The sequence below is a fragment of the Variovorax sp. M-6 genome, assembly GCF_052114385.1.
Taxonomy (GTDB): domain Bacteria; phylum Pseudomonadota; class Gammaproteobacteria; order Burkholderiales; family Burkholderiaceae_C; genus Variovorax.
This window is the reverse complement of sequence record NZ_JBFREQ010000025.1, coordinates 56,363-109,871: the sequence shown is the minus strand read 5'-3', so window position 1 is coordinate 109,871 and position 53,509 is coordinate 56,363. Positions and strand designations below refer to the sequence as shown.

Below are 53,509 nucleotides of genomic sequence, written 5' to 3'. Positions count from 1 at the left end.
TGCATCTCGTCGCCGGTGCGGTCGAGGAAGCCGGTGTTGATGAAGGCCACGCGCGCCAGGGCCTCGGCGATGCAGGCCTTGAGGTTGAGGCTGGTGCGGCGCTCCTCGTCCATGATGCCGAGCTTGACCGTGTTGGCGGGCAGGCCGAGCAACTGCTCGACGCTCGCGAACAGCGCGCTGGCGAAGGCGACCTCGGCCGGGCCGTGCATCTTCGGCTTCACGATGTAGACGCTGCCGGTGCGCGAGTTGCCCTTGCGCTTCAGGTCGATGGTCGCGATGGTGGTCGTGATGACCGCGTCCATGATGCCTTCGGGGATCTCCTTGCCGCCGGCGTAGAGGATGGCCGGATTGGTCATCAGGTGGCCGACGTTGCGCACGAACATCAGCGAACGGCCGTGCAGCTTCACGGGCTGGCCGTCGGCGCCGGTGTATTCGCGGTCGGGGTTGAGGCCGCGCGTGAAGGTCTTGCCGCCCTTGGCGACTTCCTCGGTCAGGTCGCCCTTCAGGATGCCGAGCCAGTTCGAGTAGGCCAGCACCTTGTCGGCGGCGTCCACCACGGCCACGGAATCCTCGAGGTCGAGGATGGTCGAGAGCGCGGCCTCGAGCACCAGGTCGCTGATGCCGGCGGCGTCGGTCTTGCCGATGGCGGTCGAGCGGTCGATCTGGATGTCGAGGTGGATGCCGTTGTGCTTCAGCAGCACCGACTTCGGCGCCGCCGCGTCGCCCTGGTAGCCGATGAACTGGGCCGGGTCCGCCAGGCCGGTGCTGCTGCTCTGCAGCGCCACCACCAGCCGGCCGCCCTCGACCGTGTAGCCGGTCGCGTGCTTGTGCGAGCCGTTCTCGAGCGGCGCGGCCTGGTCGAGCACGTTGCGCGCGAACTCGATCACCTTGGCGCCGCGCGCCGGGTTGTAGCCCTTGCCCTTCTCGGCGCCGCCGGTCTCGGGGATCGCGTCGGTGCCGTAGAGCGCGTCGTAGAGCGAGCCCCAGCGCGCGTTCGCGGCATTGAGCGCATAGCGTGCGTTGAGGATCGGCACCACCAGCTGCGGGCCGGCCTGCAGGGCGAGCTCGGCGTCGACGTTGGCGGTGGTGGTCTTGACGTCCTTCGGCTGCGGCAGCAGGTAGCCGATCGATTCGAGGAAGGCGCGGTAGGCCGGCATGTCGGCGATCGGGCCCGGGTGCGCCTTGTGCCAGGCGTCCATTTCGCGCTGCAGCCGGTCGCGCTCGGCCAGCAGCGCCAGGTTCTTCGGCGCGAACTCGCTGACGATGGCGTCGAAGCCCTTCCAGAAGACATCGCTGGCGACGCCGGTGGCGGGCAGGACCTTCTGCTCGATGAACTGGTGCAGTTCGGTGGCGACCTGGAGGCCGTGGACAGGGGTGCGGGCGGTCATGAGTCAGTTCTCCTTGATAGATGCGTCCCGGGGACTGTATTCGATACCTGACTGGCCAGTAAGAGCCGAAATCGGGTTTTATCAATGACAAAAATGAATGTAATCTTGCCGTCGAAGGGGCTGTCCAAGGGTACGCCGTGATTGCAAGAAAAGCGCCCGCGGCGCCTCGCGCTCAGACCTGGCCGTTGAGTCTTCGGGCGGCGGCCCGCACCGGCTCGATGTGCTGCGGGTCGTAGCGATGGGCCGGCATGGTCAGCGTGACCGCGGCCGCCAGGCGACCATCGGCATGGAACACCGGCGCCGAGATGCCGGCCAGCTCGGCCGTGCGGTCGCCGACCAGCGCGCAGTAGCCCTGTTCCCGGATGGTCTCGTAAAGGGCGCGATCGCGCGCACCGTGCGGTCTTTCGGCCTCGGGGCCGAATGCGATCAGGATCCGCGCACCGGCGCCGCGGTCGGCCGGCAGCAGGTCGCCGGCGCGCACGTGGTCGCGCACCACGTGCGGCGAGTCCACCCGGTACAGGCACAGGCGGGTCCAGTCTTCGCCCTGCGGCTGTCGCACGTGGTAGGCCGCGCTTTCGCCGGTGGCGGCGACCAGGTCGCGCAACACCGGCGGCACGACGCCGTCGAGCGAGAACGAGGCGGCATACAGGGCGTGCAGGCGGGCGACTTCGGCGCCGAGGGCGTAGCGGCCGTCGTCCTGCCGGCGGATCAGCCGCGCGTGCTCCAGCGAGGCCAGCAGGCGCAGCACCGTGCTCTTGTAGAGCTGCGTGCGCTCGGCGAACTGCGCCAGCGTGAGCGCAGCGTCTCCGGCCTGGAAGGCCGAGAGCAGGCTCAGCGCGCGATCCACCGCCGCGGCGCCGCCGGGCGCGGCGTTCAGGTCGGACACCGATTCGGTTTGGGATTTGCGTGGCATGGGCGTGGCTTGACAGGCTGCGCGTTCGTCGGTCTAATTCTGTTTGTTGGAATATAGTTCTGCAAGATAGAACAGTCAAGTCGATTCAAACAGGAGACAAGAGCGATGACAGCCCCTGATGTGCTCGTCAGCGAGGTCGGCCCGCGCGACGGCCTGCAGTCCGTCAAGGCGGCGATGCCCACGGCGGACAAGCTGCGCTGGATCGACGCCCTCCACGCGGCCGGTGTCAGGGAGATCGAGGTCGCCTCCTTCGTGCCGGCCCGGCTGCTGCCGCAGATGGCGGACGCCGCCGAGGTGGTGCGCCATGCCATCACGCTGCCCGGCCTGACCGTGATGGCGCTGGTGCCGAACCGCAGGGGCGCGGAGGCCGCGCTCGCGGCCGGCGTCCACAAGCTCACGGTGCCGGTGTCCGCGAGCGCGGCCCATTCGCTCGCCAACGTGAGGAAGACGCGCGAGCAGATGGTCGACGAGGTTCGGGCCATCGCCGAGCTGCGCCGCGAACTCGCGCCGCAGGTCGGGCTCGAAGCCGGCATCTCGACCGCTTTCGGTTGCACGCTGCAGGGCCAGGTGCCCGAGGACGATGTGATCCGGCTCGCCGCCCTGTGCATCGCGGCGGGCGCCGACGAGTCGGGCCTGTCCGACACCGTGGGCTATGCGAACCCGGCGCATGTGCGCCGCCTGTTCAGGCGCCTGCGCGCCGAGATCGGCGACCACGCCGGCGCGGCCCACATGCACAACACCCGCGGGCTCGGCCTCGCCAACTGCCTGGCCGCTTTCGAGGAGGGGGTGCGCACCTTCGACGCCTCGCTCGGCGGCCTGGGCGGCTGCCCCTATGCACCCGGTGCCTCGGGCAACGTCGTGACCGAGGACCTGGTCTTCATGTTCGAGGCCATGGGCGTCGCGACCGGCATCGACCTCGCCAAGCTCATCGCGGCCCGTGCGCCGCTCATCGCCGGCCTGCCGGGCGAACCGGTCTACGGCATGACGCCCGAAGCCGGCCTGCCCAAGGGCTTCACACAAGGAACCCAGGGAACCGCACATGTCTGAATCCACCTCTGCGCCGCTGCCGTACGCGGGCATCCGAGTCATCGAATTCACCCACATGGTGATGGGCCCGACCTGCGGCATGCTGCTGGGAGACCTCGGCGCCGAGGTGATCAAGGTCGAGCCGATAGCGGGCGACAACACGCGCCGCCTGCTGGGTTCGGGGGCCGGCTTCTTCCCGACCTTCAACCGCAACAAGAAGAGCATCGCGCTCGACCTCAAGAAGCCCGAGGGCGTCGAGGCCGCGCTGCGCCTGATCGCGACCGCCGACATCGTGAGCGAAAACTTCAAGCCCGGCACGATGAAGAAGCTGGGCCTCGACCATGAGAGCCTGAGCAAGCTCGACCCGCGCCTCATCTACGTCAGCCACAAGGGCTTCCTGCCCGGCCCCTACGACCACCGCACCGCCCTCGACGAGGTGGTGCAGATGATGGGCGGCCTGGCCTACATGACCGGCCGCTCGGGCGATCCGCTGCGCGCCGGCACCAGCGTCAACGACATCATGGGCGGCATGTTCGGCGCCATCGGCGCGATGGCGGCACTGCGCCAGCGCGAGCTCACGGGCAAGGGCTGCGAGGTGCAGTCGGCCCTGTTCGAGAACAACATCTTCCTGGTCGCGCAGCACATGATGCAGTTCGCCGCCACGGGCCGCGCCGCCGACCCGATGCCGAGCCGGATCTCGGCCTGGGGCGTCTACGATGTCTTCACCGTGAAGGAGGGCGAGCAGATCTTCCTGGCGGTGGTCAGCGACAAGCAGTGGGCGATCTTCTGCAAGGCCTTCGGGCTCGAGGAGATGCTGGCCGATCCGCGCCTGAAGACCAACAACGACCGCGTGCTCGCGCGCGAATGGATGATGCCCGTGCTGCGCTCGCACCTCGCGAGCCGCAGCGCGGCCGAACTCAGCGCCGTGTTCGAGCAGAACGAACTGCCGTTCGCGCCCATCGCCAAGCCGCAGGACCTGTTCGACGACCCGCACCTCAATGCCACCGGCGGCCTGGCGCCGATCCGCATGAACGACGGCAGCCAGTCGAAGGTGCCGCTGATGCCTTTCACGCTCGGCGGCGAGCGGCCCGGCATCCGCCTGCAGCCGCCGCTGCTCGGGGAGCACACGAGCGCGCTGCTCCGGGAAGTGGGCTACAACGACGCCCAGATCGCCGCGCTCAAGACGCACGACATCGTCACCGGAGACTGAACCCTTGCCTGCCCTAGCCCGCCGTGGGCCCTAGGCCAGCTCTTCGTGCAGGCAGAGGATGTTGCCTTCGGTGTCTTCGAACCAGGCCGCCTTCTCGGAGCCCAGCACGCAGACATGCTCGACGGTCTTGAGCCCCGGCAGGTCGTAGTCCGCGAAACGCACGCCACGCTGTTCCAGCGCGGCCACCGCGTCGCCGATGCGCTCGACGCGAAAGCTCAAGGCCGTGTGTTCGGCCTTGGTGCCCTCGGGCTTGGGGAACAGGGCCAGTTCGGTGCCGCCGCAGCGGTAGATGAACTTGCCGTCCGGCTTGGCGCCGAGCGGCTCCAGCCCGAGCATCTGCTCGTAGAACTGGCGTGCGCGGGCAAGATCCTTCACGGGCAACATGCAGGTGACGCTGCTGGCGGCGAGTGGGTTCACGGTATGCGCTCCCGGAGTCTTCCTCCGCCTTGTAGGCGCTTTGCGATGGGCGCGCCATGGGGAGGAACGCGTAGGCGCGGTCAGGTCCAGGCGCGGCGGATGAAGCTGTTTCGCACACGGCTGCGGCTCTCTGGCCGACGCTCGTGATAATCGCCGGCGATGGACCGCCTGAAGCAACTCGAATCCTTTGTCGCGATCGCCGCCCGCGGCAGCCTCACGGCCGCGGCCAAGGCCGAGGGCGTGGCGCCGGCGATCATCGGCCGCCGCATCGACGCGCTGGAGGAGCGGCTGGGCGTCAAGCTGCTGCTGCGCACCACGCGCCGCATCACGCTCACGCACGAGGGGAGCGCTTTCCTCGAGGACTGCCAGCGGCTGCTGGTCGAGCTCGCGAACGCGGAGGCCAGCGTGAGCGCAGGCGGCGTCAAGGCCAGCGGGCACCTGCGCGTGACCGCGCCGGCGGGCTTCGGCCGGCGTCACGTGGCGCCGCTGGTGCCGCGCTTCCACCAGCTGCATCCCGAGGTCACGATCTCGCTGAACCTCAGCGACCGCGTGGTCGACATGGCGGGCGAGAGCTTCGATTGCGCGGTGCGGGTCGGCGATCTGCCCGATTCCTCGCTGGTGAGCCTGCGCCTGGCGGACAACCGGCGCCGCTGCGTCGCCACGCCCGAGTTCGTGCGCCGCCACGGCGCGCCGCGCCATCCGGGCGAACTGGCGCGCTTCGCCTGCCTCAGCCTGTCGAGCGACGCCTCGCAGACTCGCGGCTGGGCCTTCCGGGTGCCGGCGGCCGGTGGCGAGCACGAGGTGATCCACCTGAAGCCGACCGGACCGCTCGACTGCTCCGACGGCCAGGTGCTGCACGACTGGTGCCTGGCCGGCCACGGCATCGCCTGGCGCAGCACCTGGGAGGTCGAGGCCGAGATCGATGCCGGCCTGCTGGTGCCGCTGCTCGACGAGTTCGCGGCGCCGCCCAACGGCATCTACGCCGTGTTCCCGCAGCGCAAGCACCTGGCCCTGCGGGTGCGCCTGTGGCTGGACTTCCTGAAGGCGCAGTACGCGCGGCCGGAGTTCTGGGGCGGCACAATCGCAGCGCCCAAGAAAACCAAGGAGTCCCCCCGATGACGCTCGAAGCCATCCTCGCCTACCTGCACCTGCTGGCCATCCTGACGCTGGTGGTGTTCATCGCCAGCGAGGCTGCGCTGTGCCGCGTCGAGTGGCTCAACGCGGCCGTGGTCGAGCGCCTGGCCAAGGTCGACCGGATCTACGGCATCGCCGCGGTGGCGGTCATCGCCACCGGCGTGGCGCGCACCTGGTGGGGCATGAAGGGCACGGCCTGGTACTGGACCAACCCGCTGCTGCACCTGAAGCTCACGCTGTTCGTCATCGTCGGCCTGATCTCGATCTTTCCGACGATGCGCTACCTGCGCTGGCGCAAGGCGCTGCGCGCCACCGGCGCGCTGCCGGCCGAGGCCGAGGTCCGCAAGACCCGCAAGCTGGTGATGATCCAGGCCCACCTGATCGCGCTGATCCCACTGGCGGCCGTGTTCCTGGCCCGCGGCTTCGGCGCCAGGAGCTAGCCCGATGAAGCCGGCGTACGTCAAGGCCCTGTTCGCCGGCACCATCTTCACCAGTGCCTTCCTGCTGTTCCTGGTCCAGCCGCTGATCGCCAAGCAGATCCTGCCCTGGTTCGGCGGCTCGGCGGCGGTGTGGTCGGTCTGCATGGTGTTCTTCCAGGTCGTGCTGCTGGCGGGCTATGCGTACTCGGACTGGATCACGCGGCGACTCGGTTCGCGCACCCAGGCGCGGCTGCACGTCGCGCTGCTGCTCGCGAGCCTGGCCTTCCTGCCGATCGTGACCAGCGAGCGCTGGAAGCCGACCGGTGCCGAAGACCCGACGCTGTGGATCCTGGGCCTGCTGGTCGGCACCATCGGCCTGCCGTATTTCCTGCTGTCGACCACCGGGCCGCTGGTGCAGTCGTGGGTGGCGCGCACGCCCTGGGGCGCGCAGGTGTACCGCTACTTCTCGCTCTCCAACCTGGCCTCGCTGGTGTCGCTCCTGAGCTATCCGGTGCTGATCGAGCCGCACAGCTCGCTGTGGCAGCAGGCCTGGGGCTGGTCGGCGGCCTACGGCGTCTTCGTGCTGCTGTGCGCGGGCACCACGCTCTACGTGTCGCGCCACTGGGCGACCGATGCGACGCCCGTCGTCGCGCCGCGGCAGGCCGACGCCACGCCGGCCGCCAGACCGCGCGCCGCCGACCATCTGATGTGGCTCGCGCTGCCGGCCCTGGGCTCCTGGCTGCTGCTCGCCATCACGAACCACATCACGCAGAACGTGGCGGCCATCCCCTTCCTGTGGGTGCTGCCGCTGTCGGTGTACCTGCTGACCTTCGTCCTGACCTTCGAGAGCGACCGCTGGTATCGCCGCCCGGTGTTCGTCCCGCTGGCCGCCGCGATGCTGGCGCTGTGCGCCTTCGGGCTGCAGCACAGCCTAGGCTCCGATCTGCGCACGGCGCTGCCGATCTACATCGTCGGCCTGTTCGCGCTGTGCATGTTCCTGCACGGCGAAATGGCGCGCCTGCGCCCCGGTGGCGCCTACCTGACGCGCTTCTACCTGATGCTGTCGCTGGGCGGCGCGCTCGGCGGCGTCAGCGTCGGGCTGGTGGCGCCGCACGTGCTGCCGGCCTACTACGAGCTGGGCGTCGGCCTCGTGCTGTGCGCGCTGATCGCGGCCGTGCTGTGGCGCCGGCGCCGCATCGGCATGGCGGCTTCGCTCGCGCTGGCGGGGGCCTGCGCCTGGTTCCTGGCGCTGCAGGTCGAGGACGATTCGACCGGCGCGCGCCGCATGCAGCGCAACTTCTACGGCACGCTGGTCACGCTCGACGCCGAGCGCGGCGCCGCCGGGGACCGGGTGCGCCAGATGTTCCACGGCTCGGTCAAGCACGGCGAGCAGTACCTGGCGCCGTCACGCCGGCGCGAGCCGACCGCCTACTACGGGCCGAGCTCGGGCGTCGGCCTGGCGATCGCGGCGGCGCCGGCCACGCCGCGCCGCGTCGGGCTGATCGGCCTGGGCGCCGGCACGCTGGCGACCTATGGCCGGCCCGGCGACATCTACCGGGTCTACGAGATCAATCCGCAGGTGTTCGAACTCGCCGACAGCGAGTTCAGCTTCCTGGCCGACAGCCCGGCGCGCATCGAGCGGGTGCTCGGCGACGCCCGGCTGGCGCTGGAGCGCGAGAGTCCCCAGGCCTTCGACGTGCTGGCGGTCGATGCCTTCTCGGGCGATTCGGTGCCGGTCCACCTGATCACCTCGGAGGCGATGGCGCTCTACTTCAGGCACATGCGGCCGGGCGGCATCGTCGCCTTCCACGTCACCAACCGCTTCCTGGCGCTGGCGCCCGTGGTCGAGAAGATCGCGCTGGCCCAGGGCCTGCACGTGGCGCTGGTCCATGACGAGCCGAGCGCCGAGGGGCTGCGCAACACCGACTGGGTGCTGGTCAGCCGCGAGCCAGGTCGGCTGGCCGAAGGCGCCATCGGCCAGGCCAGCTCAAGAATTCAGCAGATCGCCGGGCTGGAGCCCTGGACCGACGACGCCAACAACCTCTTCGGCGTCTTGAAATAGCGGGCTAGCCCTTGGCGTCGGCTTCGCACTTCTTCATGAAGCTGGTCTTGGCCGCCCCGGCCAGTGCCTTGCCGTTCTTGTCGATCGCCTTCGCCGCGCAAGCCGGTGCGGCTGCGGCCGCAGCGTCCTTTTCACACTTCTTGACGAAGCTGGTCTTGGCCGCGCCATTCAGCTTCTTGTCCGCGGCCTGGGTGTCGCAGGGGGATGCGTGCGCGACGCCGAACGAGAGGGAGGCGCCCAGAGCCAGCAGGGAAAGGAGCTTTTTCATGATGGAGGAGTCCTTGGGAGATGGTTTGTGACGGTTTTCCCCGCCCCGGGGCTGCCCATCCTAACGGCCGACGTTCACTGTTGGATGACGATCGTTACGGCCGGCTGTCGGGCCCCCGGTAAAATTCGCAGATGCTATTGGTCAAACAGGAGCTGCTCGCGGCGCTCGCGAACACGCTCGAATCCCTCTCGCCCGGCACCGGCAGCAAAGCCGCGTTCGAGTCGCCCAAGGTGGCGGCACACGGCGATTTCGCCAGCACCGCGGCCATGCAGCTGGCCAAGCCGCTGCAGCGCAAGCCGCGCGAGCTGGCCGAACAGCTGGCGGCCGCGCTGCAGGCCACGCCCGCCTTCGGCAAATGGGTCGAATCGGTCGAGATCGCCGGCCCCGGTTTCCTGAACATCCGCCTCAAGACCGCGGCCCGCCAGCAGGTGGTGCGCGAGGTGCTTTCGGCCGGCGCCGCCTTCGGCCGCCAGCCTGCGCGCGACGAGCGGGTGCTGGTCGAGTTCGTCTCGGCCAACCCGACCGGCCCGCTGCATGTCGGCCATGGCCGCCAGGCCGCCCTCGGCGACGCCATCTGCAACCTGCTGGCGACGCAGGGCGACCAGGTCTGGCGCGAGTTCTATTACAACGACGCCGGCGTGCAGATCCAGACGCTGGCCACCAGCACCCAGCTGCGCGCCAAGGGCTTCAAGCCGGGCGACCCCGAATGGCCCGAGCAGGCCTACAACGGCGAGTACATCGCCGACATCGCGGCCGACTTCAAGGCCAGGAAGACCGTGCGTTCGGACGACCGCGAGTACACCGCCAGCGGCGACGTCGACGACCTCGACTCGATCCGCCAGTTCGCGGTCGCCTACCTGCGCCACGAACAGGATCTCGACCTGAAGGCCTTCCAGGTCCGGTTCGACAACTACTACCTCGAGTCCAGCCTCTACACCAGCGGCCGGGTGGCGGCCACGGTGCAGAAGCTCATCGATGCCGGCAAGACCTACGAGCTGGACGGCGCCCTGTGGCTCAAGTCGACCGACTACGGCGACGACAAGGACCGCGTGATGCGGAAGGGCGACGGCACGTACACCTACTTCGTGCCCGACGTGGCCTATCACATCGCCAAATGGGAGCGCGGCTTCCACAAGGTGGTCAACATCCAGGGCACCGACCACCACGGCACGATCGCGCGCGTGCGCGCCGGCCTGCAGGCGGCCGGGGTCGGCATCCCGGCCGGCTACCCCGACTACGTGCTGCACACCATGGTGCGCGTGGTGCGCGGCGGCGAGGAGGTCAAGATCAGCAAGCGCGCCGGCAGCTACGTCACCCTGCGCGACCTGATCGAATGGACCAGCACCGACGCGGTGCGCTTCTTCCTGCTGAGCCGCAAGCCCGACACCGAGTACACCTTCGACATCGACCTCGCGCTGGCGCAGAACAACGACAACCCGGTCTACTACGTGCAGTACGCCCACGCGCGCATCTGCTCGGTGCTGGCGGCCTGGGGCGGCGACCCGGCGACGCTCGAGGACGTGGACCTGTCTCCGCTGCAAAGTCCCGCCTCGCAGGCGCTGCTGCTGCAACTGGCCAAGTACCCCGAGATGCTGACCGCCGCAGCCAAGGATTTCGCGCCCCACGACGTCACCTTCTACCTGCGCGAACTGGCGGCGAGCTACCACAGCTACTACGACGCCGAGCGCATCCTGGTCGACGACGAGCCGGTCAAGCGGGCTCGTCTGGCGCTGGTCGCGGCGACCGCCCGGGTGCTGCACAATGGTCTCGCTGTTCTGGGCGTCAGCGCGCCGCAAAAGATGTGATTCCCTCCTCCACCATGAAGAAACGACAAAGCGGCAACATCGTCATCGGGTTGATCGTGGGCCTGGTGCTCGGGCTCGGCATCGCGCTCGGCATCGCGGTCTATGTGACCAAGGTGCCGATCCCGTTCATGACCAAGACCCAGCGCGGCGGTGCCGAGCAGGACGAGGCCGAGGCACGCAAGAACCGCGACTGGGACCCGAACCTGCCGCTGGCCGGCAAGGCCGGTGCCGCGGCCCGTGCCCCGGCGGCCGCGGCGCCGGTTGCGCCCGCCACCGTGGCGGCACCCACTCCGCCCGCCGGCCCGGTGCCGGTGGTGGTGGCACCCGGTGCGCGGGGCGACCAGACGGCCGCGCCGCGGCCGCCTCGTACCGCGCCGGTTCCGGCCGAAGCCAACGCGCTGCCGCCCTCGAACGACCCGATCGGCGATTTCGCGAAGGCGCGCTCCGGCGCAGGGGCCGCAGCGGCCACCGGCACCGGCACCGACCCGTTCATGTATTTCGTCCAGGCCGGCGCCTTCCGCACCCAGGAGGATGCCGATGCGCAGCGCGCCAAGCTCTCGCTGATGGGCGTGGAGGCGCGCGTGACCGAGCGCGAGCAGGCCGGCCGCACCGTCTACCGCGTGCGTGCCGGTCCTTTCAACAAGAAGGACGACGCCGACCAGCTCAAGGAGCGGCTCGACGGCGGGGGCCTTGAATCGGCCCTGGTTCGCGTCCAGCGTTGAGACTTCATCGTCTCCAGTTCGCCCGGTCCGGGAACTCCACCCGGCTTCGTGGGCTCTTTCAAGCCGTACAGAAGGAATTGATACATGAAACGTCGTGATTTTTCGCTGGCCGCCGCTTCGCTGGGGCTTCTTCCGCTGGCTGCACCCTCGCATGCCCAGCAGGCCCGTCCCATCAAGGCCGGGACCGACTACCTCGTGCTGCGCAAGCCGGCGCCGGTCGATACGCCCGCCGGCAAGGTCGAGGTGCTCGAGTTCTTTTCCTACAACTGTCCGCATTGCGCGGCCTTCGAGCCGCAGGTGGAAGCCTGGGTCAAGAAGTTGCCGCCCTATGTCGTTTTCCGTCGCATCCCGGTGCCGTTCGTCGGCAACGACACGGATGCCAAGCAGCGCTTCTACTACGCGCTCGAAGCGATGGGCAAGGTCGACGAATTCCAGCCCAAGGTGTTCCAGGCCATCCACCAGCAGCGCCTGAACCTGACCGGCGACGCCGCGATCCTCGCCTGGGTGGAGAAGCAACCGGGCCTCGACGCCAAGAAGTTCGCCGAGCTGTTCAAGTCCTTCTCGGTGGTCGGCAAGGCCAAGCGCGCCACCCAGCTCACCACCGACTACCAGGTGGCCGGGGTCCCGGCCCTTGGCGTGGCCGGGCGCTGGTACGTCGACGGCGACACGGCGGGCTCGCTCGACCGCGCGCTCCAGGTGGTCGACTTCCTGATCGCCGAAGCCCGCAAGGGTTGACGCGCCCGGTGGTGCGGACCGCGTCGGCGCCCTGCCGCCCGCCGTCGCCGCCACCACCCCGATTGCGTCATCGAAGCCCGCTTCCGCGGGCTTTTTCGTCAAGGCCGCGCGAGGCGGCGTCCATGGGGCGCATACAATCGCAGAGCAAGTTTCGTGCCTCTATGACATCGCCATCCTCCTTCACCTCCATTTCCCCTCGCCGATTCGGTCGCGTGCTTTGCCTGGCGCTGGCGCTGGCTGGATGCGCGTCGATGTCGCAGGCCGAGCAGGCCGACCGGAGCAAGCCGATGAACATCGAGGCCGACGCGATGCGCTATGACGACCTCAAGCAGACCAGCGTGTTCACCGGCAACGTGGTCGTGAACAAGGGCACGATCCAGATCCGCGGCACCCGCATCGACGTCCGCCAGGACCCCGAGGGCTACCAGTACGGCGTGGTGACGGCCGAACCTGGCAAGCTGGCCTACTTCAAGCAGAAACGCAACGCCGGCACCGACGAGTGGATCGAGGGCGAGGGCGAAGTGATCGAGTACGACAGCCGCGCCGACAACGTGAAGTTCATCCGCCGCGCCGTCATGCGGCGCCTGATCGGCGCCACGGTGAACGACGAGAGCAGCGGCCCGCTGATCGTCTACGACCAGAGCAACGACACCTTCACGGTCAACGGCTCCCCGCTGCCGCCGAACGCCGGCGTGGCGACCCAGCCGGGCGGCCGCGTCAAGGCCATCCTGACGCCCAAGGCGGCCGCCCCGGCGCCCGCCACCGGCGGTGCCAAGCCCGCGGCCACCCCGGCACCGGCGCCGGGCAACAGCCTGCGTTCCACCACCACGCTCGGCGGAGACCCCAAGAAGTGATCGAAACCGCCGGGGTGAACGGAAGCGATGGCCAGCCGGGCAGCCGGCTGGAGGCGCGCAGCCTGCAGAAGAGCTATGGCAGCCGCAAGGTCGTCAAGGACGTGTCGCTGGCCGTGCAGAAGGGCGAAGTGGTCGGACTGCTGGGCCCCAACGGCGCGGGCAAGACCACCTCCTTCTACATGATCGTCGGGCTGGTGCGGGCCGACGCCGGAGAGATCACGATCGACGGCGAGCCGATCGCCCACATGCCGATCCACCGCCGCGCCCGCATGGGCCTGAGCTACCTGCCGCAGGAGGCCTCGATCTTCCGCAAACTGTCGGTCGAGGAAAACGTGCGCGCAGTGCTCGAACTGCAGAGCGAGCCCGACGACCGAGGCCGAATGGTGCCGCTCAGCAAGGCGCACATCGACGAGCGGCTGAGCGAACTGCTGGCCGACCTGCGCGTCGACCATCTGCGCGATTCGCCGGCGCTGTCGCTGTCCGGCGGCGAGCGCCGCCGGGTCGAGATCGCGCGGGCCCTGGCGACGCAGCCGCGCTTCATCCTGCTGGACGAGCCCTTCGCCGGCATCGACCCGATCGCGGTGATCGAGATCCAGCGGATCATCAGCTTCCTGAAGGAGCGCGGCATCGGCGTGCTCATCACCGACCACAACGTGCGTGAGACGCTGGGCATCTGCGATCACGCGTTCATCATCAGCGACGGGCATGTGCTGGCACAAGGCACGCCTTCGGAGATCGTCGACAACGCCGAGGTACGCCGTGTGTACCTGGGCGAACATTTCCGGATGTAGGGGCCTTATCTCGATGAAGCAGGGGCTTTCGCTTCGCGTCTCCCAGCATCTGGCGCTGACGCCCCAACTGCAGCAATCGATCCGGCTGCTGCAGCTGTCGACTCTCGAGCTGAGCCAGGAAGTCGAGCAGATGCTCGACGACAACCCCTTCCTCGAGCGCACGGCCGAAGAGGCGGCGCGCGAGGAGTTCGGGCTGGACGCCGCCGATGCGCCGGTGCGCGACGAGGACCGCCAGGCCGAAGGCGATGGCGACTTCGCGCCCGGCCCCTCGACATCGACCGCCGAAGTCGCGGTCGCAACGCCCGACGCCGAAGCCGCCGCCGCCACCGATGCCGTCGACGGCGAGCCCGACTGGGAAGGCGACGGCACGGTCGACCTGGCGCCCGACGACAGCGAATGGGGCAGCGATGCGCCCGCGCGCACCAACAACCTCGGCGACGACGAACGCACCGACGCCACCGAACTGGCGCGCAGCCAGGAATCGCTGCAGTCCTTCCTGCATCGGCAGGCGCTGAGCCTGAGGCTCAGCGACACCGACCGCGCCGCGCTGCGCTTCCTGATCGAATCGCTCAACGACGACGGCTACCTCGAGGATTCGCTGCCGGCCCTGGCCTCGGGCCTGGCCGGCGACGACAACGACCAGTTCGACGACCTGGTGCATCACTTCCAGGTCGCGCTCGGCCTGTTGCAGAGCCTGGAGCCGGTCGGCGTCGGCGCCCGCAATCTGGGCGAGTGCCTCACGATCCAGCTGCGCGCCCTGGCGCACCCCGGCGAGGGTGCCGACGAGACGCAGGTGCGCGAGACCGCGATCGCGATCTGCAAGCAGCCGATGGAGCTGCTGGCGCGGCGCGATTTCAAGCGGCTGGCGACGCTCGCGCGCAGCAACGAGGAAGAGGTGCGCGCCGCCCTGCAGCTGATCTCCCGGCTCGAGCCCAAGCCGGGCCGCCGCTTCGTCGACGTCGAGCGCAACGTGGTGGTGCCGGACGTGATCGTCACGCGCATCGGCAACGGCACCAGCACCAACACCAAGTTCCGCGTCATGCTGAACCCCGAGGTGATGCCGCGGCTGCGCGTGCACGACATCTACGCCGGCGCGCTGAAGCAGCACAAGGGCGAGGGCAGCCAGGCGCTGTCGCAGCGGTTGCAGGAGGCGCGCTGGTTCATCAAGAACATCCAGCAGCGCTTCGACACCATCCTGCGGGTGTCGAACGCGATCGTCGAGCGGCAGAAGAGCTTCTTCGTGCACGGCGAGCTGGCGATGCGCCCGCTGGTGCTGCGCGAGATCGCCGACGAACTCGGCCTGCACGAATCGACCATCAGCCGCGTGACCACCGCCAAGTACATGGCGACGCCTTACGGCACGGTCGAGCTCAAGTACTTCTTCGGTTCGGCGCTCGGCACCGAGACCGGCGGCAATGCCTCGAGCACCGCGGTGCGGGCGCTGATCAAGCAGTTCGTGAGCGCCGAGGACCTGAAGAAGCCGCTGTCCGACAGCCAGATCTCCGAGATGCTCAAGGAGCAGGGCATCGAGTGCGCGCGCCGCACCGTCGCGAAGTACCGCGAGGCGCTGCGCATCGCGCCGGCCAATCTGCGCAAGGCGCTCTAGCGATGCTTCGGGGCCCGGGAGGGTTGCGCGGGTGGCTCGGCGCGGCGCTGCTGGCGGCGACCGTCCTGGCCAGTGGTTGCGCGATGCTGCCGGCCGATTTCGAGCGCCAGCCCTCGAGCGCGATCACGGCCTCGGGCGAGACCACGCTGGGCCGCATCGCCAGGGCCTCCTCCCCCGATCCGGACCTGAGTGGATTCCGGCTCATGCCCGGCGGCGACTTCGCGCTCGACACGCGCCTGCAGCTCGCCCGCCGCGCCGAGCGCACGCTCGACGTCCAGTACTACCAGATCGAGAACGACGAGACCGGCCGCTACTTCCTGCGCACCCTGCGCGATGCGGCCCTGCGCGGCGTGCGGGTGCGGCTCCTGATGGACGACCTGTACACCTCCGGCGAGGATGATCTGCTGCTGGCGCTGGCCGCCACGCCGAACCTCGAGCTGCGGCTGTTCAACCCTTTCCCGGCCGGCCGCGGCAGCATGCTGCAGCGCTTCTCGAGCTCGCTGTTCGACTTCGACCGCGTCAATCGCCGAATGCACAACAAGCTCTTCATCGCCGACGGCGCGATGGCGGTGGCGGGCGGGCGCAACATCGGCAGCCAGTACTTCACGCAGACCGCCGGCGCGAATTTCCTGGACATCGACACCTTCGTCGCCGGCGCCCTGGTGAAGCGCCTGGGCAGCCTGTTCGACCTCTACTGGAACAGCCCGTACGTGCGGCCGATCGGCACCGTGGTCGGCTCCTCGCTGCCGCGCGAGGCGCTGCAGCAGCGCTTCGATCAGGCCACCGGCCCCGCAACCACCGCAGCGCCGCGCCCGCCGGCACCGAACGACGTGCTGGGCTATGCGCCGCTGGGGCCGGAGCTGAAAGGCGGGGCCCGGCTCGACCTGATCTGGACCCTGGCCGAGGCCTATGCCGACGCGCCCGACCGGGTGGTCGGCAAGACCGCCTCCTATGGCGGGGTGCCGCTGCTCGACGTCGACAGCGTGCGCTACAACGTGATCGAGCAGATGCGGCGCTCGCGCTCCGAGGTGACGCTGGTGTCGCCCTACCTGATTCCGGGCAAGGCCGGCCTGGAGGTGATGAGCGAGATCCGCGGGCGCGGCGTGCGCATCAGCGTCGTCACCAACTCGCTTGCGGCCACCGACGAGCCACTGGTTCACACCGGCTACCGCCGCTACCGGCCCGACATGCTGCGGCTCGGCGTCGAGCTGTACGAACTGAGCTCGGCGCGCACCAAGCGCAGCGTGCGGCTTGGCCTGTTCGGCTCGCAGGTCGGCCGGCTGCATGCGAAGGCGGCGATCTTCGACCGCAAGGCGCTGTTCCTGGGCTCGATGAACTTCGATCCGCGCTCGGACACCCACAACACCGAGATCGGTCTCTTCATCGCCAGCCCCGAGATGGCGCAGCAGATCCTGAAGCTGCTCGACGTGCTGAAGCAACAGGGCGCCTACCGGGTGCGCTTTGCCGAAGGCGGCGAGCAGCTCGAATGGGTCAGCCGCGAGGGCGAGGCCGAAGAGGTGCTGACCGTGGAGCCCGACTCGGGCCTGTGGGACCGCGTGATGCTGGAGCTGCTCGCGCCGCTGGCGCCGGAGAGCCTTCTGTAGCGCTACTGGATGTTGATGGCCTCGACCTGCACCAGCAGCCGCACCTTGTCCTCGAAGCCGAAGGCGAGCCCCCAGCTGATGCCCCACTGGCTGCGCTCCACCGTGGTTTCGAAGTCGCCGCCGCAGATCTGGCGGTTGATCAGCGGGCTCAGGTAGCAGTTGAAGCGGTTGGCCTTGAGCACCACGGGGCGGCTCTTGCCCATCAAGGTGAGCGTGCCGTTGACCTGCGTGACCTTGTCGCCGCTGAAGTCGATCTGGTCGGCGACGAAGCGGGCGGTCGGAAACTCGGCCACGTTGAAGAAGTCCTTGCTCAGCAGGTGACGGTTGAGCAGGTCGACGCCGGTGTTGATGGAACTGATGTCCATCGTGATGTCGATCTTGCCGGTGGTGCCCGCAGGGTCGATCTTCACCTGGCCGTCCTTGGTGCTGAAGCGGCCGCGGTTGGTGGTGGTGCCGTAGTGGCCCATCTCGTAGTTGACGAAGGTGTGCGTCGGGTCGACCACGTAGCTCGCGCCCTTGACCGGGCCGCCGGCGGGCTTGGCGGCCACCTCGGGTGCCTGCTGGGCGCCGGCCAGTGCCGCCGCGGTCGTCAGCGCGGCGAGTGTGAGCAGTTTCTTCATGGCGCGCTTTCGGAAGAAGGTGGAAACATCGAAGGACTTCACAGCGGGCCGAGGCCGGTCAGCACCAGCTTGAAGCGCACCTGCACGTCGTCGGCCACCATCGACGTGTCGGTCCATTCGCCTTCGCCGATCCTGAAGGCGAGGCGCTGGATCGTAAGGCTTCCGGTCGCGGTCGATTGGCCGTAGGACTGGGTGATCTCCACCGGCACCACGACATCGCGGCTGCTGCCCTTGATGGTCAGCCGGCCGGCCACCTCGAATCGGCCGCCGCCCAGCGCCTTGATGGTGCTGGAGCGGAACTCCGCTTTCGGGAAGCGGTCGCTGTCGAACCAGGCCGGCCGGGGCAGTTCGGCATCGCTCTGCGGGATGCCCAGGCTGGCGCTGGCGACATCGATCTGCAGCGCGACGCTGCCGTCTTCGGGCCTGCGCGGGTCGAGGGCAATCCGGGCGTCGAACTTCCTGAACACACCTTCCACCGGCACGCCCATCTGCTTGATCACGAAGGCGATCTGGCTCGGGACGGGCAGCAGCTTCGCCGGCGCCGCCGGTTCGGCGGCGGCCGTGCCAGCCGTGCCGGCGACGATCAGCGCCGCCGCGCACCACCTGCGGCAGGCCATGGCAAGGAGAGTCATGGGAGACGATTCCGGGATGAAAGGGGCGACATGCGGCCAAGCAGGCCGTCGCGGTCGACGAAGTGGTGCTTGAGGGCCGCCGCGGCATGGACCAGCGCCGCCGCGGCGAGGCTGAAGGCGCCGATCTTGTGCAGCGGCTTCAGCACCGCCTCGGCGAAATCCTTGTCGACCGGCACGAAGTCCGGCAGCGGCAGCACGCCCAGCCACACCACGGGGAAGCCCAGCGCGGAGCTGTAGGCCCAGCCCAGCAGCGGCACGGCGAAGAACAGCAGGTAAAGCAGCAGGTGCAGTCCGCGGTGCGCGGCCAGTTGCCAGCCCGGCATGGCCGCCCGGATGCGCGCCGGCAGGGGCGGCGGCGGGTGCGACAGGCGCCACAGCAGGCGCATGGCCGACAGCGCGAGGATCGTGACGCCGGCCCACTTGTGCCAGTTGTAGAGCTTGAGGCGCAGCGGCGAGAACGGCAGTCCGGTCATCGACAGGCCGAGGCAGACGGAGCCGAGGATCATCAGCGCGAGCAGCCAGTGCAGGGCGATCGCCACCGGGCCGTAGCGCGGTGCGCCGTTGGGATCGACAGGAGGTCTCGGCGGCTCGACGGGCATGGCCAGAGCATAGGCGGTTCAGCTTTGCGCCTGCAGCAGCAGCGCATGGAGCATCGCGGGCTGCACGGGCTTGCGCAGGGCCTGCCAGCCGCGCTCGCGGGCCAGTTGCTGGGTGGCGTCGTCGATGTCGGCCGAGACCAGCGCGATGGCGAGGGACGGTCGGCGGCGCTGCAGCTCGGTCGCCAGCGCGAGGCCGTCGAGTTCGCCCGGCAGCCGGATGTCGCACAGCGCGATGCCGAAGTGCGCGAGGTCGGGCAGCGCGAGCGCCTCGGCCGCGCTGGCGCAGACCTCGGGCCGCGCGCCCCAGAGGCGCAGCAGCGCCGCGATGCTGTCGGCCACCACGAGGTTGTCCTCGACCACCAGCACGGCCAGCCCGGGGCGCAGGCGCCGCGTCTCGGGCGCCCTCGCGGGCTCGGCGCCCGCGGTGGGCATGGGCGCCAGCGGCACGCCCTGCGGCGCGGCCGGCAGCACGAAGGCGAACACCGACCCGCGTCCCGGCGCCGAGCGCAGCATGATCTCGACGCCCAGCCGCAGTGCCAGCCGCCGCACGATCGCCAGGCCCAGGCCGTGGCCGCGCTGCAGGTTGCGCTCGATGTTGCCGATCTGCTCGAAGTCGCCGAACACGCGCTCCTGGGCTTCCGAGGCGATGCCGATGCCGGCGTCCCGGACCTCGATCCGCCAGGCCTCGCCGCGCTGGCGGCAGGCCAGCAGCACGCGGCCCCGTGGCGTGAACTTGAGCGCGTTGTCGACCAGGTTGCCGAGGATCCGGCGCAGCGCGACTGCGTCGGTCCAGACCACGGCGGTCGCCGGGCAGCGCACCCGCACGCGGCCGCTGGCGGCCTGGCGTGCGAACTCGTGCAACAGCGGTGCCAGCGCGACCGCCACCGGCGAGATCGGGTCGGCGGCGGCCTCGATGCGCCCGATCTCGAGCAGCTGGTTGGTGAGTCCCTCGAGCGCCTGCTGGGCCTTCGACAGGGCGGCGACGGTGCCCAGCACGTTGATCGTGTCCTCGCCGGCACTCAGCTGCTGGCGCAGCACCTCCGCCTGCAGGCCCATCGCCATCACCGGCTGGCGCAGGTCGTGGTTGGCGGCCGAGAAGAAGCGCAGGCGCTCGGCCTGGGCCCGCTGCGACTCGTGCAGGCCGGCCAGCGCCCGCTCGCGCAGCGCGCTTTCGTTGTGGCGCAGGCCGATGTTCTCCTCGAGCTGGCGGGCGCGCTCGGACACCAGCTTCCAGACCATCGCGAGCAGACCGATGCCGAGCACCGACAGCACCATCATGATCGGCGCCCCGAAGGCCAGGCCCATGACGATCACCGGCGCCAGCAGCAGCGTGATCGCCAGCTGCATGGCCGGCGTGTAGTAGGAGACCGAGAAGGCCGAGGACAGCGTCATCGCCATCACCACCAGCCCGATCATCAGCTGCGCCGTGGGATCGGCCGGATTGAAGAGCAGGATGCCGGCCAGGCCGTGGGCGCCTTCATGGACCGCGATGCGCAGCGTGTGCAGGCGCAGGGCGGGCGGCAGGTTCCCGGGGGTCAGCGGCTCGGGCAGCCGTTGCGGGAAGAAGCCGCGGTAGGCGGTGGTGGCGGCGATCAGCGCGATCCAGACCGCCGCGTGCGGCACCGAGTACTGCCAGGCGAACAGCGCCGCCACGCCGCAGTCGAGCAGGAACTGGAACAGCAGCACCGGCCCGCTGGGCTGGGCGCTGAGCCGCAGCACCTCGCAGCGGATGGCAAACCCGTCGGTGGTTGAGGCCTCCGGGCTCCCCGACTGCGTATGGGTCGCTGCCCCCCGAGAGGGCGCGGGCCGACTTGGGGCGGCCCCGCGTCGGCCTGACGCCTCGGGGGATGCGGGGGTGGGCGAGGAGCTCATCGGCCGGTCCACTATAGAACAGGCAAGCCGCTGCCGGGCCGCGGCGAGGCGACAATCGCACGGTGAACGATCTCTCGCTTTTTCTCCCTTGCGCCGCCGGCGTCGAGGATTTCCTGGCGCAGGAAGTGCATGCGCTGACCGGCCGCGTGGGGCAGGACCTGCTCACGCTGCGCGGCGGGGTGCGGGTGCGCGCCGACTGGCGCGACGCGCTCAAGCTCAATCTCCACAGCCGGCTCGCGCAGCGCGTGCTGATCGAACTCGCGCAGGCGCCCTACCGCAGCGAGAACGACCTCTACGCGATCGCCAGCGGCGTCGCCTGGGAGATCTGGTTCACGCCGAAGCAGACCTTCAAGATCGAGACCACGGCGCAGCACAGCCCGCTGCAGAGCCTCAACTTCGCCACCCTGCGCATCAAGGACGCGATCGCCGACCGCTTCCGCGCCAAGGCGGGCGGCGTGCGGCCGAGCATCGAGACCCAGTGGCCCGACTGCCGCGTCTTCGCGCACCTGACGACCGATCTCTGCACGCTCTACATCGACACCTCGGGCGAGCCGCTCTTCAAGCGCGGCTGGCGGCAGGACAAGGGCGATGCGCCGCTCAAGGAAACCCTGGCCGCGGCGATGCTGGCGGCCAGCGGCTGGTGGAATCCGGAGACCGGCGCGGTGTCTGCCGAGCCGCTCTACGACCCTTGCTGCGGCAGTGGCACGATCGCGATCGAGGCGGCGCAGATCGCCTCGGGCATCGCGGCCGGCTCGCTGCGCCGCTTCGGCTTCGAGAAGCTGCTGCCTTTCCAGCCGCATGTCTGGTCGGCCCTGAAGGCCGCGTCGGTGCCGGCGGCGCCGCAGCCAGCGCCGGCGATCTTCGGCTCGGACGTCTCGCACCGCATGGTCGACTTCGCCGAGCGCAATGCCGAGCGCGCGGGCGTGGCGGCGGCGATCCAGTTCCGCGGCGGCGATGCGCTGCAGCGCATGCCCCCGGCCGAGTCGGGCGTGATCGTGCTGAATCCGCCCTACGGCGAGCGCATCGAGGTCGGCGGCGTGGCGCGCGGCCGCGAGGATGCGCAGACCGAGGATGGCGGCGAGTTCTTCGTCCAGCTCGCCAGCCACTGGAAAAAGAACTACGCCGGCTGGACCGCCTGGGTGCTGACGCCCGACCTGCAACTGCCCAAGCGCATGCGGCTGAAGGAGTCGCGCCGGGTGCCGATGTGGAACGGGCCGATCGAGTGCCGGCTGTTCAGGTTCGACATGGTGGCGGGCTCGGCGCGCAAGGTCTGACCTGCCGGCCCGGACGGGCGTTTCGGGCCAGAATGCGGCTCTCGCAGAAACCCGCATTCTCATGACCGATCTGTCCGCCTACCCGATCACCCAGAAATGGCCCGCCGCTCATCCGGATCGGCTGCAGCTCTATTCGCTGCCGACGCCCAACGGGGTCAAGGTCTCGATCATGCTGGAGGAGACCGGGCTCGCCTACGAGCCGCACCTGGTCAGCTTCGAATCGAACGACCAGAACTCACCCGAATTCCTCTCGCTGAGCCCGAACAACAAGATTCCGGCGATCCTTGATCCCAACGGGCCGGGCGGCAAGCCGCTGGCGCTGTTCGAGTCGGGCGCGATCCTGCTCTACCTCGCCGACAAGACCGGCCAGCTCATCCCGCAGGAACCCGCCGGACGCTACGAAGCGATCCAGTGGCTGATGTTCCAGATGGGCGGCATCGGCCCGATGTTCGGCCAGGTCGGCTTCTTCAACAAGTTCGCCGGCAAGGACTACGAGGACAAGCGGCCCCGCGACCGCTATGTGGCCGAATCCAAGCGTCTGCTCAAGGTGCTTGACCGGCAGCTCGAAGGGCGCGACTGGATCCTCGGCGACGGCTACTCGATCGCCGACATCGCGACCTTCCCGTGGGTGCGCAACCTGATCGGCTTCTACGAGGCCGGCGAGCTGGTCGGCATCGCCGACTTCCCGAACGTGATGCGGGTGCTCGAAGCCTTCGTCGCGCGCCCCGCAGTGGTTGCGGGGCTGAACATTCCGGCCCGGGGGTGAACGCCGAGCCCGCCGCGCGGCAGGACACGGCCCTGGCGGTCGTCCTCGACACCAACATCGTGCTCGACCTGCTGGTGTTCGACGACCCGGCGCGTGCGCCGCTTGCAGCCGCACTCGCCGCCGGCGAGCTGCGCTGGCTCACCACCGCCGCGATGCGCGACGAACTCGCGCGCGTGCTCGGCTATCCGCTGATCGCCGCACACCTGAAGACGCGCGGGCGTGAGGCGGGCGAGGTCCTGGCGGCCTTCGATGCCCGAACGCTCAAGGTCGACGGCGTGCCGGCGCGCGCGCCTTGCGCTTGCCGCGACCCCGACGACCAGATCTTCATCGACCTCGCGGTGGCGCAGCGGGCGCGGCTGCTGAGCAAGGACCGGGCGGTGCTCGCGATGCGCAAGCGGCTCGCGCCGTGGGGTGTCGAGGTATCGAAGGACTGGCGCCGGCCCTAGCTGGAACTGGGCGTGCTTAGACGGCTACCAACCTCTCGGCGCACGCTTCGCTCGCGCCGCTCAGCAAACCTCGACTTCTCCGTCCCCATACTCGCAAGCGGTGGGGTCGAACCACCTGTAGCCCCTGTAGTACAGCTGCACGGTATCGCCGTGGCCGTCATCAAACGTGTAGGTGGCCGTGCCGCCTGACGTCAGGCCCCAAGTCACCTTGCCGAAGTCGCTGAACTCCATGGTGCCTGACGCAAAACAGGGCGCATATCGCTCATGCGTGCTAAACCTGCCAGGGACGGGGTACGCCCTGGTGAAAAAGTCTTTGACCTGGCGCGCGGTCGGCTTGAATTTTTTGCAAGCCTCAGTCAGTCCTGGCTCTCTGGGATACGCATTGAGGCCAGTTTCCAGGATCACGACTTTCTGGATAGTCCGAGCGTTCGCGAGGCATGCAAACGCGAGTGCGGCTACTGCGACGATCAATCTGCCTATTACCATTTGGCCGTCTTCGCCTCAGTCACGTTCTTCCGCGCAATATCAGGGTGCCTATAAGTTTCTTGCATCGACACGTTGTACGTCTCCATCAGCTCCTTCATCAGCCATTGAAGAGAGCGCGTCTGCTGGTCCGTGACCGTCACAAATACCTCTTTGCCTCGCTCTCCTGGCGCCTCGCCCACAAGCTCGATCCCGATCGCATCGGAATTTGAGGGGTATCGGTCAGGAAATCGCTTCACCTTTTCAGCTGCGTGCACTGCCAAAGCCCGGGCACGGTTGCCCTTGGTTTTCTCTAGAGCGAGTGCGCTCTGCAACTCGGTAGGTGTGCATTTCTTCGTGAGTACACACCTTGATTGCAAGAATCCAACGTGGTTGGTGACCCGAAAGAGAGAGGCGGTTTGGTAAATGGTCCCATCCTTATCGATCAAGAAGTGCGCTCCGTTCGGAGGCTCGCCGCTGACGCTCTTCTTTGAATAGGAACTGAATGTGCCATCCGAGTTTCCCCCACCAGTCTGGTGAACCACGATGCCATTCACCGCGCCCAATTTTCCGCGCTCAATGAGTGGGAAGATCTTGATCTTGATCCGTTCTGCGTCAACGATTCCGCCACGATCGATAAAAAGACTCATGGTGCCCCCTTTTATGATTCGCAGTTGGCTCGAATGTTGAAGCTCATCGAGACGGTGCCGCCAGAGCCCCCTTGTTGATTCTGGATGGTGTACTCGTGCTTCACTCGCGCGAATGAGAGACTGATCGTCTCTCTTGCCTGCCGCATGGTGGTCTTGAGGCTTGGCGCAACTTGGGTCACGATCACATCGCCCATCGTGATCTTCAGAAACTCGAGCGGCTTCTCGCCCGCCTTTCTCACGACGAGCGTGGCCGTGTCGATGTGTTTGCCGGTCAGGCAGTACTTCATCAAGTTGGGGCTCGAGCGGTCCACGTAGTGATCGAAGGAGAGGTCGTGCACGGTGGCCTTGCCGGCGCCGCCCCCGCTGCCCGAGTGCATGCTGGACGTCTGCGTGACCTGCCACTCCCAATCCAGGACTTCAATTTCGTTCTCATGGGCGGCGTCTTGCGACTCACCGTTGATCCCACTCAATTTCAAAAAGATATCTTGGGCCAATGCGGGCTCCCCCCAAATCTAATTAGCTGGTTCCAGGTTCCGCGGCAACGCGGCGCCTTGAGCATTAAGTCCCATCGCAAACCAAAGGAGCAATAGGAAATGTCTGCGCCATCTGGAACTACTTCTGAAAGTGCCGTGCCCGGCCGCGGCCGTGACGCGGGCGGAGCCGCGCCGAAGCGACGTTGGCCCTGTATGCACCTTCGGCTGGCCAGGGCACGGCCAGCGATGGTGGCGGACTAGCCGCCGTACCAGCGCGCGAGCAAGCGAGCCACGGCTCGCACCCGCTGCGTGTCGCGCCCCCAGCGCCGCCCCGACGGCAGGTGGCGCAGCCAGCGCATGCGCCGCGCGGCGACGGCCAGGCGGTCGCGCACCTCTTCGCTCGCCTGGTCCAGCATCGCGTGCCAGTGCGCGGCGGCCGCATGCGGCGAGGCGGCGTCGACCAGCATCGCGGTGGAGTGCAGGTAGCTGAGCCAGTCGCGCGCCTGGCATTCGGCCAGTGGCAGCGTCTCGCCGGGGTCGTCCTCGAAATCGATGTAGCCGATCGTGCCGTCGGGGCATTGCACCAGGTTGCGGTCGAAGGCCTGGCTCAGGTAGGTTTCACGCGCATGCACGATGGCGATCGCGGCCAGGCCTTCGCGCCAGGTCGCCAGCAGCGCCACCGGCCCCGCGGCGGCGGCCTGGTCGAGCCGCTCCTGCAGCACGACCGGGGGGCGTCCGCTCTGGCCGAGGTCGGAGATCAGCAGGCCGTCGCCCTGCTGCGCCAGCACCGCCGGCACCCGCAGGCCCGCGGCACCGAGCTGTCGCAGCCGCTCGGCCTCGATCGCGATCGCGGCCTCGCCGCCCGGATTCGGCACCGGCCGCAAGACGTCGAGCCGCAGCGCCCCGGCGATGGCCGCCAGCAGGTGGTAGCGAAGCTTGCCGTGGCGCGGGCCGGCCTTCTTGAGCCAGACCCGCTCGTTGCCGAAGCGGTGGCTGGCGACCGCCCGGGTCTGCTGCGGCAACGCGGTGCGCAGGAACTCGGCGTAGTCGCCGGGCTGCGGCGGCGCCGCGCCGGGCTCCAACGGCGCCGGTGCCGACGCCATGCTCTTGCGCATCTGGACGCGTGTGGGCGATCCGCCCCGTCTCGCCGGGTTCATGGCGACAGGGCCAGAGGCTGGAAGCTCTGCGCGCTGGCCAGCGACCAGTAGGTGCGGAACACGTTGTGCTGCCCGTCGAGCCGCCCGAGCAGCGCGCCGGGCTGCACCTGCATCACCAGGTTGCTGAGCAGCCGCACCTCGGTGTCGGAGATGCGGCGCACGATGTGGTGGGCCGTGATCTGCCGCGGATGGTCGAGGCCGGCGGCCTGCACCAGCTCCTGCAGCGCATGCAGCGTGCTGCGGTGGAAGTTGCGCACCCGGTCGGCCTTGGTCGGCACCACCAGCGCTTGCTGGCGCACCGGATCCTGGGTGGTCACGCCGGTCGGGCAGAAGCCGGTGTGGCAGGCCTGGGCCTGGATGCAGCCCAGCGACATCATGAAGCCGCGCGCCGCGTTGCACCAGTCGGCGCCCAGCGCCATCATGCGTGCCAGGTCGAAGGCGGTGATCACCTTGCCGGCGCAGCCGATCTTGACGCGGTCGCGCAGGCCGACGCCGATCAGCGTGTTGTGGACCAGCAGCAGGCCCTCCTGCAGCGGCGCGCCGACGTGGTCGCTGAACTCGACCGGTGCCGCGCCGGTGCCGCCCTCGGCGCCGTCGACCACGATGAAATCGGGCGTGAGGCCGGTCTCCAGCATCGCCTTGACGATCGCGAACCATTCCCACGGATGTCCCAGGCAGAACTTGAAGCCCGTCGGCTTGCCGCCCGACAGCACGCGCAGCCGGGCGATGAAATGCATCATCTCGGTGGGCGTCGAGAAGGCGCTGTGGGAAGACGGCGAGACGCAGTCGACGCCCACCGGCACGCCGCGCGCGGCGGCGATCTCGGACGTGACCTTGGGCGCCGGCAGCACGCCGCCGTGGCCGGGCTTGGCGCCCTGGCTCAGCTTGATCTCGATCATCTTGACCTGCGGGTCGCTCGCGTTGGCGACGAAGCGCTCCTCGCTGAACGAGCCGTCGTCGTTGCGGCAGCCGAAGTAGCCCGAGCCGATCTCCCAGATCAGGTCGCCGCCGTGCACCCGATGGTGCGAGGAGATCGAGCCCTCGCCGGTGTCGTGTGCGAAGCCGCCCATCTTGGCGCCCTGGTTGAGCGCCATGATGGCGTTGGCCGAAAGCGCGCCGAAGCTCATCGCCGAGATGTTGAAGACGCTCGCGCTGTAGGGCCGGGTGCAGGTTTCGCCCGCGGGCGAGGCCGGGTTCGGCGTGCCGCCGATGACGATGCGGAAGTCGTGGTCGGCCAGCTTCGTCGGCCGCATCGAGTGGTTGATCCACTCGTAACCGGCGATCGCGACGTCGAGCTGGGTGCCGAAGGGCCGGTTGTCTGGCTCGCCCTTGCTGCGCTGGTAGACCAGCGAGCGCTGGGCGCGCGAGAAGGGCGCGGCTTCGGCGTCGCTCTCGATGAAATACTGCCGTATCTCGGGCCGGATGTACTCGAGCAGGAAGCGCAGGTGGCCGATGACGGGGTAATTGCGCAGGATCGCGTGGCGGGTCTGGCGCAGGTCGTGCACGCCGGTGCCGCAGAGCACGCCGAAAGCCGCGAGGGCGATCCACGCGGTCCAGCGGTCCGGCACGAGCAGAACCGCCACCACGCTCGCGACCAGGCCGGCCGCGCACAGCGCAAACGCGGTGTAACGCGCCGGGAACGGCGCAATCATCGGTGTCGAAATAGGGAGTCTCCGGAAGCCTTGCTGCATCATAGAGGGCTGCATTTGTAACGCCATGACAACCCAGCCCGACACCCCGACCCCCGCCCAGCCCGACAACGCACCGCTCGGCCCCGACGATTTCGACGCCCAGGACCAGGTCCTCGACGCCCTGCGCGAGCACGACGACGAGACGCCGCAATGGGAATTCTGCGAGGGCTTCATGGCCGCGCTGGTCTGCACGCGGCGCCCGATCGAGCCGGCCGAGTACTGGCCGGTGCTGCTGGGCGAGGGCTTCGTGCCGGCGCAGCACATGGAATTCGTCTGGCGCTGGAAGCGGCGCTGGCGCGAGATCGAAAGCGGCCTGGACGCCGACGTCCAGTCGCTCGACGACGAACGCACCTGGCAGCCCGAGGTGCTCGACACCCGCGGCGCGATCGCCGCGCTGCCCGAGGAAGAGCGCGCCGAGATGGCCGGCGAGGCGATCCCGTCCTTCGCCCAGGTCTGGGCGCTGGGCTTCATGTTCGCGGTCGAGAACTGGCCCGACGACTGGGCGCCGCCGCGCGACAAGGACGCGGCGCAGATGCTCGACGAGGCGCTCGACGCCATCGTCACGCTGACCGAGGACGACACCGGCAAGCCCGCGCTCTCGATGTACAGCGAGGACGGCCCGCCCAGCGTGAGCCAGCAGCGGGTCGACGACTTCGGCGCCGCGATCTGGGCCGTGTACGACCTGCGCCAGCTGTGGCGCAGCATGGGGCCGCGCGTGGAGACGATCCGCAAGGAAGCGACCCCGGGCCGCAACGATCCCTGCCCCTGCGGCAGCGGCAAGAAATACAAGAAGTGTCACGGAGCGTAATGGCTCGCCCCCAGGTTGGCTCACTTCGTGTAGCCGCCCACCCCCTGCCGGGGGCAGCACCAGCGGCCCTGGCTGCGCCGGCCGGGGCCTCCCGGCGCTGTTCCTGGAACCTCCGTCCGGTGAAGGCGGGCACTTGAACGCCGCACCCGTGGCGTTGTCCGCGCGCACGGCCTGGGCCATGGTCCTGGCCCTGTGCACCGCGTTCGCGCTGAGCCAGGCCTACCGCACCGTGGGCGCAATCATGGCCAGCCAGCTGCAGGCGGAGTTCAGGCTCTCGGCCCAGGCGCTCGGCCTCTTCTCGGCCGCCTTCCATTTCGCCTTCGGCGCGATGCAGCTCTTCATGGGCATCGGCATCGACCTGCACGGCGTGCGGCGCACCGTGCTGACTGCGTTTCCGCTCGCCATCGGCGGCGCACTGCTGTCGGCGCTGTCCACCGACTACGGGGTGCTGGTGGCCGGCCAGGTGCTGATCGGCATCGGTTGCGCGCCGGCCTTCCTGGTCTGCACGGTGTTCATTGCGCGGCATTTCCCCGCTGCGCGATTCGCTTCGGTATCGGGGCTGGTGCTGGGCATCGGCAGCGTCGGCATGCTGCTGACCGGCACCCCGCTCGCGTGGCTGGTGCAGGAGCGCTCGTGGCGCATGGGCTTCGTCGTGCTGGCGGCGGCCTCGGCGCTGGCCTGGCTGGCGATCTGGCACTGGGTGCGCGAGCCGGCGCGGCCGGACAGCCAGCCCAGGGAGTCGGTGGCGCAGGCGCTGCGGCAGTTCGGCGCCCTGTTCGCGCTGCCGCACACGCTCGGCATCATGGTGCTGGGGGCCGTGACCTATGCGGCCTTCATCTCGCTGCGCGGGCTCTGGCTCGGACCGCTGCTGATCGAGCGCCACGGCTATTCGCTGGTGCAGAGCGGCAACGTGGCGCTGGTCGTCTCGCTGGTCTCGCTGGTCGGGCCGCCCCTGTTCGGAGGGCTGGACCGGGACGGTCCGGCGCGGCGTCGCCGCATCATCGGCTGCAGCCTCGTCTATGCCGGGCTGTTCGCGGCGATCGCCTTCTTCACCCAGGCCTGGGTCGATGTCGGCGGCATGGTCCTGATCGGGCTGCTCGGCGGCTTCATCGTCTGGCAGTACGCCGACGTGCGGGCGGCCTATCCGGCGGCGATCACGGGCCGCGCGATGGCGGTCTTCACGATGGCGATGTTCCTCGGCGTGGCGCTGATGCAGTGGGTCACGGGCGCGGCGGCCTCGTGGGGTGCGGCCCATGGCATCGAGGCCTTCCGCGCCGTGCTGGCGACCATCGCGGGGCTGCTGGTCGCCGCCACCGTCGCCTTCGCCTGGCTGCCGGCGCCGGACGCTTCAAAATGGAGCCCTTCGAGAAATCCACATTCATGACCGAAATCACTCCCACCCCGCCGCTGCCCGACCATCTGTCCATCGACCCGCGCAGCCCGCATCACGTCGCCGCCGTGTTCGAGCACGACATCGGCATCCGATTCAACGGCAAGGAGCGCAGCGACGTCGAGGAGTACTGCATCAGCGAAGGCTGGATCAAGGTGCCCGCAGGCCGGACGCTCGATCGCAAGGGCAAGCCGCTGCTGATCAAGCTGAAGGGCAAGGTCGAAGTGTTCTATCAAGGTCAAAGCTGAGCGGGGCCCGCACAGCCATGCGCTTTCCGATGCGACCCTTCGCCACCCTTTCCCTCCTCGCGCTGGCGGCCGTCGCCGCCGGGTGCGCGTCGCGAGCCGCGCCCCGGGTCACCTGGCTCGGCGACGGTGTGTTCAAGTCGCCCACCGCGCAGGAGGCGGAGGCCTACTGCCGCAATTTCGGCGCACCCACGCGCTTCCTGGATGCCAAGGGGCCGGGCGCCCCGACCGGGGAAGTCACCTACCGCTGCGACTGAGCCAGTCCGGCGCCGGGCCGCCCCAAGCCGGACTGCACCCCCTCGGGGGGCAGCGACGACACGCAGTGCGGAGCGTGGGGGCCTTGAACCTTCAGATCTTGAACGCCCGCTGCACGTCCGGGCGCACCAGGTCCGCGTAGTCGCGGTGCTTGCGGATATAGCCGGCGATGAACTGGCAGACCGGAATCACGTGCTTGCCGTCGGTCCGTGCCTGGTCGAGCACGTGGCGCGCGAGCGCCGATCCCACGCCCTTGCCCTCGAAGGCCTGCAGCACCTCGGTATGGGTGAACATGATGGCCTCGCTGAGCAGGTTGTATTCGACGTAGCCTGCGAGTTCGCCGCCGATGCGGGCCTCGTAGCGGTGCGCGGCGGGGTTGTCGGCGATCGTGATGTCGGTCATGGGTGGTCCGTGGGGAGGTCAGGTCAGGGGTTGCGGGCGAGAAAGGCCGCGAGGTTCGTCGCCGCGGTGGCGCGCACCTTCTTCTTCAGCATCGGCGACCAGCCCAGCAGCAGGCCGGGCGCGCCCAGCGCCTGCCGCGACCAGCGCCAGAAGTCGAAGCGGTCGCGTTGCGTGGCGATGAGGCCCTCGGGCGTGAAGGTGAAGCGCGAGTCGATCGCGTTGTCGACGATGCGTCCGGTGGCGCTGAAGAGGTAGTGCGCGTCCCAGTGCGCCTTTCCGTTCGTCGCATCGGCCTCGATGTCGCGGTAGCGGAGCTTCCAGATTGCGGCGCCCTTGGCCTGGGTGCCGCTGCAGAGCATCTTCCACATGCCGCCGACCTCGCGCGCGCCGCGCAGCGAGAAGGCCTCGTCGTCGAAGCGCGCATCGGGCGCATAGCAGCTCGCCATGGTGTCGGCGTCGAGCAGGGCGAATGCGTCATAGAGGCGGCGGAGGGTTTGTTCGGTGCGCATGCGGCATCCTAATTCAGCCGGTCGCCGCGACCAGACGGAGTGAGGGAGCGTGGGGGCCAATCAGGCCGGCGCCGGGCCGCCCCAAGGCGGCCTGCGGCCCCCTCGGGGGGCAGCGACCCACACGAAGTGGGGGAGCGTGGGGGCTCAGGCACGCACCAGCTCGGCCAGCGTCTGCAGCGCGTAGTGCACCGTGGCCGCGCGTACCGTGGCGCGGTCGCCGTCGAAGCGGCGGCGCTCGGTGCGCACGCGGCCGTCCACCGACCAGCCGAACCAGACGGTGCCGACCGGCTTGTCGGGCGAGCCGCCGGTGGGCCCGGCGACGCCGGTGACCGCGACCGCGGCCTGGGCCCGGGAGCGCGCGATCGCGCCCTCGGCCATGGCCCGGGCCACCGGTTCGCTGACCGCGCCGTGGGCCGCGATCAGCGCCGCGTCGATGCCGAGCATCTCGCTCTTGGCTTCGTTCGAGTAGGTCACGAAGCCGCGCTCGAACCAGGCGCTCGAGCCCGAGAGATCGGTGCAGGCGCCGGCGATCAGGCCGCCGGTGCAGCTCTCGGCAGTGGCCATCATCCAGCGCCGTGGCTGCAGCAGTTCGGCCAGCTGAAGCACCAGCGCGGGCACGTCGGTGTCGGCAGGGGAGATCGGGGAGGGGTTCATCGTCACTTCACCATGCGGCGCGCCAGGCGGCGATGACCAGCAGCGTGCAAAAGGCCGCCACCAGGTCGTCGAACAGGATCCCGAAGCCCGCGGCGCTCCAGCGCATCGTCCCGTCGTCGGACGCGTGGGGCTTGAACAACCGGTCGGCCCAGCCGACCGGGCCCGGCTTGACGGCATCGAAAAAACGGAACAACCCGAAGGCGATGAGCTGGGCCAGCAGGCCACCGGGCAGCACCACCCAGAGCACGATCCAGAAGGCGACCACCTCGTCCCAGACGATGCTGCCGGGGTCGGCGATCTGCATGTGGCGGGCCGTGACCGTGCAGGCCCACCAGCCGATCGGCAGCGAGGCCAGGATCACCCAGCCGATCGCGGCGCTCGAGAGCCAGCGCTCCATCACCAGGAACGCGACCCAGGCCCAGAGCGTGCCCACGGTGCCGGGAGCGCGGCGCGGCAGGCCGGAGCCGAAGCCCAGGGCGATCAGGTGCGCAGGATGCGCGAACAGGAAGCGCAGCGTCGGGCGGAACGGGGCGGCGGGAGAGGACGAATCGGGATCGGCTTGCATCAGCCCGCAGTGTCGCGCATCTTTGGCCCCGTGGCGGTGACCGGCGTGATGCGGTAGACGCAGCGGCGAGCGCCCGCGATCAGGTGTTCTTCGCGGCGCAGACGGCCCTTCGGACCGGCGACGTCGCGAAACACCTCGAGTTCGGAACGGCAGAAGCCCTGGCAGGTCTCGGCGGCGGCGCAGATCGGGCAGTGGTCCTCGATCAGCAGCCAGTCGTCGCCGTCGGGCTCCAGCCGTGCCATGTAGCCTTCGTCGTCGCGCAGCGCGGCGAGCTTGCGCAGCCGCGGCTCCAGATCCTGCAGGTCCCGGCAGGCCTCCAGGTAGGCGGCGCGGGAAGCGCTCTCGCGCCGCGCGATGAGCTGCTCGAGCCCGGCTTCGCCGAACACCTCGCGCACGGTGTCGATCAGCGCCCGCGTGAGTTCGGCGTGCCGGTCGGGAAAACGCGCGTGCCCGCCGGCGCTCAGCGTCCAGGCCTGGCCCGGGCGCCCGACGCCGGAGGGCGCCTCGCTGACGCCGCGCACCAGCCCGCCCTCGACCAGCTTGTGCACCTGCTGCCGCACCGCCTCGGTCGTGGTCTGCAGCGCGGCGGCCAGCGCGGCCGTCGACGTCGGGCCGCGACTCTTCAGCAGCAGCAGGATGCGGTCGGCGGTGGAACTGGGTGTCATGTTATGCAGGATTTTACTTGTCTAATTGCGAGTGACTGTTAATATGCAAGTAAGTTCTTTGATAATTTGCCTGCCCGGCAGCCCCGTCCCCGCATGACCTCGCTTTCTACCGCTGCCGTTCCGACCCGCACCGCTTCATGGGGCGAATTGTTCTCGGGGCGCAACGCCTGGCGAGCCGTCGCCGTCACCGGCGGGGTCGCATTGCATGCGATCAACGTGCACATCGTGACCACGGTGCTGCCTTCGGTCGTGCAGGACATCGGCGGCGTCGCCTGGTATGCCTGGAACACCACGCTGTTCGTGGCGGCGTCGATCCTCGGCGCATCGCTGTCGGTGCGCCTGCTCCAGGAACTGGGGCCGCGCCGCACCTACCTGGCGGCGCTGGCGGTCTTCGTGCTGGGCAGCATCGGATGCGCGACGGCCCCGGGCATGGCCTGGATGCTGGCCGGACGCACCGTGCAGGGACTGGGCGGCGGCGTGCTGGCGGCGTTGAGCTACGCGTTGATCCGCTTCATGTTCGAGGCCGCCCTGTGGCCGCGCGCGGTCGCGCTGGTCTCGGGCATGTGGGGCGTCGCGACCCTGTGCGGTCCCGCGGTCGGCGGCGTCTTCGCGCAGCTGGGCCACTGGCGCTGGGCCTTCTGGGCCCTGCTGCCGGTCGCGCTGGTCCAGGCCCTGATCGTCAGCGTGCAATTGCCGCCGCGTGCCGGTGCGGCCGAACGGGATGCGCCGCGCGCCGCCTTGCCGATCGGCCAGATCCTGCTGCTGATCGCCTCGGCCCTGTGCGTGGCGACGGCGAGCCTGTTCGACACGCTGCCCGGCCAGATCGGCATGGTGCTCTTCGGCCTCGGGCTGGGCGTCGTGCTGGCGCGCGTCGACCGGCGGGCGACGGTCCGGCTGCTGCCCACCGGCGCCTATGCGCCCTTCACGGCGTTCGGTGCCATCTATGCCTGCGTCGCGCTGCTCCTGATCGGCACCGACACGGAGATCTTCGTGCCCTACTTCCTGCAGACGCTGCACGGCCATTCGCCGCTGGCCGCGGGCTATCTCACGGCCGCGATGGCGGGCGGCTGGAGCGCCGCCTCGCTGCTGTCCGCGGGCCGAACAGGGCCGCGCGCCGACCGCATGCTGCGCCTCGGCCCGGTGGTCAGCACGCTCGGCCTGCTCGGGCTGCTGCTGCTCGTGCCCGTGGTGCGCTTCGCGCCGGCGCTGCAGACGCTTGGCATCGGTCTCGCGCTGGCCTGCACCGGCTTTGGCGTGGGCATGGGGTGGCCGCATCTGCTCACCCGCGTGCTGACGCTGGCGCGGCCCGGCGAGGAAAACCTGGCGTCGGCCTCGATCACGACCGTGCAGCTCTACGGCATGGCGATCGGCGCCGCGGTGGCCGGCCTGGTGGCGAATGCGGCCGGACTGACCGACCCCGGCGGCGCGGCGGGCGCGCAATCGGCGGCCACGTGGCTGTTCGCCAGCTTTGCGCTGGCGCCTGCACTGGCGGCCGTGCTGGCGCAGCGTTTTCTCGCCGCGCGGCATTGAGCCGGAAAGGCGATCGGAGGCTCAGGCCGGCTGGTAATGCTGTGAGATGCGGCGTGCCACGGCCTGGGGGGTGTTGCGCAGCGCATCGACGGCGCAGGCGCCCAGGAACAGGCCATCGAACTTGAGTTCCACCTGCGCGAAATAGCGGCCCAGCGATTCGCCCGCGTCGCGCAGGCAATGCTCCAGCGCGACGAAGGTGCGGCTCGCCTCCTGCGTCGCGCCACCCTGGGCGCTGATGCGGTGGCAATAGGCATCCGGTCCGATGCGTTGGATGTCGATCAAGGGCTTCATTCGGCGAGGCGCGGGCAAGTGGTTCGTCAACGGATAGCTTTAACGCTTGAATCGTCGCGGCAAGGCGGCCGTGGGTAAATAGTCCATTTGGACCGGTTCGACTTCGCGCAGAATCCTCGCGTCATGCTGCCCGCCAGAATTCTTCTCATCGACGACCACGCGTTGTTCCGTTGCGGACTCCGCATGGTGCTCGCGTCCGGCATTCCCGACCTGGAGGTGGCCGAGGCGAGCTCGCTCGAAGAGGGGCTGCGCTCAACGATGGACGAACCCGCGCTGGTGCTGCTCGACATCCAGCTTCAAGGGCTCAACGGCCTCGAGGGCATCGCGCTCGTGAAGCGCAAGTGGCCGCAGGCCGCGGTGGTCATCCTGTCCTCCGATGCCGGCCCGCACAACGTGCGCATGGCGCTGGAGCGCGGCGCGGCAGCCTTCGTCTCGAAGGCCGGCACCGCCGACAGCATCCTGACGGTGATCGAACAACTGCGGCGCGGCGAGCCGGCCAGTGCCGCCACGCCGGCGCCGGCGGGCAGCGGGTCGCCCCAGCTGCTGACGCCACGCCAGTGCGAGGTGCTGGACCTGCTGTGCCAGGGCCTGCCGAACAAGGTCATCGGACGCCGCCTCGGGCTGTCGGAGAACACGGTGCGCGGACACGTGCAGGCGGTGCTTGCCGCCCTGCAGGTGTCGAGCCGTTCGGAGGCGGGCTTCGCGGCGCGCCGCAGGGGGCTGGTCGCCTGATGTCCAGATTCCTGCGCCTGGCCGATGGGCGCACGCTGGTCGAGCAGCTGAGGCTGCAGCTCGGCAATGTCGGCAGTTCGGTCGTCCCGACGATCCTGATCGCGCTGCTGCTGGTCTGGGTGCTTTCCAACGACAGCAATGCGCTGGCGCTGCGGCTCTGGGCCGGCGCGCTGATCCTGATCAAGCTGTACTGCGCCCGCGATGCCCGCCGCACGCTGGCCTCCGAGATCTCGTTCGAGCGTGCGCGCCACCTGGTTTGGCGGCAGATGGTGCTCAACTTCATCGACGCCGCCGCGTGGGGCGCGCTGGCGTGGGTGGCGCTGGGCACCACCTCGGTCACCGGCAGCATCCTCGTGATCGCGGTGCTGGCGGGCGTCGCCGGCAGTTCGATGTCCTCGCTGTCGCCGGTGCTGCCGGTGTTCGTCGTGTTCGGCACGGTCGAGATGGCCGTGGTGGCCGCCAAGCTGGTGCTGCTGGGCGACCCGGCCTACAACGCGCTGGGCGTGGGCGCCGTGCTCTACGTCGCCACGCTGCTCGGCCAGGCGCGCAACAGCGCCAGGGCGGCGCGCGCGGCGATCGACTTGCGCTTCGAGAACCTCGAGCTGATCGAACGGCTGCAGGTGGAGACCGGCCATGCGCAGGCGGCGCAGCTGAAGGCCGACCAGGCCAACCTGGCCAAGTCCAAGTTCCTCGCTGCCGCCAGCCACGACCTGCGCCAGCCGATCCACGCGCAGGGCCTGTTCCTCGAGGTGCTCGCCCGCAGCAAGCTGTCGGCTGCCCAGTACGACGCGCTGGCCAACGCCCGCGCCACCTGGCAGGCCTCGGCCGAGATGCTCGACACCCTGCTCGATTTCTCGCGCATCGAGGCGGGCGTGGTCGAGCCGCAGATGCAGGACTTCCAGCTGCAGCCGCTGCTCAACCGGATCGAGAACGAACTGGCGCCGCAGGCCGACGCCAAGGGCATCGTCTACCGCTCGCGCGAGACCCATGCGGCGGTGCGCTCGGACCCGGCGCTGGTGGCGCTGATCCTGCGCAACCTGGTGTCGAACGCGATCCGCTACACCGACAGCGGCGGGGTGCTGGTCGCCAGCCGCCGGCGCGGCAACGAGCTGCTGATCGAGGTCTGGGACACCGGCATCGGCATCGAGCCGACCCAGCATCGCGAGATCTTTCGCGAGTTCCATCAGCTCGGCAACGCCGAGCGCGACCGGCGCAAGGGCCTGGGGCTGGGCCTGGCCATCGCGCAAGGCCTGGCGCGCGCCTTGGGTCACACGCTGTCGCTGGTGTCCGAGCCGCAGCGCGGCAGCGTTTTCCGCCTGGCGCTCCCGCTCGCTCAGGTGGGCGTGGCGAGCGGCCGCCTGGAGGTGCCAGCGGGCCATGCCCGCGTCTTCGATGTCCGGGTGCTGGTGATCGATGACGACGAGGCGGTGCGCGCCGGCATGCGACAGCTGTTGCGCGCCTGGGGCTGCGAATGCGATGTCGCCGACTCGATCGAGGAGGCCCTGGCGCTGGCGCGCGCGAACCCGCCGGGGCTGGTCATCAGCGACTATCGCCTGCGCGAACTGCGCACCGGCGCCGAGGCGATCACCACGCTGCGGGCCGAGTTCGGCGAGCGCCTGCCCGCGCTCCTGATCACCGGCGACACCGCACCGCAACGGCTGCGCGAGGCCCGTGCCAGCGGCGTGCCGCTGCTGCACAAGCCGGTGTCGCCGGACCAGCTCTACCGCGGACTGACCTGCGTGCTGAACGACCTCGAGATCGATTCGGCGTTCGCGGTGCTGGAGGCGGTGCCGGTGGAGCGCAGGCGGCGGGCCTGAGCCCGTTCAGGCGAAGTGGTCGAAGGACGCGAAGCGCTGCGTCACGGCGGCGCCTTGCGCATCGACCAGGCGCAGCCCCGCCCCGGTCTCGATGACGCCGATGCGCGAGACCGGCGTCGCGCTCGCGCGGGCCGCCTGCTCGACCGCGGCGCGCGCCGAAGCGGGTGCGGTGAAGGCGAGCTCGTAGTCGTCGCCGCCCGCCAGCGTGCAGGCGTGCCGGGCGTCCCGGCCGAGGCCGGCCCCCGCGGCTTGCGGGTGGGCGTCCAGCGCCAGCAGGCCGGCCGCCGCGTCGGCGTCGATCCGCGCCCCGACGCCGCTCGCGCGCAGCACATGGCCGAGGTCGCCGACCAGCCCGTCGCTCACGTCGACCGCCGCCGAAGCGATGCCGCGCAGCGCCTGGCCCAGCGCGACCCGCGGCGTCGGCTGCTCCATGCGGCCGCGCGCCAGTTCGAACAGCTCGGCCGGCAGCGCCAGCGTGCCGCGGAACACCTCGAGCGCGAGCCGCGCATCGCCGAGCGTGCCGCTGACCCAGATGTCGTCGCCCGCCTGGGCGCCCGAGCGCAACAGCGCCGCACCGGCCGGCACCTCGCCGAACACCGTGATGCACAGGTTGAGCGGCCCACGCGTGGTGTCGCCGCCGACCAGCTCGCAGCCGTGCGCGTCGGCCAGCGCGAACAGGCCGCGCGAAAAGCCTTCGAGCCAGGCTTCGTCGACCGAGGGCAATGACAGCGCCAGCGTGAAGGCCAGCGGCTTCGCGCCGCAGGCTGCGAGGTCGCTGAGGTTGACCGCCAGCGCCTTGTGGCCAAGCCGCGCCGGCTCGACCGTCGAAAGAAAGTGCCGCCCTTCGACCAGCATGTCGCAGGACACGGCGAGCTGCATGCCCGGTGCCGGCGCGAGCAGCGCGCAGTCGTCGCCCACGCCCAGCGGCGAGCGTTGCGCGGGGCGCGTGAAGTAGCGCGCGATCAGGTCGAATTCGCTGGTCATTCGGAGTTCACACGGCCGAGCTTCTGAAGCGCAGCGCCGCCTGCCGCACCACCTCCGCCAGCAGCCGCTCCTTGCCTTGGCGCTCGCGCAGCCAGCGCGCGTCGTTGCGGTTGGCTTCCACGCTGGTGCGCAGCTCGCCGAGCGCCTGCGTGGCGTTGAGCGCCTCGCTGTGCCATTCGAGCTGGGTCATGGTCATCAGGATGTGGTCGCGCAGCGGCATGTGCTCGCCGCTGGCCGGGTCGACATACAGCGCGTCGAGCCCGAAGCGGCAGGCCTGGAAGCGGTTGTAGGTGTAGACCAGGTAGTCGTCCTCGGTCGGCGTGAAGGGCTGCTCCTGCAGGAACCAGGCCGCCAGCGACTGCACGTAGCCGGCCAGCGCGGCGGCGCGCTCGACGGTGAGCGGCGTGTCGAAGACCCGGATCTCGATGGTGCCGAATTCGGGCTTGGGCCGGATGTCCCAGTAGAAGTCCTTCATGCTGCGGACCACGCCGGTGCGGGTCATGCGCATGAAGTAGTTCTCGAACTCGCGCCAGCTGAGGGTGAAGGGCGCCCGGCCCGACAGCGGGAATGCGAACACCGAATTGAGCCGCGCCGAGTCGAACTGCGTGTCCTGCCCCTGCACGAAGGGCGACGACGCCGACAGCGCGATGAAGTGCGGGATGTAGCGCGACATGCGGTGCAGCATCAGCAGCGCCGAGTCGGCATCGGGGCAGCCGATGTGCACGTGCTGGCCGAAGATCGTGAACTGCTTCGACAGGTAGCCGTAGAGCTCCGACAGCTCGCGAAAGCGCGGCTTGTCGTAGATGCGCCGCTCGTGCCACTGCTGGAAGGCGTGGGTGCCGCCGCCGACCACCGCGATGTTGAGCTTGTCGGCGTTGCGTACCAGCGCGTCGCGGATCGGCGTCAGTTGGGCGATCACGTCGAGCGCCGAGTGGCAGACGTCGGTGGAGATCTCGATCATGCTCGAGGTCATCTCGGGGACCACGCTGCCCGGCAGCGGCGTCGGCGACTTCGCCATCAGCCGCAGCATGTCCTCGGCATAGGGGGCGAGGTCGTAGTCGTGGGTGTTGACGAGCTGCAGCTCGAGCTCGACGCCGAGCGACAGCGCCACCGACTTGTTGAAGGGCTCGAGCGGGACCACCCGGCTGGCGGGCGTGTTGGCGGGCGCCCCGGTCCGCGGATCGATCGTGCGAGGCTGCTTGTGGCGGTCCGGCGCTGCGCTCATCGTTGTGTGTCCTCCACCGTGCCGAAGACCTCCGGCGTCCAGGGTTTGGAACTTTCGCCGGCGCCGTGGATGGCGATGGTGGCGAGCACTGCGCCGAGCACCTCCATCAGCAGGATCGTCGGCAGGGCGATCTGCGTGATCATCGCGCCCAGCAGCGGCGAGGCGGTGACGAAGGCGGAGGTGATCAGCAGCGCGATCGACGACAGCGGCGACATCGCGCAGCCGACCCAGAAGGCCTGCTTCCAGCTGGCGCCGCTGCCCGGGTTGGCGATTGCCACCCCGGCGATCTTGGCGAAGGCGCGCACGCCGATCACGCTCAGCACCACGCTGGCCACCGGCAGGCTCCAGTCGGCCTGGGCGGCGACGATCGAGACCAGCACGAACATCAGCATCGTGAGCAGCGAGGCCGCGGTGCCGAGCTGGCGCGGCCAGGCCCAGGGCTTGGGGTTCAGCGCCTTCAGCAGCACGCCGCCGATCAGGGCCGCGAGCGGCGCCGAGCCGCCGAAATGCGCGGCCAGCGCGGCGCCGGCGGCGATGATGGCCAGGAGCAGGATCGAGGTGTTCTCGCTGGCCGGGCTCATGACGCGCAGCGCCGAGCGCAGCGACAGCGCCATCAGCGCGCCGACCACGAACGAGAGCCCCAGCACCACGCCCACCGGATTGAGCTTCTGCAGCAGCCCGGTGGGCGCGTGTTCGATCAGGCCGGCCTGGGCATAGCCGAGCGCGAGGGCGTAGAAGGTGTTGAGCGTCGCCAGCGTCATGGCGCGCTCGGTCACCGGGCCCGAGGCCCGGGTGTCCATCACCACCCGGCTCAGCACCGCCGGCGAGGCGACGATCGCCATCAGCGCGATCGGGTTCGCCACCGGGTCCGGGATGCCGAGCCAGTGCAGCGCCCAGAACACGCCGAAGTAGGTCAGCGTGGCCTCGAGCAGGCTCTGCACCAGCACCATCGGGTTGTGGCGGAACCAGCGCAGCGGCAACCGGCCGCCGGCCTCGAACAGCACGATCGCCACGCCGAGCTCGAGCAGGAACAGGCTGATGCCCTGCAGCGGCCAGATCGCGCCTTCGAAGCCGGCGAAGCCGACCACGGTGCCGACGATGGAATAGCCGACCACCTTGGGCAGGCCCATGTAGCGCTGCACCAGGTGGCCGGCGGCGGCGGCGGTCGCCAGCAGCAGCGACCACAGCACGGTCGGCAGGCCGGCCGAGGGCCGCACCCACTCCGACCAGAAGCCCAGCAGATCGTTGGGAAGGAATGACGTCATCGATTCAGCTTGTGGGGGCAGCGCCCCCGCGGAACATCCAGAGCGCGCACGGCGTTCATGGTTCGAAAAAGATCAGCGTGCTCAGTGCAGCACGCGCGAGGAGGGCATGTCTCCCGCGTCGGCTTCCAGCACCAGCGTGGGGATCGGCACGTCGAAGCGCTCACCGCGCTCGGTCACGAAGAAAAAGCTGCCGTGCATGGTACCGCTGGGCGCCTGCAGCCGGCAGCCGCTGGTGTAGCGAAAGGATTCCCCTGGTGCCAGCAGGGGCTGCTGGCCGATGACGCCGAGGCCGTCGACCTCCTGCGTGTGGCCGGAGGCGTCGGCGAAGACCCAGTGGCGCGCGATCAATTGCGTCGGCACCTTGCCGTGGTTGGTCACCGTGACGGCGTAGGCGAAGGTATGGACGCGGTCCTCGGGCGAGGACTGGTCTGGCAGGTAGCGAGGCTCGACCTGCACGCTGATCGGAAGGCTGGACATCGCGACGATGGTACATCGCCCCCACGCGCCGTCGGCGCTGCTGCGACAATCCGAGCCCATGAGCAGCCCCTTCCGAATCGCCCCTTCCATCCTCTCGGCCGACTTCGCACGCCTCGGCGACGAAGTGCGCGACGTGATCGCCGCCGGTGCCGACTGGATCCATTTCGACGTGATGGACAACCACTACGTGCCGAACCTGACCTTCGGCCCGATGGTGTGCCAGGCCCTCAAGCCGCATGCCAGGACGCCCGACGGCCGCCCGGTGCCGATCGACGTCCACCTGATGGTCGAGCCGGTCGATGCGCTGGCCGCGGCCTTCGCGCAGGCCGGCGCCGACTACATCAGCTTCCATCCCGATGCCTCGCCGCACATGCACCGCAGCATCCAGGCCATCAAGGCGGCCGGCTGCAAGGCCGGGCTGGTGTTCAACCCGGCCCTGGGCCTGGAGGCGCTGGACTGGGTGATCGACGACATCGACCTGATCCTGATCATGAGCGTGAACCCGGGCTTCGGCGGCCAGAGCTTCATCGATTCGGCGCTGCGCAAGATCGAACTCGCGCGCAAGCGCATCGACGAGACCGGCCGCGACATCCGCCTCGAGGTCGACGGCGGCATCAAGGTCGACAACATCGCGCGGGTCGCGAGCGCCGGCGCCGACACCTTCGTGGCCGGCAGCGCGATCTTCAACGCCAAGGACTACGCGAGCGTGGTGACGGCGATGCGCGAGCAACTGGCCACCACCGTGAAGGCCTGAGCGGGTCGCTGCAGGCCCGGCAGGTCCGGCCCTGCCCTGGCTGTAGGATGGCCGGCGAAATGACAGCGTCTCCCGACTTCCTCCGCATCCACGGCTACGCGAGCCTGCAGCCCGGGCCGCGGCTGATGGTGCTGGGCGGCGTGCACGGCAACGAGACCTGCGGCACCGCCGGCATCGAGCGCATCGCGGCCGAGCTGGACGCCGGTTCGCTCGCGCTGCTGCGCGGCCAGCTCACCATGGTGCCGGTCGCCAATCCGCTGGCGCGGCGGCGGCTGCGCCGCGAAGGCGAGCGCAACCTCAACCGCCTGTTCCGGCCGACCGCGCCGGGCGCCGAGCCGGCCGACTACGAGGCCCGCATCACCGACCTGCTGTGCCCGCTGCTCGATCGCCACGAGGTGCTGCTCGACCTGCATTCCTTCCAGAGCGAGGGCGAGGCCTTCGCGATGATCGGGCCGCGCGACAACCAGGGCCCGCTCGAGCCGTTCTCGCGCGCCTTCGAGGAAGGGCAGCTCGCGCTGCACCTGGGCACGCCGCGCGTGGTCGAGGGCTGGCTCGACATCTATGCCGCCGGGCTCGCCCAGCGCGCCGGCGGGCGGCCGGCCGACGACGCGGCGCTGGCCTTCGGCTGGGGCACCAACGAATACATGCGCAGCCGCGGCGGCTACGGCGTCACGCTCGAATGCGGACAGCACGAGGACCCCGCCGCGCCCGAGGTGGCGCATGCGGCGATCCTCTCCACGCTGCGGCTGCTGGGCATGATCGCCCCCGACCCGCAGCGGCCGCCGCCTTCGCGGCCGTCGCTCCTGCGTCTCGTCAGCGTGACCGACCGGCTGCATGCGGACGACCGCTTCGTTCGCGAGTGGGCCACCTTCGATCCGGTGGCGCGCGGCGAACCCATCGGCGTGCGCGCGGACGGCAGCCTGCTGGGCGCCGAGCGCGACGGCTTCCTCGTGTTCCCGAACGCCGAGGCGCTGCCGGGCACCGAATGGTTCTATTTCGCGGTGGAGAGCGAGCGCGACCTGACGCGCAAGCCCTGATCAGCTTCGCTTGGTGGCGATCAGCGGACGCACGTCAGGCGCGTCGAGCCGCGGCCGGTCGGCCTCGACTTCGGCCAGCGCCGTGACTTCCTGCATGCTCGCCAGGCTGCGCAGCGTGAGCGCCTGGTAGGTGCGCGTGCCCTCGAGCTTCCAGGCCACTTCCTGGTCGCTGAGCTCGCGCAGCACCTTGGCGGGCATGCCGGCGGCGAGCGAGCGCGGCGGGATCTTCCTTCCGGCCGGCACGAAGGCGCAGGCCGCGACGATGGCCGCCTCGCCGATCTCGGCCTCGTCCATCACCACCGCGTTCATCCCCACCAGCGCATCGCGCCGCACCACGCAGCTGTGCAGCACGGCGCCGTGGCCGATGTGGCCGTTCTCCCCGACCACCGTGTCCTGGGCCGGGAAACCGTGCAGCACGCAGGTGTCCTGCACGTTCGAGCCGCGTTCGAGCACGATGCGGCCGAAGTCGCCGCGCAGCACGGCACACGGCCCGACATAGCAGTCCGGCCCGACGATCACGTCGCCGATCAGCACCGCGGTCGGGTGCACGTAGGCGCTCGGGTCGACGACCGGCACCACCCCTTCAATGGAATAACAAGGCAAGGCGATCTCCGTGGGTTTGGATGGAAACGTGGACTAAGGGTTATCCCTTGACGGTTTTGACTTGCATCAAGCGTCGGGCAATCCTATGATTAACCGACCGGTCAGTCAACGTTGCTTTGACGCCGGTCAAGACCCCACGCCAAGACTCAAGACTGGAGACACAGCTTGTCCGATTCACTCGTGCTTGCCGCGCAGCAGGGCCCGGTCCTGACGCTGACGCTGAACCGGCCCGCCGCCCTCAACAGCTTCACCGAAGCCATGCACCAGGCGCTGCGCGAGGCGCTCGACGCCGCCGCGGCGAACGCCGAGGTGCGCTGTGTGGTGCTCACGGGCGCCGGCCGCGGCTTCTGTGCCGGGCAGGACCTGGCCGATCCGATGGTCGCGCCCTCGGCGCCCGGCGAGCCGCCCAAGGACCTGGGCCGCACGATCGAACTGCTCTACAAGCCACTGGTGCAGCGGCTGCGCTCGATGCCGGTGCCGGTGATCGCCGCGGTCAACGGCGTGGCGGCCGGCGCGGGCGCCAACCTGGCGCTGAATTGCGACTTCGTGCTGGCCGGGCAATCGGCCAGCTTCATCCAGGCCTTCGCCAAGATCGGCCTCGTGCCCGACACCGGCGGCACCTGGCTGCTGCCGCGCATCGTGGGCCGCGCGCGCGCGCTGGGCCTGGCGATGCTGGGCGACAAGCTGCCCGCGGCCGAGGCCGAACGCATCGGCCTGATCTGGAAGTGCGTCGAGGACGCGGCGCTGGCCGACGAGACCTCGAAGCTCGCGCAGCGCCTGGCTGCGATGCCCGTGAAGGCGCTGGCCGCGACGCGTGCCGCGATCGACGGCGCGCAGCATCTCACGCTCGATCAAGCCCTCGACGCCGAAGCCCGGGTGCAGGCGCAGCTCGGCAGCGCGCACGACTACCTCGAAGGCGTCGCTGCCTTCGGCGCCAAGCGCGCTCCCCTCTTCACCGATCGCTGAACAGAAACCACATGTCGAACATTGCCACCGAACCGACGCCCCAGGAAACCGCCGAGCTCGTGCGCGAGCGCATGTACGCCAACGACCGCGCGGTCCAGGGCCTGGGCATGGACGTGACCGAGGTCGCCCCGGGCCAGGCCACGGTCACGATGACCGTGCGCGGCCACATGCTCAACGGCCATGCCACCTGCCATGGCGGCTTCCTCGCGGCGCTGGCCGACACCGCCTTCGCCTACGCCTGCAATTCCTACAACGAGCTCACCGTGGCCTCGGGCTTCTCGATCGACCTGGTGGCGCCGGCGCGCGAAGGCGACCTGCTCACGGCGCGCAGCGTCGAGATGTCGAAGGCCGGCCGGACCGGCGTCTACGACAGCGAGATCACCAACCAGCGCGGCGAGCGCATCGCGATGTTCCGCGGCCGCTCCTACACCATCAAGGGCAAGCCGGCGGTCGCTGACTGAGTCCTCCACTGACTGAACTGCCCGAGGAGACACGAATGCCCGTCAAGCAACCCGCACCCGGCGACCTGGACGCCATCGAGACCGCCAGCCGCGACCAGATCGAGGCCCTGCAGCTGCAGCGCCTGCGCTGGACCCTGCAGCACGCCTACGACCACGTGCCGCACTACCGCCAGGCCTTCGACGCCAAGGGCGTGCACCCGACCGACCTCAAGCAACTGAGCGACCTGGCGAAGTTCCCGTTCACGGCCAAGAAGGACCTGCGCGACAACTACCCCTTCGGCATGTTCGCGGTGCCGCGCCAGCAGGTGGCGCGCATCCATGCGTCCTCCGGCACCACCGGCAAGCCGACGGTGGTGGGCTACACCCGGCAGGACATCGACCACTGGGCCGACCTGGTGGCGCGCTCGATCCGCGCCGCCGGCGGCCGGCGCGGCGACATCGTGCACGTGGCCTATGGCTACGGCCTGTTCACCGGCGGCCTCGGCGCCCACTATGGCGCCGAGCGCGCCGGTTGCACCGTGATCCCGATGTCGGGCGGCCAGACCGAGAAGCAGGTGCAGCTGATTCGCGACTTCAAGCCCGACATCATCATGGTCACGCCGAGCTACATGCAGGTGATCATCGAGGAGTTCGTGCGCCAGGGCATGGATCCGCGCGAGAGCTCGCTCACGGTCGGCATCTTCGGCGCCGAGCCCTGGACCGAAGCGATGCGGCACGAGATCGAGGGCAAGGCCGGCATCGACGCGGTCGACATCTACGGCCTGTCCGAAGTGATGGGCCCGGGCGTGGCCAGCGAATGCATCGAGACCAAGGACGGCCCGGTGATCTGGGAAGACCATTTCTATCCCGAGATCGTCGACCCCGAGACCGGCGAAGTGCTGCCCGACGGTTCGGAGGGCGAGCTGGTCTTCACCTCGCTCACCAAGGAAGCGCTGCCGATCATCCGCTATCGCACGAGGGACCTCACGCGCCTCCTGCCGCCGACCGCGCGCTCGTTCCGCCGCATGGGCAAGATCGTCGGCCGCTCCGACGACATGCTGATCATCCGCGGCGTCAACGTGTTCCCGACGCAGATCGAGGAGATCGTGCTGCAGCACGCCAAGCTCTCGGGCCAGTACCTCATCAGCGTCAGCCGCGACGGCCTGCTCGACACCGTGCAGGTGACGTGCGAGCTGCAGCCGCTGGCGATGTCGACCACCGATGCCGCCGAGCGCCGCGAGATCACGGCCTGGCTGCAGCAGCGCATCAAGACCCTGGTCGGCATCTCCACCCAGGTGGAAGTGCTGGCCCCCGATTCGATCGAACGCACGCTCACCGGCAAGGCGAAGCGCGTGGTCGATTCCCGACCCAGATAAGCCCCCGCGGCTGAAAGGACAGACCCCATGTACACGCAAGCGATGGACACGGCCGGCAAGGAAGACGACGGCCGCAAGGCGGTGCGCTCGGCCGACGAGATGCAGCTCGAGCAGCGCTTCGACGCCCGCATCGACGAAGGCGGCTTCATCGAGGCCAAGGACTGGATGCCCGAGCACTACCGCAAGACCCTGGTGCGCCAGATCAGCCAGCACGCGCATTCCGAGATCGTCGGCATGCTGCCCGAGGGCAACTGGATCACGCGCGCGCCCACGCTCAAGCGCAAGGCGATCCTGCTGGCCAAGGTGCAGGACGAGGCCGGCCACGGGCTTTACCTGTACTCGGCCGCCGAGACGCTCGGGACCTCGCGCGACCAGATGGTCGACGCGCTGCACTCGGGCCGCGCCAAGTACAGCTCGATCTTCAACTACCCCACGCTGACCTGGGCCGACATGGGCACCATCGGCTGGCTGGTCGACGGCGCCGCGATCATGAACCAGGTGCCGATCTGCCGCTGCTCGTACGCGCCCTATGCGCGCGCCATGATCCGCATCTGCCGCGAGGAGAGCTTCCACCAGCGCCAGGGCTTCGAGGCGCTGCTGACGATGATGCAGCAGGGCACTGAGGCACAGAAGGCGATGGTGCAGGACGCGGTCAATCGCTGGTGGTGGCCCTCGATCATGATGTTCGGCCCGCCCGACGACCAGTCGCCGAACTCGGCGCAGTCGATGCGCTGGGGCATCAAGCGCTTCACCAACGACGACCTGCGCGCCAAGTTCATCGACGCCGCGATCGAGCAGGCCAAGGTGCTCGGCGTGACGCTGCCCGACCCCGACCTGAAGTGGAACGAGGAGCGCCAGCACCACGACCACGGACCGATCGACTGGAGCGAGTTCTGGCGCGTCATCGCCGGCGACGGCCCTTGCAACCGCGAGCGCCTGGGCGCCCGCGTCAAGGCCTGGGAAGACGGCGCCTGGGTGCGCGACGCCGCGCTGGCCCATGCCGCCAAGCGCGCCGAGCCGACGCCGATCGCCGCCTGAGGCGCATCGCCCACCGAATCGAATCAAGGAACGACCCCATGACGAATCCCGCACCCGCCACCGCCGCCGAATGGCCCCTCTGGGAGGTCTTCGTGCGCAGCCGCTCGGGCCTCGACCACAAGCACTGCGGCAGCCTGCACGCGGCCGACCCCAAGATGGCGATCCAGATGGCGCGCGACGTCTACACCCGGCGCCAGGAAGGCACCAGCGTCTGGGTGGTACGCTCCGACCAGATCGTCGCCAGCGACCCGGCCGACAAGGACATGTACTTCGACCCGATGGAAGACAAGGTCTACCGCCACCCGACCTTCTACAAGCTGCCCGGTTCCGTGGACCACATGTGAACGCCTGACCATGCAAGCCTCCATCGCCATCGAATCCACGCCCGCCGTGCAGTACCTGCTGCGCCTCGGCGACACCTGCCTGATCCTCGGCCAGCGGATCTCCGAGTGGTCCGGCCACGCGCCGATCCTCGAGGAAGACATCGCCATGTCGAACATGGCGCTCGACCTGATCGGCCAGGCCCGCGCCGTGCTGACGCACGCGGGCCGCATCGAGGGACAGGGCCACGATGAGGACCAGCTGGCCTTCCTGCGCGACGAGAAGGACTACCGCAACCTCACGCTGGTCGAGCTGCCGCGCGGCGACTTCGCCTTCACGGTGCTGCGCAACGCGATGGTCGCGACGCTGATGAAGCTGCTCTGGGAGCGGCTGCGCGACTCCGCCGATGCCGAACTCGCGGGCATCGCCGGCAAGGCGGTCAAGGAGGCGCGCTACCACCAGCAGCATGCGGCCGACTGGGTGGTGCGCCTGGGCGACGGCACCGAGGAGTCGCGCCGGCGCATCGAGCGCGCGCTCGGCGACCTCTGGCTCTACGTGCCCGAGATGTTCGAGTCGGACGCGGTCGACGAAGCCGCGGCCGCCGAAGGGCTGGGGCCGCGCTGGTCGGAACTGCAGGCGCCCTGGCTGGCCGAGATGCGCACGATCCTCGGCGAAGCGGCATTGGCCGAACCCAAGGAGGCCGCCTTCCGCAGCACCGGCAAGCGCGGCGTGCACAGCGAGCACATGGGCTACATCCTGGCCGAGATGCAGCACCTGCAGCGCAGCTTCCCGGGAGGCGTCTGGTGACTGCGCCCGTCGCCGCCGACACCCGCTGCGCGCAGGCGTGGGACGTGCTGGACACCGTGCTCGACCCCGAGGTGCCGGCGCTGTCGGTGCGGGACCTGGGCATCGTGCGCGACGTGATCGAGCACGACGCTGCGCTCGAGGTCGTGCTGACGCCGACCTACTCCGGTTGCCCGGCGACCGAGGTGATCGAGCACGACGTGCTGGCGGCGATCGACAAGGCCGGCCTCGGCCCGGCCTACGTCACGCTGCAGCGTGCGCCGGCCTGGACCACCGACTGGATCAGCGCCGAGGGCAGGCGCAAGCTGACCGACTACGGCATCGCGCCGCCCGGACCGGCGTCGCCCGACGGCACGGTGCCGATCCGCTTCTTCGGCCGCAGGGTCGATGCGATCGCCTGCCCGCGCTGCGGCAGCAGCAACACGGAGCGGCTGTCGGCCTTCGGCTCGACCGCCTGCAAGGCGATGTACCGCTGTGTCAGTTGCCGAGAACCTTTCGAGCACTTCAAGCCGATCTGAAAAAGACATCCCCATGAGCGTCATCTTCCACCCGCTTCGTGTCAGAGCCGTCGAGCCCGACACCGACGAAGCCGTCATCGTCTCCTTCGACGTCCCGACCGAGTTGCGCGAGGCCTTCGGCTTCACCCAGGGCCAGTACCTCACGCTGCGCAAGGACATCGAGGGGCAGGACCTGCGCCGCTCGTACTCGATCTGCGCCGGCGTCGACGACGGCGAGCTGCGCGTGGGCGTGCGCAAGGTCAAGGGCGGCACCTTCTCGAACTGGATCAACGAGAAGCTGCAGCCGGGCGACACCATCAACGTGATGGCGCCGCAGGGCCGCTTCTTCGTGCCGATCGAGCCGGCGGCGAAGCGCCAGCACGTGGGCATCGTCGGCGGCAGCGGCATCACGCCGATCCTGTCGATCATGAAGACCGTGCTGGCGCGCGAGCCGCAGTCGCGTTTCACGCTGATCTACGGCAACCGCAAGCTGCAGTCCACGATGTTCAAGGAAGAGCTCGAGGACCTCAAGAACCGCTACATGACGCGGCTGGTGCTGCACCACGTGTTCTCGGGCGAGCCCACCGACGCGCCGCTCCACATGGGCCGCATGGACCGCGCCAAGCTCGGCGAGTTCCTGTCCAGCGTGGTGCCGGCGGGCAGCATCGACCATGCCTACATCTGCGGCCCGTTCCAGATGAACGACGAGGCCGAGGCCGCGCTGCTGGCCGCCGGCGTGCCCGAGGAACGCATCCACATCGAGCGCTTCGGCGTCGCCGCGCCCGAGGGCGCGCCGGTCGGCGCGGTGATCCACGAGGCCAGGCCCGGCGATGCCGAGCTGGCGAAGATCGTCATCGTGCGCGACGGCCTGCAGCGCGAGATCGAGTTCCGCAAGGACCAGCCCAGCATCCTCGACTGCGCCTCCGCGGCCGGCATGGAGGTGCCTTTCTCGTGCACCTCGGGTGTCTGCGGCACCTGCCGCGCCAAGGTCCTGGAAGGCAAGGTCCGGATGGAGCGAAACTTCGCGCTCGACAAGAACGAGCTCGCGGCCGGCTTCGTGCTGACCTGCCAGGCCCACCCGCTGACCGAGCGCGTGGTGCTCTCGTTCGACGAACGCTAAGGCCATGAACCCCCCCCCGATGCACCTGCGGTGCCTCCCCCCTCAAGGGGGGCGATACCGGCGGCCTGGCAAAGCCAGTTCCGCGGTATTCCTGGCATTTGGCTGCGCCGATTTCATGCGTCGCGGGCCGCGCGGTCGCGTGGTGGAGCACTGACATGGCCCGCGGACGTTCTGCCGGATACGACGACCAACGCGACATGATCCTCGCGCATGCCGCGCTGCTGTTCGCGAACCGCGGCTACTCGGCCACCTCGATGAACCAGGTGGCCGAGGCCTGCGGTTTCTCGAAGGCGCTGCTCTATCACTACTACCGCGACAAGTACAGCCTGCTGGTCAGCATCGCGGAGAACCACGTGTCGCGCCTCGAGGACCTGGTGAGCGACGTCGAGCGGCAGGGCCTGGCGCCCGAGGCCCGCCTGCGCGAACTGATCCGCCGCTTCGTCGAGGAATACGCCGGCGCCAAGCATGCGCATCGCGTGCTGACCGAGGACGTCAAGTTCCTCGAGGAAGAGGATCGCCAGCGCGTGCTCGACACCCAGCGCACCGTGGTCGCCGGCTTCGCGCGCGTGGTGGCCGAGCTGCGGCCGGACCTGCAGCAGGGCGTGCTCGCCAAGCCGCTGACCATGCTGCTGTTCGGCATGATCAACTGGATGTTCATCTGGATGCGCCCCGACGGCGAGCTTGACTACGATTCGATGGCGCCGGTGGTGGCCGACCTGTTCCTCGGCGGCCTGCCGGCGGTGCAGCTGCCGTTGCGCGTGGTCTCGGTCGACGGCTGAAGCCCGGCCGTTCGCGCCAGTTTTCCCCCTTATCCTCAACCCCTCGAAAAACCGGAGACACCCGAATGAAACTTCTCAAACCCATCGCTTTCGCAGCGCTGCTGCTGGCCTCGGCGCTGGCCCAGGCCGACATCAACGTCGGCGTCACCGTGTCGGCCACCGGCCCGGCCGCGTCGCTCGGCATCCCCGAGAAGAACACGATCGCGCTGATGCCCAAGACCATCGGCGGCCAGAAGATCAACTACATCCTGCTCGATGACGCCAGCGACACCACGGCCGCGGTCAACAACACGCGCAAGCTGATCTCCGAGAACAAGGTCGACGTGATCCTCGGCTCGACCACCACGCCGAACTCGCTGGCGATGATCGACGTCGCCGCCGAAAGCCAGACGCCCATGATCTCGATGGCCGCCTCGGCGCGCATCATCGAGCCGATGGACGCCAAGAAGCGCTGGGTCTTCAAGACGCCGCAGAACGACATCATGATGTCGCTCGCGATCGCCGAGCACATGGCCGCCAGCGGCGTCAAGACGGTCGGCTTCGTCGGCTTCTCCGACGCCTACGGCGAAGGCTGGTTCCAGGAGTTCACCAAGGCCGCCGACCTGAAGAAGCTGAAGATCGTCGCCAACGAGCGCTATGCGCGCACCGACACCTCGGTCACGGGCCAGACGCTCAAGCTGATGTCGGCCAAGCCCGACGCGGTGCTGGTCGCCGGTTCCGGCACGCCGGCCGCACTGCCGCAGAAGAGCCTGAAGGAGCGCGGCTACACGGGCAAGATCTACCAGACCCACGGCGTCGCCAACGCCGACTTCCTGCGCGTGGGCGGCAAGGATGTCGAAGGCACGCTGCTGCCGGCCGGCCCGGTGCTGGTGGCCGACCAGTTGCCCGCGGGCAACCCGGTGAAGAAGTCGGCGCTGGCCTATGTGGCCGCCTACGAGGCCGCGAACGGCAAGGGCACGGTGTCGACCTTCGGCGCCCATGCCTGGGACACCGGCCTGCTGATGGCCGCCGCGGTGCCGGTCGCGCTCAAGAAGGCGCAGCCCGGCACGCCCGAGTTCCGTGCCGCGCTGCGCGATGCGCTGGAGCAGGTCAAGGAGTTGCCTGGTGCGCACGGCGTGTTCAACATGACGGCCAACGACCACCTGGGTCTCGATCAGCGCGCCCGCGTGATGGTGAAAATCGAAAACGGCGCCTGGAAGTACATCCCCCCAGCGAACTGAGCGCAGCAGCCGCTTGAAGGAGGCGCCGCGCGGCGCCTCCTGCTTTCCCTCCGATGAATGAAGGCCGTCGCACGGCCGATCCGGAATCAATATGGACTTGCAGATTGCCCTCTTGCTGGGGCAGGACGGCATCGTCAACGGCGCGGTCTACGGACTGATGGCCTTGGCCCTGGTGCTGGTGTTTTCCGTCACGCGGGTGATCTTCATCCCGCAGGGCGAACTCGTCGCGTTCGGCGCGCTGTCGATGGCGGCATTGACCGCCGGGCGCGTGCCGGCCACGCTGTGGCTGCTGGTCGCCCTGGCGGCGATGACGCTGGTGGTCGAGGCCTGGCGCTGGCAGCGCGGCGCCACGGTCGAGTGGAAGTCCACGCTGGTCTGGACGCTGTTCTTCCCCGCGCTGGCCGCCGGCCTGGTGCTGGGCCTGCGCCCGAGCTCGCTCGCGCTGCAGGCGGTCACGACGCTCTTTCTCATCACGCCGCTCGGCCCGCTGCTGTACCGGCTGACCTACCGCCCGCTGGCGCACGCGAGCGTGCTGATCCTGCTGATCGTCTCGGTGGCGCTGCATGGCGTGCTGGTCGGCCTCGGCCTTCTCTTCTTCGGCGCCGAAGGCTCGCGCACGCCGGCCTTCTCGGAAGCGCGCTTCGACCTCGGCGGCGTGCCGGTCAGCGGCCAGTCGCTGGTGGTGGTGGGCGTCGCTTTCGTGCTGGTGGTCCTGATGTTCCTGTTCTTCGAACGCTCCATCGTCGGCAAGGCGCTGCGCGCCACCGCGATGAACCGGGTCGGCGCGCGGTTGATGGGCATTCCGACCGACCTGTCGGGCGACCTGAGCTTCGCGCTCGCGGCGCTGATCGGCGCGGTCTCGGGTCTGCTGATCGCGCCGCTGACCACCGTGTATTACGACACCGGCTTCCTGATCGGCCTCAAGGGCTTCGTCGCCGCGATCGTCGGCGGGCTCGCCAGCTACCCGATCGCGCTGGTCGGCGCACTGCTGGTGGGCCAGCTCGAGGCCTTCTCCTCGTTCTGGGCCAGCGCCTTCAAGGAAGTGCTGGTGTTCACCTTGATCATTCCTGTGCTGTGGTGGCGGTCGCTGCGCAGCCGTCATGTGGAGGATGAAGAATGACCCGGCGTCATCTCACCCTTCTGT

Annotated in this window: 59 protein-coding genes (2 of these 59 cut by a window edge); 36 read left to right on the top strand and 23 right to left on the bottom strand. The window is 69.3% G+C overall.

From position 1 onward, the window contains the following. Together AB4Z46_RS25205 and AB4Z46_RS25200 are read right to left on the bottom strand one after the other, a co-directional pair. Positions 1 to 1,388, bottom strand: partial view of a malate synthase G gene (locus tag AB4Z46_RS25205; protein WP_442286283.1) — the 5' portion only. Its footprint begins 787 nt before the window's first position; 1,388 of the gene's 2,175 nt are visible here — the first part of the coding sequence; its start codon is at positions 1,386 to 1,388; its stop codon lies beyond the left edge, outside the window. Positions 1,389 to 1,560: 172 nt separating this feature from the next. Beyond that, the gene (locus AB4Z46_RS25200) at positions 1,561 to 2,301 is read right to left on the bottom strand and encodes an IclR family transcriptional regulator (RefSeq protein ID WP_442286282.1); all 741 of its coding nucleotides are present in this window, start codon (positions 2,299 to 2,301) and stop codon (positions 1,561 to 1,563) included. 105 nt (positions 2,302 to 2,406) lie between these two features. Here AB4Z46_RS25200 and AB4Z46_RS25195 point away from each other — a divergent pair, with 105 nt between their 5' ends. Both AB4Z46_RS25195 and AB4Z46_RS25190 read left to right on the top strand, forming a co-directional pair. Further along, the gene (locus tag AB4Z46_RS25195) at positions 2,407 to 3,348 is read left to right on the top strand and encodes a hydroxymethylglutaryl-CoA lyase (RefSeq protein WP_442286281.1); all 942 of its coding nucleotides are present in this window, start codon (positions 2,407 to 2,409) and stop codon (positions 3,346 to 3,348) included. Beyond that, entirely contained in the window at positions 3,341 to 4,537 is a 1,197-nt protein-coding gene (locus AB4Z46_RS25190; RefSeq protein WP_442286280.1) for a CaiB/BaiF CoA transferase family protein, read from the top strand. The genes AB4Z46_RS25195 and AB4Z46_RS25190 overlap by 8 nt, the downstream gene beginning before the upstream one ends. A 30-nt stretch (positions 4,538 to 4,567) precedes the next feature. On the opposite strand, the gene AB4Z46_RS25185 is transcribed toward AB4Z46_RS25190, so the two are convergent. Then, a complete protein-coding gene (locus AB4Z46_RS25185) occupies positions 4,568 to 4,921 on the bottom strand; it encodes a VOC family protein (protein WP_442286298.1) in 354 nt (117 codons plus the stop codon). 192 nt (positions 4,922 to 5,113) lie between these two features. Between AB4Z46_RS25185 and AB4Z46_RS25180 the strand changes: the two genes are divergently transcribed. From AB4Z46_RS25180 to AB4Z46_RS25170, 3 genes are read left to right on the top strand one after another with little or no spacing between them, the layout of a single operon-like run. After that, positions 5,114 to 6,073, top strand: coding sequence for a LysR family transcriptional regulator (locus AB4Z46_RS25180; protein WP_442286279.1), 960 nt, complete (start codon positions 5,114 to 5,116; stop codon positions 6,071 to 6,073). Continuing rightward, the gene (locus AB4Z46_RS25175) at positions 6,070 to 6,528 is read left to right on the top strand and encodes a DUF2214 family protein (protein WP_442286278.1); all 459 of its coding nucleotides are present in this window, start codon (positions 6,070 to 6,072) and stop codon (positions 6,526 to 6,528) included. The genes AB4Z46_RS25180 and AB4Z46_RS25175 overlap by 4 nt, the downstream gene beginning before the upstream one ends. Before the next feature lie 4 nt (positions 6,529 to 6,532). Then, positions 6,533 to 8,569 carry a spermidine synthase gene (locus AB4Z46_RS25170; protein ID WP_442286277.1) on the top strand — a complete coding sequence of 679 codons (2,037 nt, stop codon included), beginning with the start codon at positions 6,533 to 6,535 and terminating at the stop codon, positions 8,567 to 8,569. A gap of 4 nt (positions 8,570 to 8,573) precedes the next feature. On the opposite strand, the gene AB4Z46_RS25165 is transcribed toward AB4Z46_RS25170, so the two are convergent. Then, positions 8,574 to 8,837 (bottom strand): hypothetical protein, encoded by a 264-nt coding sequence (locus AB4Z46_RS25165; RefSeq protein WP_442286276.1) that lies wholly within the window; start codon positions 8,835 to 8,837, stop codon positions 8,574 to 8,576. 131 nt (positions 8,838 to 8,968) lie between these two features. Here AB4Z46_RS25165 and argS point away from each other — a divergent pair, with 131 nt between their 5' ends. From argS to AB4Z46_RS25130, 7 genes are all read left to right on the top strand, one after another. Further along, positions 8,969 to 10,642: an arginine--tRNA ligase gene (gene argS / locus AB4Z46_RS25160; protein WP_442286275.1), complete on the top strand. Its 1,674-nt coding sequence runs from the start codon at positions 8,969 to 8,971 to the stop codon at positions 10,640 to 10,642. Positions 10,643 to 10,656: 14 nt separating this feature from the next. Then, positions 10,657 to 11,364, top strand: coding sequence for an SPOR domain-containing protein (locus AB4Z46_RS25155; RefSeq protein ID WP_442286274.1), 708 nt, complete (start codon positions 10,657 to 10,659; stop codon positions 11,362 to 11,364). 84 nt (positions 11,365 to 11,448) lie between these two features. Further along, positions 11,449 to 12,099, top strand: a complete 651-nt coding sequence (locus AB4Z46_RS25150; RefSeq protein WP_442286273.1) for a thiol:disulfide interchange protein DsbA/DsbL — start codon at positions 11,449 to 11,451, stop codon at positions 12,097 to 12,099. Positions 12,100 to 12,260: 161 nt separating this feature from the next. Continuing rightward, on the top strand, positions 12,261 to 12,953 hold the full coding sequence (gene lptA / locus AB4Z46_RS25145; protein ID WP_442286272.1) for a lipopolysaccharide transport periplasmic protein LptA: 693 nt from the start codon (positions 12,261 to 12,263) through the stop codon (positions 12,951 to 12,953). Next, complete coding sequence (lptB, locus tag AB4Z46_RS25140) at positions 12,950 to 13,744, top strand: LPS export ABC transporter ATP-binding protein (RefSeq protein WP_442286271.1); 795 nt, start codon at positions 12,950 to 12,952, stop codon at positions 13,742 to 13,744. The genes lptA and lptB overlap by 4 nt, the downstream gene beginning before the upstream one ends. A gap of 13 nt (positions 13,745 to 13,757) precedes the next feature. Beyond that, on the top strand, positions 13,758 to 15,350 hold the full coding sequence (locus tag AB4Z46_RS25135) for an RNA polymerase factor sigma-54 (RefSeq protein ID WP_442286270.1): 1,593 nt from the start codon (positions 13,758 to 13,760) through the stop codon (positions 15,348 to 15,350). A 2-nt stretch (positions 15,351 to 15,352) separates the two neighbouring features. Further along, on the top strand, positions 15,353 to 16,954 hold the full coding sequence (locus AB4Z46_RS25130; protein ID WP_442286269.1) for a phospholipase D family protein: 1,602 nt from the start codon (positions 15,353 to 15,355) through the stop codon (positions 16,952 to 16,954). A 2-nt stretch (positions 16,955 to 16,956) separates the two neighbouring features. On the opposite strand, the gene AB4Z46_RS25125 is transcribed toward AB4Z46_RS25130, so the two are convergent. The 4 genes from AB4Z46_RS25125 to AB4Z46_RS25110 are packed head-to-tail and all read right to left on the bottom strand — an operon-like array spanning position 16,957 to position 20,524. After that, entirely contained in the window at positions 16,957 to 17,574 is a 618-nt protein-coding gene (locus tag AB4Z46_RS25125; protein WP_442286268.1) for a YceI family protein, read from the bottom strand. Between the two features lie 38 nt (positions 17,575 to 17,612). Next, positions 17,613 to 18,206: a YceI family protein gene (locus tag AB4Z46_RS25120; RefSeq protein ID WP_442286267.1), complete on the bottom strand. Its 594-nt coding sequence runs from the start codon at positions 18,204 to 18,206 to the stop codon at positions 17,613 to 17,615. Next, positions 18,203 to 18,805 carry a cytochrome b gene (locus AB4Z46_RS25115; RefSeq protein WP_442286266.1) on the bottom strand — a complete coding sequence of 201 codons (603 nt, stop codon included), beginning with the start codon at positions 18,803 to 18,805 and terminating at the stop codon, positions 18,203 to 18,205. The genes AB4Z46_RS25120 and AB4Z46_RS25115 overlap by 4 nt, the downstream gene beginning before the upstream one ends. Before the next feature lie 18 nt (positions 18,806 to 18,823). Then, positions 18,824 to 20,524, bottom strand: a complete 1,701-nt coding sequence (locus tag AB4Z46_RS25110) for an ATP-binding protein (RefSeq protein ID WP_442286265.1) — start codon at positions 20,522 to 20,524, stop codon at positions 18,824 to 18,826. A 215-nt stretch (positions 20,525 to 20,739) separates the two neighbouring features. On the opposite strand from AB4Z46_RS25110, the gene AB4Z46_RS25105 reads away from it, so the two are divergent. From AB4Z46_RS25105 to AB4Z46_RS25095, 3 genes are all read left to right on the top strand, one after another. Then, on the top strand, positions 20,740 to 21,951 hold the full coding sequence (locus AB4Z46_RS25105) for a THUMP domain-containing class I SAM-dependent RNA methyltransferase (RefSeq protein WP_442286264.1): 1,212 nt from the start codon (positions 20,740 to 20,742) through the stop codon (positions 21,949 to 21,951). 61 nt (positions 21,952 to 22,012) lie between these two features. Beyond that, on the top strand, positions 22,013 to 22,717 hold the full coding sequence (locus tag AB4Z46_RS25100) for a glutathione S-transferase N-terminal domain-containing protein (RefSeq protein WP_442286263.1): 705 nt from the start codon (positions 22,013 to 22,015) through the stop codon (positions 22,715 to 22,717). Beyond that, positions 22,714 to 23,163, top strand: a complete 450-nt coding sequence (locus AB4Z46_RS25095; protein WP_442286262.1) for a putative toxin-antitoxin system toxin component, PIN family — start codon at positions 22,714 to 22,716, stop codon at positions 23,161 to 23,163. Before AB4Z46_RS25100 ends, AB4Z46_RS25095 begins: the two co-directional genes overlap by 4 nt. 479 nt (positions 23,164 to 23,642) lie before the next feature. Here AB4Z46_RS25095 and AB4Z46_RS25090 read toward each other — a convergent pair whose 3' ends face one another. From AB4Z46_RS25090 to AB4Z46_RS25075, 4 genes are all read right to left on the bottom strand, one after another. Further along, positions 23,643 to 24,275: a peptidoglycan recognition protein family protein gene (locus AB4Z46_RS25090; RefSeq protein WP_442286261.1), complete on the bottom strand. Its 633-nt coding sequence runs from the start codon at positions 24,273 to 24,275 to the stop codon at positions 23,643 to 23,645. Between the two features lie 11 nt (positions 24,276 to 24,286). Beyond that, positions 24,287 to 24,769 (bottom strand): Hcp family type VI secretion system effector, encoded by a 483-nt coding sequence (locus AB4Z46_RS25085; protein ID WP_442286260.1) that lies wholly within the window; start codon positions 24,767 to 24,769, stop codon positions 24,287 to 24,289. Positions 24,770 to 25,005: 236 nt separating this feature from the next. Then, positions 25,006 to 25,905, bottom strand: coding sequence for a hypothetical protein (locus AB4Z46_RS25080; protein WP_442286259.1), 900 nt, complete (start codon positions 25,903 to 25,905; stop codon positions 25,006 to 25,008). Further along, complete coding sequence (locus AB4Z46_RS25075; protein WP_442286258.1) at positions 25,902 to 27,557, bottom strand: FMN-binding glutamate synthase family protein; 1,656 nt, start codon at positions 27,555 to 27,557, stop codon at positions 25,902 to 25,904. The genes AB4Z46_RS25080 and AB4Z46_RS25075 overlap by 4 nt, the downstream gene beginning before the upstream one ends. 64 nt (positions 27,558 to 27,621) lie before the next feature. Here AB4Z46_RS25075 and AB4Z46_RS25070 point away from each other — a divergent pair, with 64 nt between their 5' ends. The 4 genes from AB4Z46_RS25070 (at position 27,622) to AB4Z46_RS25055 (ending at position 30,296) form a co-directional block, all read left to right on the top strand. Further along, a complete protein-coding gene (locus AB4Z46_RS25070) occupies positions 27,622 to 28,404 on the top strand; it encodes a UPF0149 family protein (protein WP_442286257.1) in 783 nt (260 codons plus the stop codon). A 178-nt stretch (positions 28,405 to 28,582) separates the two neighbouring features. Next, the gene (locus tag AB4Z46_RS25065) at positions 28,583 to 29,788 is read left to right on the top strand and encodes an MFS transporter (RefSeq protein ID WP_442286297.1); all 1,206 of its coding nucleotides are present in this window, start codon (positions 28,583 to 28,585) and stop codon (positions 29,786 to 29,788) included. Then, complete coding sequence (locus tag AB4Z46_RS25060; RefSeq protein ID WP_442286256.1) at positions 29,785 to 30,042, top strand: DUF3297 family protein; 258 nt, start codon at positions 29,785 to 29,787, stop codon at positions 30,040 to 30,042. The genes AB4Z46_RS25065 and AB4Z46_RS25060 overlap by 4 nt, the downstream gene beginning before the upstream one ends. Before the next feature lie 17 nt (positions 30,043 to 30,059). Next, complete coding sequence (locus tag AB4Z46_RS25055; RefSeq protein WP_442286255.1) at positions 30,060 to 30,296, top strand: hypothetical protein; 237 nt, start codon at positions 30,060 to 30,062, stop codon at positions 30,294 to 30,296. 91 nt (positions 30,297 to 30,387) lie between these two features. Here AB4Z46_RS25055 and AB4Z46_RS25050 read toward each other — a convergent pair whose 3' ends face one another. From AB4Z46_RS25050 to AB4Z46_RS25030, 5 genes are all read right to left on the bottom strand, one after another. Continuing rightward, positions 30,388 to 30,696 carry a GNAT family N-acetyltransferase gene (locus tag AB4Z46_RS25050; RefSeq protein WP_442286254.1) on the bottom strand — a complete coding sequence of 103 codons (309 nt, stop codon included), beginning with the start codon at positions 30,694 to 30,696 and terminating at the stop codon, positions 30,388 to 30,390. Between the two features lie 23 nt (positions 30,697 to 30,719). After that, positions 30,720 to 31,205 (bottom strand): nuclear transport factor 2 family protein, encoded by a 486-nt coding sequence (locus tag AB4Z46_RS25045; protein ID WP_442286253.1) that lies wholly within the window; start codon positions 31,203 to 31,205, stop codon positions 30,720 to 30,722. A gap of 144 nt (positions 31,206 to 31,349) precedes the next feature. After that, positions 31,350 to 31,859 (bottom strand): CinA family protein, encoded by a 510-nt coding sequence (locus AB4Z46_RS25040; protein ID WP_442286252.1) that lies wholly within the window; start codon positions 31,857 to 31,859, stop codon positions 31,350 to 31,352. A gap of 7 nt (positions 31,860 to 31,866) precedes the next feature. Beyond that, positions 31,867 to 32,424, bottom strand: a complete 558-nt coding sequence (locus tag AB4Z46_RS25035; protein ID WP_442286251.1) for a phosphatidylglycerophosphatase A family protein — start codon at positions 32,422 to 32,424, stop codon at positions 31,867 to 31,869. After that, a complete protein-coding gene (locus AB4Z46_RS25030; RefSeq protein ID WP_442286250.1) occupies positions 32,424 to 33,089 on the bottom strand; it encodes a helix-turn-helix transcriptional regulator in 666 nt (221 codons plus the stop codon). Before AB4Z46_RS25030 ends, AB4Z46_RS25035 begins: the two co-directional genes overlap by 1 nt. A 93-nt stretch (positions 33,090 to 33,182) precedes the next feature. Here AB4Z46_RS25030 and AB4Z46_RS25025 point away from each other — a divergent pair, with 93 nt between their 5' ends. Then, positions 33,183 to 34,619: an MFS transporter gene (locus AB4Z46_RS25025; RefSeq protein WP_442286249.1), complete on the top strand. Its 1,437-nt coding sequence runs from the start codon at positions 33,183 to 33,185 to the stop codon at positions 34,617 to 34,619. A 21-nt stretch (positions 34,620 to 34,640) separates the two neighbouring features. Here the strand turns inward: AB4Z46_RS25025 and AB4Z46_RS25020 are convergent, their stop codons facing one another. Continuing rightward, positions 34,641 to 34,901, bottom strand: coding sequence for a hypothetical protein (locus AB4Z46_RS25020; RefSeq protein WP_442286248.1), 261 nt, complete (start codon positions 34,899 to 34,901; stop codon positions 34,641 to 34,643). Positions 34,902 to 35,033: 132 nt separating this feature from the next. On the opposite strand from AB4Z46_RS25020, the gene AB4Z46_RS25015 reads away from it, so the two are divergent. Both AB4Z46_RS25015 and AB4Z46_RS25010 read left to right on the top strand, forming a co-directional pair. Then, complete coding sequence (locus AB4Z46_RS25015) at positions 35,034 to 35,642, top strand: response regulator (protein WP_442286247.1); 609 nt, start codon at positions 35,034 to 35,036, stop codon at positions 35,640 to 35,642. Beyond that, on the top strand, positions 35,642 to 37,459 hold the full coding sequence (locus tag AB4Z46_RS25010; protein ID WP_442286246.1) for an ATP-binding response regulator: 1,818 nt from the start codon (positions 35,642 to 35,644) through the stop codon (positions 37,457 to 37,459). The genes AB4Z46_RS25015 and AB4Z46_RS25010 overlap by 1 nt, the downstream gene beginning before the upstream one ends. 6 nt (positions 37,460 to 37,465) lie before the next feature. Here the strand turns inward: AB4Z46_RS25010 and thiL are convergent, their stop codons facing one another. The 4 genes from thiL to apaG form a co-directional block, all read right to left on the bottom strand. Next, entirely contained in the window at positions 37,466 to 38,443 is a 978-nt protein-coding gene (gene thiL / locus AB4Z46_RS25005; protein ID WP_442286245.1) for a thiamine-phosphate kinase, read from the bottom strand. 7 nt (positions 38,444 to 38,450) lie between these two features. Next, a complete protein-coding gene (locus AB4Z46_RS25000; protein ID WP_442286244.1) occupies positions 38,451 to 39,668 on the bottom strand; it encodes a YbdK family carboxylate-amine ligase in 1,218 nt (405 codons plus the stop codon). Next, on the bottom strand, positions 39,665 to 40,933 hold the full coding sequence (locus AB4Z46_RS24995) for a cation:proton antiporter (protein WP_442286243.1): 1,269 nt from the start codon (positions 40,931 to 40,933) through the stop codon (positions 39,665 to 39,667). Before AB4Z46_RS24995 ends, AB4Z46_RS25000 begins: the two co-directional genes overlap by 4 nt. 81 nt (positions 40,934 to 41,014) lie before the next feature. After that, positions 41,015 to 41,410 (bottom strand): Co2+/Mg2+ efflux protein ApaG, encoded by a 396-nt coding sequence (gene apaG, locus AB4Z46_RS24990; RefSeq protein ID WP_442286242.1) that lies wholly within the window; start codon positions 41,408 to 41,410, stop codon positions 41,015 to 41,017. A 58-nt stretch (positions 41,411 to 41,468) separates the two neighbouring features. On the opposite strand from apaG, the gene rpe reads away from it, so the two are divergent. Together rpe and AB4Z46_RS24980 are read left to right on the top strand one after the other, a co-directional pair. After that, positions 41,469 to 42,164: a ribulose-phosphate 3-epimerase gene (rpe, locus tag AB4Z46_RS24985; RefSeq protein ID WP_442286241.1), complete on the top strand. Its 696-nt coding sequence runs from the start codon at positions 41,469 to 41,471 to the stop codon at positions 42,162 to 42,164. A 59-nt stretch (positions 42,165 to 42,223) separates the two neighbouring features. Further along, positions 42,224 to 43,201 carry a succinylglutamate desuccinylase gene (locus AB4Z46_RS24980; RefSeq protein ID WP_442286240.1) on the top strand — a complete coding sequence of 326 codons (978 nt, stop codon included), beginning with the start codon at positions 42,224 to 42,226 and terminating at the stop codon, positions 43,199 to 43,201. On the opposite strand, the gene AB4Z46_RS24975 is transcribed toward AB4Z46_RS24980, so the two are convergent. Further along, positions 43,202 to 43,804, bottom strand: a complete 603-nt coding sequence (locus AB4Z46_RS24975) for a phenylacetic acid degradation protein PaaY (protein WP_442286239.1) — start codon at positions 43,802 to 43,804, stop codon at positions 43,202 to 43,204. Between the two features lie 165 nt (positions 43,805 to 43,969). Between AB4Z46_RS24975 and AB4Z46_RS24970 the strand changes: the two genes are divergently transcribed. The 12 genes from AB4Z46_RS24970 to AB4Z46_RS24915 all read left to right on the top strand — a co-directional run. Continuing rightward, on the top strand, positions 43,970 to 44,770 hold the full coding sequence (locus AB4Z46_RS24970; protein WP_442286238.1) for an enoyl-CoA hydratase-related protein: 801 nt from the start codon (positions 43,970 to 43,972) through the stop codon (positions 44,768 to 44,770). Positions 44,771 to 44,781: 11 nt separating this feature from the next. Beyond that, positions 44,782 to 45,231 carry a hydroxyphenylacetyl-CoA thioesterase PaaI gene (gene paaI, locus AB4Z46_RS24965; RefSeq protein WP_442286237.1) on the top strand — a complete coding sequence of 150 codons (450 nt, stop codon included), beginning with the start codon at positions 44,782 to 44,784 and terminating at the stop codon, positions 45,229 to 45,231. Between the two features lie 35 nt (positions 45,232 to 45,266). After that, a complete protein-coding gene (paaK, locus tag AB4Z46_RS24960) occupies positions 45,267 to 46,586 on the top strand; it encodes a phenylacetate--CoA ligase PaaK (RefSeq protein WP_442286236.1) in 1,320 nt (439 codons plus the stop codon). Between the two features lie 27 nt (positions 46,587 to 46,613). Then, complete coding sequence (paaA, locus tag AB4Z46_RS24955) at positions 46,614 to 47,624, top strand: 1,2-phenylacetyl-CoA epoxidase subunit PaaA (RefSeq protein ID WP_442286235.1); 1,011 nt, start codon at positions 46,614 to 46,616, stop codon at positions 47,622 to 47,624. Between the two features lie 38 nt (positions 47,625 to 47,662). Further along, positions 47,663 to 47,968: a 1,2-phenylacetyl-CoA epoxidase subunit PaaB gene (gene paaB, locus AB4Z46_RS24950; RefSeq protein ID WP_442286234.1), complete on the top strand. Its 306-nt coding sequence runs from the start codon at positions 47,663 to 47,665 to the stop codon at positions 47,966 to 47,968. Between the two features lie 10 nt (positions 47,969 to 47,978). Further along, positions 47,979 to 48,752, top strand: a complete 774-nt coding sequence (gene paaC, locus AB4Z46_RS24945) for a 1,2-phenylacetyl-CoA epoxidase subunit PaaC (protein WP_442286233.1) — start codon at positions 47,979 to 47,981, stop codon at positions 48,750 to 48,752. Continuing rightward, a complete protein-coding gene (gene paaD, locus AB4Z46_RS24940; RefSeq protein ID WP_442286296.1) occupies positions 48,746 to 49,267 on the top strand; it encodes a 1,2-phenylacetyl-CoA epoxidase subunit PaaD in 522 nt (173 codons plus the stop codon). Before paaC ends, paaD begins: the two co-directional genes overlap by 7 nt. Positions 49,268 to 49,280: 13 nt before the next feature. Then, entirely contained in the window at positions 49,281 to 50,366 is a 1,086-nt protein-coding gene (paaE, locus tag AB4Z46_RS24935) for a 1,2-phenylacetyl-CoA epoxidase subunit PaaE (RefSeq protein ID WP_442286232.1), read from the top strand. A 155-nt stretch (positions 50,367 to 50,521) separates the two neighbouring features. Then, a complete protein-coding gene (locus AB4Z46_RS24930; protein WP_442286231.1) occupies positions 50,522 to 51,145 on the top strand; it encodes a TetR/AcrR family transcriptional regulator in 624 nt (207 codons plus the stop codon). A gap of 65 nt (positions 51,146 to 51,210) precedes the next feature. Continuing rightward, entirely contained in the window at positions 51,211 to 52,365 is a 1,155-nt protein-coding gene (locus AB4Z46_RS24925) for an ABC transporter substrate-binding protein (RefSeq protein WP_442286230.1), read from the top strand. A gap of 91 nt (positions 52,366 to 52,456) precedes the next feature. Continuing rightward, positions 52,457 to 53,485 carry a branched-chain amino acid ABC transporter permease gene (locus tag AB4Z46_RS24920; RefSeq protein ID WP_442286229.1) on the top strand — a complete coding sequence of 343 codons (1,029 nt, stop codon included), beginning with the start codon at positions 52,457 to 52,459 and terminating at the stop codon, positions 53,483 to 53,485. Continuing rightward, positions 53,482 to 53,509, top strand: the beginning of a protein-coding gene (locus AB4Z46_RS24915; protein ID WP_442286228.1) for a branched-chain amino acid ABC transporter ATP-binding protein/permease. 1,802 nt of this gene lie beyond the right edge of the window; 28 of the gene's 1,830 nt are visible here — the first part of the coding sequence; its start codon is at positions 53,482 to 53,484; the stop codon falls past the right edge of the window. Before AB4Z46_RS24920 ends, AB4Z46_RS24915 begins: the two co-directional genes overlap by 4 nt.

Coding starts and splice junctions, on each gene's coding strand:
- AB4Z46_RS25200 (WP_442286282.1), bottom strand. CDS start 2,301: ATGCCACGCAAATCCCAAACCGAATCGGTGTCCGACCTGAACGCCGCG.
- AB4Z46_RS25195 (WP_442286281.1), top strand. CDS start 2,407: ATGACAGCCCCTGATGTGCTCGTCAGCGAGGTCGGCCCGCGCGACGGC.
- AB4Z46_RS25190 (WP_442286280.1), top strand. CDS start 3,341: ATGTCTGAATCCACCTCTGCGCCGCTGCCGTACGCGGGCATCCGAGTC.
- AB4Z46_RS25185 (WP_442286298.1), bottom strand. CDS start 4,921: ATGTTGCCCGTGAAGGATCTTGCCCGCGCACGCCAGTTCTACGAGCAG.
- AB4Z46_RS25180 (WP_442286279.1), top strand. CDS start 5,114: ATGGACCGCCTGAAGCAACTCGAATCCTTTGTCGCGATCGCCGCCCGC.
- AB4Z46_RS25175 (WP_442286278.1), top strand. CDS start 6,070: ATGACGCTCGAAGCCATCCTCGCCTACCTGCACCTGCTGGCCATCCTG.
- AB4Z46_RS25170 (WP_442286277.1), top strand. CDS start 6,533: ATGAAGCCGGCGTACGTCAAGGCCCTGTTCGCCGGCACCATCTTCACC.
- AB4Z46_RS25165 (WP_442286276.1), bottom strand. CDS start 8,837: ATGAAAAAGCTCCTTTCCCTGCTGGCTCTGGGCGCCTCCCTCTCGTTC.
- argS (WP_442286275.1), top strand. CDS start 8,969: ATGCTATTGGTCAAACAGGAGCTGCTCGCGGCGCTCGCGAACACGCTC.
- AB4Z46_RS25155 (WP_442286274.1), top strand. CDS start 10,657: ATGAAGAAACGACAAAGCGGCAACATCGTCATCGGGTTGATCGTGGGC.
- AB4Z46_RS25150 (WP_442286273.1), top strand. CDS start 11,449: ATGAAACGTCGTGATTTTTCGCTGGCCGCCGCTTCGCTGGGGCTTCTT.
- lptA (WP_442286272.1), top strand. CDS start 12,261: ATGACATCGCCATCCTCCTTCACCTCCATTTCCCCTCGCCGATTCGGT.
- AB4Z46_RS25135 (WP_442286270.1), top strand. CDS start 13,758: ATGAAGCAGGGGCTTTCGCTTCGCGTCTCCCAGCATCTGGCGCTGACG.
- AB4Z46_RS25130 (WP_442286269.1), top strand. CDS start 15,353: ATGCTTCGGGGCCCGGGAGGGTTGCGCGGGTGGCTCGGCGCGGCGCTG.
- AB4Z46_RS25125 (WP_442286268.1), bottom strand. CDS start 17,574: ATGAAGAAACTGCTCACACTCGCCGCGCTGACGACCGCGGCGGCACTG.
- AB4Z46_RS25120 (WP_442286267.1), bottom strand. CDS start 18,206: ATGACTCTCCTTGCCATGGCCTGCCGCAGGTGGTGCGCGGCGGCGCTG.
- AB4Z46_RS25115 (WP_442286266.1), bottom strand. CDS start 18,805: ATGCCCGTCGAGCCGCCGAGACCTCCTGTCGATCCCAACGGCGCACCG.
- AB4Z46_RS25100 (WP_442286263.1), top strand. CDS start 22,013: ATGACCGATCTGTCCGCCTACCCGATCACCCAGAAATGGCCCGCCGCT.
- AB4Z46_RS25090 (WP_442286261.1), bottom strand. CDS start 24,275: ATGAGTCTTTTTATCGATCGTGGCGGAATCGTTGACGCAGAACGGATC.
- AB4Z46_RS25080 (WP_442286259.1), bottom strand. CDS start 25,905: ATGAACCCGGCGAGACGGGGCGGATCGCCCACACGCGTCCAGATGCGC.
- AB4Z46_RS25075 (WP_442286258.1), bottom strand. CDS start 27,557: ATGATTGCGCCGTTCCCGGCGCGTTACACCGCGTTTGCGCTGTGCGCG.
- AB4Z46_RS25070 (WP_442286257.1), top strand. CDS start 27,622: ATGACAACCCAGCCCGACACCCCGACCCCCGCCCAGCCCGACAACGCA.
- AB4Z46_RS25065 (WP_442286297.1), top strand. CDS start 28,583: ATGGTCCTGGCCCTGTGCACCGCGTTCGCGCTGAGCCAGGCCTACCGC.
- AB4Z46_RS25060 (WP_442286256.1), top strand. CDS start 29,785: ATGACCGAAATCACTCCCACCCCGCCGCTGCCCGACCATCTGTCCATC.
- AB4Z46_RS25055 (WP_442286255.1), top strand. CDS start 30,060: ATGCGCTTTCCGATGCGACCCTTCGCCACCCTTTCCCTCCTCGCGCTG.
- AB4Z46_RS25050 (WP_442286254.1), bottom strand. CDS start 30,696: ATGACCGACATCACGATCGCCGACAACCCCGCCGCGCACCGCTACGAG.
- AB4Z46_RS25045 (WP_442286253.1), bottom strand. CDS start 31,205: ATGCGCACCGAACAAACCCTCCGCCGCCTCTATGACGCATTCGCCCTG.
- AB4Z46_RS25040 (WP_442286252.1), bottom strand. CDS start 31,859: ATGAACCCCTCCCCGATCTCCCCTGCCGACACCGACGTGCCCGCGCTG.
- AB4Z46_RS25035 (WP_442286251.1), bottom strand. CDS start 32,424: ATGCAAGCCGATCCCGATTCGTCCTCTCCCGCCGCCCCGTTCCGCCCG.
- AB4Z46_RS25030 (WP_442286250.1), bottom strand. CDS start 33,089: ATGACACCCAGTTCCACCGCCGACCGCATCCTGCTGCTGCTGAAGAGT.
- AB4Z46_RS25025 (WP_442286249.1), top strand. CDS start 33,183: ATGACCTCGCTTTCTACCGCTGCCGTTCCGACCCGCACCGCTTCATGG.
- AB4Z46_RS25015 (WP_442286247.1), top strand. CDS start 35,034: ATGCTGCCCGCCAGAATTCTTCTCATCGACGACCACGCGTTGTTCCGT.
- AB4Z46_RS25010 (WP_442286246.1), top strand. CDS start 35,642: ATGTCCAGATTCCTGCGCCTGGCCGATGGGCGCACGCTGGTCGAGCAG.
- thiL (WP_442286245.1), bottom strand. CDS start 38,443: ATGACCAGCGAATTCGACCTGATCGCGCGCTACTTCACGCGCCCCGCG.
- AB4Z46_RS25000 (WP_442286244.1), bottom strand. CDS start 39,668: ATGAGCGCAGCGCCGGACCGCCACAAGCAGCCTCGCACGATCGATCCG.
- AB4Z46_RS24995 (WP_442286243.1), bottom strand. CDS start 40,933: ATGACGTCATTCCTTCCCAACGATCTGCTGGGCTTCTGGTCGGAGTGG.
- apaG (WP_442286242.1), bottom strand. CDS start 41,410: ATGTCCAGCCTTCCGATCAGCGTGCAGGTCGAGCCTCGCTACCTGCCA.
- rpe (WP_442286241.1), top strand. CDS start 41,469: ATGAGCAGCCCCTTCCGAATCGCCCCTTCCATCCTCTCGGCCGACTTC.
- AB4Z46_RS24980 (WP_442286240.1), top strand. CDS start 42,224: ATGACAGCGTCTCCCGACTTCCTCCGCATCCACGGCTACGCGAGCCTG.
- paaI (WP_442286237.1), top strand. CDS start 44,782: ATGTCGAACATTGCCACCGAACCGACGCCCCAGGAAACCGCCGAGCTC.
- paaK (WP_442286236.1), top strand. CDS start 45,267: ATGCCCGTCAAGCAACCCGCACCCGGCGACCTGGACGCCATCGAGACC.
- paaA (WP_442286235.1), top strand. CDS start 46,614: ATGTACACGCAAGCGATGGACACGGCCGGCAAGGAAGACGACGGCCGC.
- paaB (WP_442286234.1), top strand. CDS start 47,663: ATGACGAATCCCGCACCCGCCACCGCCGCCGAATGGCCCCTCTGGGAG.
- paaC (WP_442286233.1), top strand. CDS start 47,979: ATGCAAGCCTCCATCGCCATCGAATCCACGCCCGCCGTGCAGTACCTG.
- paaE (WP_442286232.1), top strand. CDS start 49,281: ATGAGCGTCATCTTCCACCCGCTTCGTGTCAGAGCCGTCGAGCCCGAC.
- AB4Z46_RS24930 (WP_442286231.1), top strand. CDS start 50,522: ATGGCCCGCGGACGTTCTGCCGGATACGACGACCAACGCGACATGATC.
- AB4Z46_RS24925 (WP_442286230.1), top strand. CDS start 51,211: ATGAAACTTCTCAAACCCATCGCTTTCGCAGCGCTGCTGCTGGCCTCG.
- AB4Z46_RS24920 (WP_442286229.1), top strand. CDS start 52,457: ATGGACTTGCAGATTGCCCTCTTGCTGGGGCAGGACGGCATCGTCAAC.